The following is a 45,377-nucleotide window of genomic DNA, read 5'->3' on the forward strand; positions in this document are numbered from 1 at the left end:
GACCGTTGAAAACGATGCTAATTGTGTTGCCCTATGCGAAAAATGGGTTGGTGGCGCGCAGGACTTAGAGAATTTTCTATGTATGACAATCGGAACAGGCATCGGTGGCGGCATTTTTATCGATGGCAAACTGTATAGCGGTTCTCGGTTCCGTGCTGGCGAATTTGGCTATCTATTTAGCGATCGACCTGGCAGTTACGAACCTGGAAAATATACCATGAATCAAACGACAACCATGCTCGTTTTGCGTCGCCAATACGCCGCGCACACAGGTAAAGCACTAAACGAAGTCACAGGTGAAGAAATTTTTGCAGCCTACGACAATAATGACCCCGTTGCAAAAAAATTGATTCACGACTTCTACAACGGCCTTTGCACGGGTCTATACAACCTGATTTACTGCTTCGATCCGAGCCATATCTTCATTGGAGGCGGCATCACAGACCGACCAACTTTCCTAACTGAGCTAAAACAACACATGGCTTTCTTCGGTCTACGTGACACTGAACTCGAAATCGTCGTTCACAAAAATCAAGCCGGCATACTCGGTGCAGTGTATCATCATTTGTTGTTGACGGGGATCTAAATACAGCAAATTGCATTAAATTCACATGCATGGTATAATATCAGTGAAAATATAATTACCACGTGAACACCCAAATACCCTAGCTGTTGGAGCAGCTAGGGTATTTTTGTATGGGGTTAGAATTCTTGTCGTCTACTTCCTATCGCTTCGACCTTCTAACATGTGCTTGAAGTACACAACAACGCATCCAACCACGATAGGAGCGATAACACTAGAAAATATAATCACCACGCGATACACCTTCCTTCAACGAAAACGTTCGCCAAGGGTAGACGACAATTTCAGTATAACGGGTTTGGGACATAACCCAAATAAATCGGCGACAAGCGCTCGCATTCAGGGGATTTGGCGGACTTCCGGTTCTCATGTACAAGTCGTACACTCCGCTTCCGGCTTCCACCAAATCCCCTGAATACAAACGCTTTCGCTCAATTTGTGTTAAGCAAGATTCACATCCTACTCGAAAAAAAGGATTTGTGATAGCTTGCTTATTTTGCATGAAAATGAGTTTGTCCCGGCCTCATCAAAATTATCGCAAAAAAAGAAACAGACTTCCAAATCTGCCCCTTCTATTTTATATTTGGTGACGATTATATGTCTTCTTCGCCATCGCCTCCAACAAAAACAAAACTGGAATCTGTGTCGTAATATTCGTCTCATGAATCATTTCCTGCGTCACAAAATACGGAATATTCACATCCGACAACCCCGCCAATGTATTTTTGCTAGAATTCGTAATACTAATAATCCTGCTCCCGTACTGCTTCATATTCTGTGCCTGCAATATAACCTGTGGCGTCTCACCTGAAACCGACAAAATCACCATCACCGCATTATCGAATTGTTGCGCCGCATTCGGATAAAAGGGATCCTTAATATAAAACGTTCGCTTCTGCAAATTTGAGAAAAAACGCGAGCCATATTCTGCGAGAATTCCTGATGTCCCAATCCCCACAAATACAACCAATTGCGCATCGTCAATTATATCCACGGCTTTATCTAAACTTACATCGTAATCCCGACGCATTGTCCGCTCGAAAAACTCCTCCAAAACTTCAATCGTATCCGCCGTCTTCGTCTTTATTCTCTCTTTTGACGCCTGCTTCAACTGCACCTTAAACTCCGAAAACCCTTCATAGCCCAGCTTCCTCGTAAAACGAACAATCGAAGCCGCTGAGACATGCGTTTCATCCGCCAACTCACGAACCCGCATGTACATCACTTTATCTTGATTATCCATTATGTATCTGTATAAATGCAACTCAGTCTCAGTAAACTTACTAACGATTTCATAAGGAAACATTCATTACTCACCCTTTCAATTAAAGGTTTTACGATTTCATTATGTCACATTCCAAAATGAAAAGCTAGCTGTTATTTCCCGGGAAATACATCATCATTCCCTATAATATTCCCCGCAACTCCATCGTATCGACTAATTTTCCATAATAATTATTCTCCTCCAATGTAAACTGACGCATCCTGAGCACCTCATTCACAACCTCAATCCCATCATCTCGCAATTTAAATCCCTCCACACGAAGCCCATCCGATTCTCCTTTGAAAAACGACTGAAACTCCTGCAAATTCGCCGTTACCATTCCGCCAACCTCTTCCTCCTGCAATCTGAAATCCGCCAAATTTCCAGCAAACCGATACAAAAACACATGACAAAACTCTCGATCCACAAATCCTGGCGAAACATAACTAGTATCAATCACACCAAGCGATACCAACACATCAAAAGCCACATCAACACCAAGCTCCTCCTTCACCTCACGAATCCCATCCAAAACCGTTTCATCCTCCATCAAATGCCCAGCCGCCGTAATATCATAAAGCCCAGCAAAATCCTTCTTCTGTTCACTTCGATACTGAATATAAATCCTCGTCAAATCCTCTGAAACAAACCAACAATGAAACGTCTCATGCCATAAACCCTTATGATGCACATCATCTCGGCTCGCCGTACCAATTTGCTGATGCTCCACGTTAAATATCTTCAATTTTTCTACCATCATAATTCATCTCCTCATGTTTGCCTTCCGTAATGGATTAACCGTTCGCTTTGCTCACGCTTATATTGGGGTTGTAACTCATTTCATTTCGAACAACCCAACAACAAAAGATGCTGCTCCTATTCAAGAAACAGCATCAACATCATTTATAAATTCGGAATATTTTTCTTCTTCTTCAAGTAGAAACGTAATGCCAGTAGCGCTGCCCCAACAATTACAGTCGGATACGGCTCTAGAGCTATGTTCCATTTCGCTGGAACAATCACTTGCACAACCGTCATAATCGTCATCCACACAAGAATAACAATCATCGCAATTAACAGATACTTCCACGTTCCACCTTTTTCACCTTGACGCATAGCACCTGCATATTTACGCAATACCATCATCGCTCCACCACCGACAAGGAAGGTCACGAATAGCACGGCCAAACCTAGCGTCTGTCCTTGGAAGATTGCGCTCACACCACTGATCAACATCATCGCCCCAAGTACAAGCAAACCGCCATCCAGTGCAATCCACCATTTCCCAGCAACTTCACCCACTGGCGCTGCTTTTACAGTCAAAGCTTTCACATATTCTGTCGGCGTCACATCGAATAATTTCCGCGCTGTCACACCTTGTTTTTGATTCTCAAGTACTTTCTCTGTCATTTCATAGATCAAATTCGCCTGTTGCTCCTCGCCATATTGCTCCAAATCACGAAGATGCTTCTCCACTTCTTGGATATATTGCAAGTTACGCTTCGTCAAATTCGCCTTCATCTCGCCAATCTCAGGCTTCACTGTTTCTGCTTCTGTTGTCACCAATAAAATCCTCCCTCAAACATACTACCTCTATTATAACCCAATATACTTCCCAGTAGAAATATATTTATAAAAATTACAAACGTTTCCCGTAAAAAGAACGAGCTCCAGCTAATATAGAAACAATCAAACTCACACTAAAAATCAGCCAAAATACAACCAAACCAGCGATCCCAGACAAGTCCACAAATTCTTGAATCATATTCGCGACGAACATCCCAACCAATGTCGCAAACACAAGAAGTCCCCAAACTCGCATTCCTGGAAACACAAATAATTTTCCATTCGTCTCCAATGATTCCCGTTCCGCAACTACACTCGCAAAAACAAGAAGCCCAGCCAACAATCCAATTTGTAAAAATAATGGTCCATAAGCCGGTCGAATAAATCCAAGCGGCTCCAAAGCTCGGAAATAATCACCCCAATACGTTAGATCAAGCGATGCATCTTTATTTATAAAGCTGATAATATGAGCTACAAACGCTAAAATCGTGCTCGGCAACAATACCAAACCCGCAGTCGCTAAAATTCCACCCAACGGCGAACCAATCACGTACCCCACAACAATTGGAAGTAAAAACAACAACAAATACGCCAACCAACTTCCCAAAACGTCCATTATCAATTTTTGCTGATGAAAATCAATGAATTCTGTCGGAACCTGCGAAGAAAAATACCACAACCCCAGCCCCAAACTAACAAAATAACTCACCGTAATCACCGCAAAACCAAGCATTACCTTCACACCAAGAATCGCTCTTTTAGAATAAGGCATCACCGCCGTAAAATGATTGCCACGCGTATAACGCTCCAAAATAACTGAACAAATGCCCATAATCACTGCCAGAACCAGCGTCATCGTAAATGGCATGCTCACCGTAAAGCTAAAGAAAAAATATGTATATTGATTTACGCTTTCCGACAAATTCGTCTCATACGCCAAATAACGCACCGTTAAATCATCTTGAATCTCCTGCTTCGTCATCGCAAAATCCGGATCTCCCTCCTGCTCCAATTGAAAAGCCTCCGATTTATAATGCGCCTGACTCTTATTCCAAGTATTTGCCTCATTCACCAATCCAACGAAAAAAGCTAACAAAAACACTAGAAAAACTAGCGGAACGACCCATCTGATTCCCCGCCACTCCTTATACCACAACCCTTTTTGCCACATAAAATCGCCCCTATCTCCGAACCCACGTATTTCTGTAAAGCACCATATAACAAATCACTAAGCACCCAATAAATGATCCCGCCAATATAATGAGAAAAGTCGTCATCGAAGGCAGCTCCATCTGTCCATCACTAAACCAAAAATTAGCAACTAAAATAGCTCCACCAAACGAAACCAAAACCGCACAAGGAATACGTAAATACGAAAACGCCAAAACCTTTCCATTATTCTCAATCGAATATCGCTTATAGAACAATACCGAACCCATCCCAAACAAAACAAGTAAAACCAGTTGCAAAATAAACGGGCCATATTCAAACTCACTATTTCCAAAAATAACAAACACATTGGCATATGATGTCCAATTCGCAAACTTATCCGAGCTAGTATCTGGATACAATAACTGCATTAAAATAAACCACACAGTGTAAATATACCTTGGCATAACCGTGATAACCAATAGCGTAATAACAGTCGCCAATAACTCACCCATAATCGTTCCAACGAAAATAGCCAGCACAAAAAGCAACAAAAATGTACCTAAATTTCCAAGTAAACCCACATATACCTTTTGCATATCTAAATCAATAAAATCGCTAGGTATTACCAAAAACAAATGCCTCAGTCCCAGCCACAAACTGATCCCATAAGCCACTGTAATGGATAGGCATCCCAACAACAGCTTCACGCCAATCATACTACTGCGCTTAAACGGTGCCACCAGTGAAAAATGATCCTTCCTCGTATAACGCTCCCAGCTAACCATCGCCAGACCCAAAATCACGACCAAAATACTAAGCGCAAAATAAGATCTTGACATCGTATAATGCGTTGAAAATTTGTCACCAGGGAATCCGGTTGTAAAATAACTCAATGTTAAACTAGCTTTCACTTGCTCTGGCGTCATTTTACTGTCACCATCCGCCATCTGCTGCTGTTCTTGAAATCCATCTGACTGAAAATAATCATATTGCATCTGCCAATCCTTAGTATCCGAGTAGAGCCCACCAGTTTGTGCGTAAAGAAAACCTAACACTAAAATTATCACAATCCACCAAACACTGCGCGATTCTTTCATCCACAAACGCTTACTAAACAATGCTCCTCACCCCTCAAATCTCGTAGTAGTCCACCTTATCATCCGCCAGCCTGATTGTGAAAACATCCTCCATCGTAATCGCCATTTCCTGATACAAAATCGGCTCCACAAGTTTTAGTCTACTAACGAACTCATCCGTATTTTCAGTTACCAGCAATGTATAAATTCGTCCATTCCGTTGCAAAAGCTCAGATTCCTCTTTTACAAACGCAGGCACGTGCTTTGACTTAAATGCTACTTGAATCTTAAGCGCGGTATCACGTAACGCCTCCAAATAATAATCCAGCTCAAGCGATATTCCTTTTAAAACCAACACCCGATCCGCCACCATTTCTAGCTCATCCAAGCGATGCGAGGCAATCAACACACTCGTTTTCCGATCCGCAACCGTCTCCAAAATAAACTGCAGCAACTGCTTCTTAACAATTACATCCAAGCCGTCCAGCGGTTCATCCAGCAATAAATAGCGCACATCTAAAGAAAATGCCAGTATCATAAAAAAGAGTGCTTTACGTCCCTTTGAAAGCGACATCACTTTCGCTTTTTTTGGCAATTCAAAACGCTCCATTAACGTATCAAAAAATTCTTCATCAAACGTCGCATATACATTTTTATAGATTTTTACGACCGCTTTTACGCTATACGTATTAAAATAATTCATGTTATCTTCCAAAAAGAAAATATTCTTCTTCAAAGCCGGATTTTTACGTAAATCTTGTCCGTCCAGCATCACTTGACCAGCGTCCGCCAAGTACATACCCGCGATGATTGAAAACAGCGTCGTTTTCCCCACGCCATTGCGCCCAATCAAAGCCGTAATTTCACCTGCTTTCAGCTCAAAAGAAATATTCTCTAGCACCAAATTACCCTCAATTCGTTTCGTGATTCTATCAATAATCATCTACTCTAGCCCTCCAATCTCGTATAGCACTCTCCAATCAAATCCTGTAATTCCTGCTCCTCAATTCGCAAATAGTTCGCTTCCAAAACCAATTCCTCTAAATTTCGTTTAAACAAAGCAAGCGCCTCTTCATTTGGGTTATTGTCATTAACAAACGCTACATACGAACCTTTTCCAAGCTTGGTCTCGATAACTCCCAACCGCTCTAATTCCTTGTACGCCTTTCCCACTGTATTTGGATTCACTAAGATATGTGCCGACATTTCACGGACACTCATCAACTTGTCACCTGGTTGCAAGACCCCGCTGATGCAATAACCTCTAATTAGGGCCACAATCTGCTCATAAATCGGAACATGACTTTGAGAATTTAACGTATACATCTCAATCACTCTCCTCATGTGTACTATTGTAACTAGGACACTTCGAAAAGTAAAGTTTTTAATGACAAATGTTTCAAATATATTTCGACAACGTAATATTAGTAATCTAAAACCATTTTCTATACTATTGACATTAATTATTGTAAGATAAAGCTATTGAACAAAATGGACTACAAGAAGGTGAAATCGTGTTATATAAAAATGACAATTTGTTTCCAATACTAGAACAACACGCCGATTTAAAAAAGAGGCTTTTTAGTGGAAACTTTGGACTTGAAAAAGAAAATGTGCGAGTAGATGAAAACGGAAATTTATCACTTACACCACACCCCGCAATTTTTGGGCTAAAAGAGGAAAATCCCTATATTAAAACCGATTTTTCTGAGAGCCAAATTGAAATGATTACACCCGTGAGTGACTCTGTAGATGCGGTCTATACATCCTTAGAAAATCTTCAAAACATCGTATCAGATAGAGTTCGCGATGAATATCTATGGCCAAGTAGTAACCCACCAATCCTTCCAGCAGAACAAGATATCCCAATAGCAGTTTACCAAGATCCGAATTCAGCGAGCAGACTCTATCGTGAGCATCTAGCCCGTGAATACGGCAAAAAAGTTCAACTCCTCTCTGGCATTCACTATAATTTCTCGTTCTCTGACGATTTTTTAGAACGATTACACATAAGTATGGGTGGCGAAAAAACATTACAAGATTTCAAAAATCAGATTTACCTTAAAGTCGCTAAATATTTTATGCAAAATCGTTGGTTCCTACTTTACTTAACGGGGGCAAGCCCAGTCTACCTACCAAATTTTCTGAATAAAACTCCCGACAATGAAGTTTCACGTGAAACATCTGACCTTGCGCTTCAAAATGGCATTTCCTTGCGCAATAGTCACGCCGGGTATAAAAATAAATGCTCTCTTCATGTCGATTATGATAGCTTTGATGGCTATATCGCAAGCATCGAATCATGGATTGAGCAAGGTAAGATTGACAGTATGCGTGAACTTTACAATCCAATTCGGCTAAAGAATTCGAATACTGATCAATCGCTGGCAGGCCTTGCTGAAGCTGGCGTCGAATACATCGAAATTCGATCTTTGGATTTAAATCCATTTGACCCGAATGGCATCACCAAAGAAATGTTGCATTTTACTCACCTATTACTAGTAAGCGGCCTGTTAACCGAGAGTACTGCATTTAATCAAACGCAGCAAGAACAGTCTGACATAAATGAAGAACGAATCGCAAGTAATGGTTTAAGCAAGCCAGACATATATGTGAACGGATCAGAAATCCCCTTCGATCAAGCAGTTGAAAAACTTCTAACCGAAATGGAATATGTCGCAAAACTAGCTGATACAGTCGATTATTCGAGTATCATCGAAGTACAACGCGACATAAGCAAAAATCCTGAGAAAACAATCGCATCACAAATCGTAACGACAAGCGATTCATTCGTGTCCTTCAACCTTGAAAAAGCTAAAACCTATCTAGAACAAAGTATGCAGAACGCTTACAAACTAATAGGCTATGAAGATATGGAACTCTCAACCCAAATCGTTTTAAAATCAGCGGTAACAAAAGGTTTATCCATTGAACTCCTAGATCGTGAAGAAAATTTCATTCGTCTCGAAAAAGGTGGTCAAGTCGAATATATCAAACAAGCGACTAAAACCGCGCGCGATAGCTATATCAGTGCACTCATAATGGAAAATAAGGTGGTCACAAAACAAATTTTAGCAGAGCATAACATCGAAGTCCCACATGGTCAGAATTTTTCAAATATAAGTGATGCACGCGACAGCTTCGAATTATTCGCTGACAAGCCAATCGTTGTGAAGCCAAAATCAACTAATTTTGGTATCGGAATAAGTATTTTCAAAGACGGATTCACTCAAAAAAACTATGAAGAAGCTCTAAAAATTGCTTTTAGCTATGATTCATCTGTTATCATCGAGACCTATATACCTGGTGACGAATATCGTTTCCTAGTAATTGATGGCAAAATTGCTGGTATCCTAAAACGCGTTCCAGCTAACATCACTGGTGACGGCATTCGTACTATTTCCGAACTCATCGACGAAAAAAACTTAGATCCATTGCGTGGCACCGATCATCTAAAACCTTTAGAAATAATCCAAAAAGGCCCAGAAGAAACACTCATGCTCTCCATGCAAGGATTTAGCATGTCCGATGTCCCGGAAAACGGCCAAATCGTATATCTACGCGAAAACTCGAATATCAGTACTGGCGGTGATAGCATTGATGTGACAAATTTAATTCACCCCTACTACCAAGAGTTAGCGATTGAATGCGCTAAAGCTGTTGATGCTAATTTATGCGGTGTCGATATCATTGTTTCACGTGAAACAATCCCTAACGGCCCCTATGCTGTGATTGAGCTCAATTTCAACCCGGCAATCCAGATTCATTCTTTCCCCTACCAAGGAGAAAATAGACGAATTGGTGATATCATTTTAGATTTTCTTTTTAAAGATCAATTATAATACATGAACACCCCACATTCCTCTAAATGTGGGGTGTTTTTTCCACTTGTCGCAACTGGTTTTTATAAAGGTTATACTTCACAAATAACAATTCTGCAACAACATATAAACTCGCTGTTGCTTCAAAAGAATGTGTACTTTGATTATCAAAATGAATCTCCGTTGTTGAGATATAAATATTTTCCACACTCAACCTCGCAAGCGTACTATTCTTCATTTTTGAAATCGAAATCACCGGTACACCCATTAATTTCAGCTCCATCGCTGTTGAAACAATCGATTTGGACTCACCGTTAAGCGATATTAATATAACCAAATCATCCGGTTTCACAATTTTAAAAAATTCCTTATTAATTGTAATCGAATCAACATCATATAAACAATCACCACCATGCAGAAAAAGCCGTTTTAAATGCTTTGCCACTGCCATCTGAAAATCTCCTGACCCAAAAACAAAAACCCGATTTGCCCCATAGATTAGTCGACAAATCGGCTGGAAATCCTTCTTCGTTACTTCATGAATCACATCTACATAACCATCACTAATAACCTCTGTCACCTCATCCGCCATGTTTACGCTATATTCTAAATCCCATTTCAAATGCACCTTTAACTCACTATACCCTTCCAAAGAAATCTTTTTAGCGAAACGAAGAATAGTCGTTCGAGAAACGTTGCATAGTTTAGCCATCTCATTGATGCTCATACTACTACAATCTTTTTTGTGCGCCTGAATATACTTCCAAATGTGCAGGTCATTTTGATTTAACAGTTCATAATTTTTATTGACAAGTTCCTCTAATTTCATTGCGCTCATTCCTCACTTCATCTTTATGTCAGCGTTTTCATATATATTGTATCATTAAAAACTTACACGCGCGACAAGGTTGTGAAATGTCACAGCTTTTGTGAAAGGTTCCTGTTCTTGTAATTAGGAGATAAAACACCTGCAGGGATTGTAATGTGCACAACTAGTGGCTAGAATAAAGCACATAGACGTCTTAAAAGTAAAAAAGGAGGTTTTCAAAAGATATGATGAAAAAGATTCAACGTTTTGGTGGCGCAATGCTAGCTCCAGCCCTTCTATTTTCTTTTGCAGGTATTGTGGTTGGTTTCTCAATCTTATTTATGAATCCTGATATTATGGGAGGACTTGCGAATCCAAACGGTCTCTGGTTTAAAATTTGGAATGTCATCGCCGAGGGGGCTTGGGCAGTATTTAGACAAATTCCACTACTATTCGTTATCGGCTTACCGATTGGTCTTGCAAAATCGCAAAGTGGCCGCGCGTGTTTAGAGGCTCTAGTTACTTATGTCACTTTTAACTATTTCCTATCTGCCATCTTGACCACATGGAGCTCATTTTTCGGTGTAGATATGACACAAGAAGTTGGTGGCACAAGTGGTCTTGCTAACATTGCAGGCATCAAAACACTTGATACCGGTATGGTGGGTGCACTGATTATTTCTGGAATCGTTGTTTTTCTACACAATCGTTATTTCGATACAGAATTGCCTGAGGTATTGGGGGTTTTCCGTGGCACATCTTTTATCGTTATTTTAGGATTCCTAGTTATGTTACCGGTTGCATTCCTATTCGCTTTCATCTGGCCACATTTCCAGTCAGTGATGCTCGACATGCAAAAATTCTTTATCTCATCTGGCGTATTTGGCGTTTGGATTTACTCCTTCTTGGAAAAAATCCTGATTCCGACCGGCTTGCACCACTTCATTTATTCTCCGTTTGCCTACGATAACGCAGTCGTTCCAGGCGGTATGGCTGCTTACTGGGCAACACACTTAGGAGAATTCCAAACAACTGAACAAACGCTAAAAGAAATGTACCCTGCTGGCGGTTTCGCGCTATCTGGTATGTCAAAAGTATTCGGTTCTATCGGAATTACACTCGCCTTCTACAAAACTGCAAGACCTGAAAAACGTAAAGCTGTACTTGGACTAATGATTCCAGTTGCAGCAACGGCCGTTTTCGCAGGGATTACCGAACCGCTAGAGTTTACATTCCTATTTTTTGCACCAATTTTGTTCGTTATTCATGCTCTACTCGCTGCAACAATTTCAACAGTAGCCTATGCATTTGGCGTAGTTGGTGATTTTGGTGGTGGCCTCATTAACTGGTTTGCAATCAACTGGTTGCCACTTTGGAAGTACCATTGGCCGACCTATCTCACACAAATCGTTATTGGAATCGTATTCGTTTTCATTTGGTACTTCATTTTTAGTTTCCTTATCAAGAAAATGGATCTAAAAACGCCTGGTAGAGAGGCCGATAGCGATGAAATGAAACTTTATAGCAAATCCGATTACAAAGAGAAAAAGTCCGGAAAAGGTAATGCTAACGCGGATAAAGCGGCAAGTTTCCTGACCTATCTTGGAGGAAAAGATAACATTGTTGACGTCACAAACTGCGCGACAAGATTAAGGCTAACTGTAACAGACCCTGAACTCGTCGCCTCTGATGCCTTATTCAGACAAGTTGGCGCACAAGGACTCGTAAAAAATGGCGGCGCAATCCAAATCATCGTCGGTCTATCCGTCCCATCTTTACGTGATGAATTTGAAAAACTATTATAAGAAGAGGAGTTTTTAAAAATGAAAAAAAGTTCTGTATTAATCGCTGGTGGAGGAAGTACTTATACTGCCGGAATCGTTGTAATGCTATTAGAATCGGTCAAGGAATTCCCAGTACGTAAAATCAAATTGTATGATAATGATGAAGAACGCCAACGTAAAGTAGCTGAAGCCTGCGCTATTATTGTGAACGAATATGATTCAGAAATTGAGTTTTCCTACTCTACAGATCCAGAAGAATCCTTCACAGATGTAGATTTTGTGATGGCACAACTACGCGTTGGAAAATATGCCATGCGCGAACAGGATGAAAAAATCCCATTCAAACACGGCGTTGTAGGACAAGAAACCTGTGGACCAGGAGGAATCGCATACGGCTTACGCTCCATTGGCCCGATTATCGATTTAGTAGACTACATGGAAAAATACTCCCCTGACGCTTGGCTTTTAAACTACTCAAATCCTGCCGCCATTGTTGCAGAAGGAACACGTCGCTTGAGACCAAATTCAAAAATCATCAACATTTGCGACATGCCTATCTGCTTGGAGGATATCATGGCTCGCGCAATCGGCTTGCAAAACCGCAAAGCCATGGAAGTTCGCTACTTTGGCTTGAATCATTTTGGCTGGTGGACAAGCATTAAAGATCACGAGGGCAATGACCTCATGGAGAAAATCAAAGCGCACGTCAGCAAACAAGGTTACACAGAAAATACGCCTGCTGGTCAACATAAAGAAGCAAGCTGGCTAGACGCTATGCGCGCAGGGAAAGAATTACTTGAGATTGAACCGCAGTTTCTTTCCAACACGTACTTGAAATATTATTTAATGGCCGATGAGACGGTTGCTCACGCCAATAAAGAATACACGAGGGCAAATGAAATCATCGACGGTCGTGAAAAAGAAGTTTTTGCTGAATGCGCTCGAATTGTCGAAGCAAAAACAGCCAAAGGTACCACACTTCATTCAAACGAACACGCGTCATTCATCGTCGACTTGGCTAAAGCGCTCACTTTTAACACCAAAGAAAGAATGTTACTAATCACAGAAAACAACGGTGCCATAAGCAATTTCAGTGATGATGCAATGGTTGAAGTACCATGTATCGTAGGAAAAGACGGGTATGAGCCACTAACAATGGGTAAAATCCCAACGTTCCAAAAAGGCTTAATGGAACAGCAAATTGCCTCTGAAAAACTAGCAATTGAAGGCTGGATTGAAGGCTCCTATCAAAAAGTTTGGCAATCCTTAACAATGAGTAAAACCGTTCCGAGCGCAAAGGTAGCCAAAGACATTCTAGACGACTTTATTGAAGTAAACAAAGAATTCTGGCCTGAACTAAAATAAAAAACGTCCCATCGGCGTATTTTGCATCACCAAAATACGCCGATAAATGGATGTGAAAGGATGTGCCGTCATGAAAACCATCGTTTTATCCAAATTCCAAACCTTGAGAAGTCAAATAACTTCAACAAAAATTTTACACGTGACAGAAATCTTATTTATTATTTTCCCGTTGCTATTCCTAGGTTTATTAGGACTTATCTCTTGGCATAGCGGTGCTGACATCATGGAACCAGTTCGTCTAAATCCTGTTTATTCGTTGTATTTCATCTTATTTTTAAGCTTCTTTTTCTGCGCATTTATCGTCAAATATATGAAGAAATCAGTAGCTATAAAAAAGAACAAAGACATCCTAAAAATTACTGCTCTAGCCTTGATATTAACGCAATTGTTCTCAATGAATCTAATTTGCGGTTGGCTATTGCTCTGGTTTGTAAAAAAAGAATACGGTATGGACGTTTTCCGAATTAGCTGGCAAGACCTAAAAAAAGCACCACAAAAATGGATACTCCTATTTAGCGGTTACACCCTGCTTGTCTCATTTTTCGTATGTGTCATCCGATTTAGCTTATAAACTACATAGGAAGAAGGAATTATAATGTTTTCATTCAAAAAAAAGAAACAAAAAACAACGGTCTTATTGTCTCCTGTAACTGGGAAATGCATTTCACTAGAAGAGGTTCCCGATGAGGTTTTCTCCACTAAAATGATGGGAGATGGCATCGCATTTGACTTAGAGGAAGGCACAATTTTTGCGCCAGCTGATGGAAAAATAACCTTCATCGCCGAAACAAAACACGCGATTGGTATGACCCTCGTTTCAGGGTTGGAAATTTTGATTCACGTAGGGCTTGATACGGTTAAACTGGATGGAAAAGGATTCAATGTATTTGTTGAAATTGGCCAAGAAATGAAGGCTGGGGCAGAGCTACTGGAAGTCGATATTCCCTTAATGGTAGCGCATCATTTACAACTAATCACACCATTAATTGTGATGTCAAGCAACGCTGTAACACCAATAGCTCTTGAACAAAAAGTGACAGGTGGTAAAACGGCTGTTTTAACTTTATAACTTAACAAGAATGGAGATTTTCTCTGTGAATCAAGAAAGAGAACGAAGACTTTTCAGTTGGCTTTATGTATGCATGTATATGGCCTTTTCCTTTGGTTTAACACAATTTACACCGTTTTTATCAAAGATTGGCTATGATGAGATGGAACGAGGTATTTTATTATCTTCCTATGCCTTAATAACTATTTTTTTACAGATGTTTATTGGTTTTTTCGCGGACAAATACCAGACGATTAAGCGGTTCATTATCGTACTGATGATTATCTATTTGCTCACCACATGTCTATTCTACTTGACCGAATCGAAGCTGTTTTTCCTGCATTTACTCCTGTTAGCAATAAGTGGCGGCCTCATTAACACCTGCACTGGGCTGAGCGACACATGGATTTTAAAAAGCAGCCCCTACTTACGAAATAATTTCCCATTTATAAAAGCATTTGGCTCCATCGGCTGGGCTTGCGGCAGTATTTTACTATCGTTTTTAATTGCAAAAGCAGGCTATACGGGCTTGAGTTTTGGAATTTTTATATTATCAATGTTTAGTTTAGTACTAATTTCTTTCCTGACTGACGTTGGTAAATCTGCACAACATAGTACAAAAGTGACGCTGGCTGATTTTAGGGAAGTTATTTTCAATAAGGATTACCGTTTGTTGGTTTTTATCTTATTTTTACTTTATAGCGTAGTCATTGCGAATAATATTACGGTCGTTGATAAGATGCTTCAACTAGGCGCATCAGATTTACAAATTGGTTATAAATGGTCGATTCAATCATTACTTGAGATACCATCCTATTTATTCGGAGCGGCTTTCTTGCGCAAATATAGTAATTTCACCTTGTTAATGATCTGTGCGGTAACACTGACGACGCAGTTTATCGGTTTTTCACTAACGGAGAATGTCTGGGTTATTATTGGGCTAAGCGGATTGCAATTTCTCACAACGCCGATTATTATGATTGCATCAAAACAACTGATTTTCCATATGACCACAGAACGAATGCAATCTACGAGCCAATTATTCGCGCTAAGTATTTTCACGGGCCTATCTTCCCTCCTCATTCCAATTGTAGCCGGCTCGCTTATAAAGTACTTAAATGTAAATCTGACATTACTATTATTAGCAGCATTACCAATCATCGCATTCGGATGCATCAGCTTCCTAAAAAAACGAGTCATGATACACATATAAAAAAATCGCCTAACCAGACTCTGGCAAAGCGATTTTTTTCACTATACAATATAACAAAGGCGAGTATCGGAACTGAGCGTCTGTCAGCCCACCGAAAGATTAAACGTTGAATAGGAAATGAACTACATCTCCATCTTTCATTACATATTCCTTACCTTCTGAACGCAATCTCCCAGCTACTTTTGCAGCTTGCTCGGAGCCGTGTTCTAGTAAATCATCATATGAAACCACCTCAGCACGGATAAATCCACGTTCGAAATCGGTGTGAATTACGCCGGCACATGCTGGAGCTTTCATACCATTGCGGAATGTCCAAGCACGGACTTCTTGAACACCTGCCGTAAAGTAAGTAGACAAGCCAAGTAACGTATACGCTGCACGAATCAATTGATCCAAACCAGACTCTTCAATCCCTAGTGCTTCTAAAAATTCAGCTTTATCTTCCTCGTCAAGCTCAGCAATCTCTTCCTCTGCACGCGCACAGATAACAATAACCTCTGAACCCTCACCAGCAGCTAATTCACGTACTTGTTGCACGTACTTATTATTATCCGGGTCGCCAACTTCATCCTCTGAAACATTGGCGACATACAATACCGGTTTACGAGTCAATAAAAACAAGCCACGAACGATTTTGTCCTCGTCATCATTAAACTCTATTGAACGTGCCGGTTTGTCATTCTCCAAAGCCTCTTTCAATTTCAAAAGAACATTGTATTCCGCAAGCGCATCCTTATCTTTTTGCTTCGTCGCTAGCTTTTCAACACGACCGATACGTTTATCAACCGTCTCTAAATCAGCCAAAATAAGTTCCAAATTGATCACTGCAATATCATCTAGCGGGTCAATACGGCCCTCAACATGCGTAATGTTCTCATCTTCAAAACAACGCGTCACGTGACAAATCGCGTCCACTTGGCGAATGTGAGATAAGAATTGATTTCCAAGTCCCTCACCTTTACTCGCGCCCTTCACAATCCCTGCAATATCCGTAAATTCGAATGTTGTCGGTACCGTTTTCTTTGGTTTCACAAGCTCTGTCAACTTGTTCAGACGCGAATCAGGAACTTCAACAACTCCCATATTAGGTTCAATCGTTGCGAAAGGATAGTTTGCCGCTTCCACTTTTGATTTTGTAATTGCGTTAAAAAGTGTCGATTTCCCAACGTTCGGAAGACCTACAATACCAGCTGTTAATGCCATTTAAATGAACTCCTTTGATCGAAAAGCTGTCTCGCTTTCCTCATAATATATTCCACTCATGTCTCCATTATAAAGGTTTTTCTAACAAAAAGACACAAGAATTTACCACACCTCATCTAAACCGTGTTCCCAATATCATTCAGCTTATTAATCTCCACATTCATGCTCGCCAACATATCAACCGACAATTCATCCATCACTTGCACCAACCGCTTCACAACTGTCTTATAACTTTCCAACTCCTTGCGAAAACCCGCCAAATCCCCGACCAAAAGTTCATGCTCCATCGTACCCAAATATTTATTACTATAATTAAACGTCGACACAATCAATTTTACTTTCTCCAAATCATCCGGAAAATAAATACTCATCAACTCAATCTCATGAATATACTTTTCCGTCTCATTCCGATTTTCAATCAACCGCGCCCGTATTTTTTCACTCTCCAATAACTGCCCAATATCCTTAATAAAACGCAGAATTTCCTCATTTTTATAAATCGCCGTATTGAGTAATCCATAAGTCTTCTCGATTTTCTGAAAAAGCAACTCCTTATACAAAAATTCCGCTTGAATCTGCCGCTCCTTCCGCGCATTCAAATCAATCTCATCCCGTAACGTCTTATTCTGGTTTTTTGCCTCACTAAAAGCCAACATTACTGCACCAATAATCCCAAAAAATGTCCCAATAAAATTATACATCCCATCAATCGTCAGCTCATTATCAATGCTCCCCGTCAAAACCGGCACAAAAATAAACAGCAAACCAACAACCATAATCACCAACATCAAAAAATGCTCCCTGATAAACCGCATCATATCGCTTACCTCCCTCTGCATTCCTTATTTTATTCCCCAGAAAAGTCTAATTCTAACTTTTAAAACATTATAAAAAATCGTATGCAACCCATCCCATCTTCCGAATGTAGTTTCATACGATTCCTTATTACTGTCTTAACTTCTCTATCATACGTTCATAATAATCTAAAGGGTTCACCTTGTTCACGCTTATATTGTGGCTGTAACTCATTTCATTTCGAACAGTCACAACAAAATTATTTCAAATCAGCAATATGTTTCTCTAAGTCAACACCAGTTCCTTTTGCCACACGTTCAGCAAACACCGGCTCTACTTGATAGAAATTACGCAAGTTACGAATTTTGATATCCTCGCGAACACCTTCCCAATCGCCAACAATATTATTCACCAGCGCATCACGTTCACCATCAGAATAACGATTCCATACTTCACGCGCATGTCCAAAATTATTCGGTTTTTGCTGCTCAATGCGACCAACTTTCCCAGCCATCAATTCTTGCTCATCCTCCACATAGCGCGGTGTTTCTTTTGGCGTTGTATCATAACTATTTGGCTCGTAGTTAATCGAACTCATCTGTTGTTTAAACGGCATTGCACCATCACGTTGATTATTATTCACATCCACTTTCGGACTATTAATCGGCAATTGCAAGTAGTTCGGTCCAACACGATGACGCTGCGTATCCGAATACGAGAACAGACGCCCTTGTAACATACGATCCTCAGACGGCAAAATTCCAGGTACAAGTACACCAGGATTAAAGCCAACCGATTCCGTTTCCGCAAAAATGTTCTCAGGATTGCGATTCAACACCATTGTGCCAACAAGCTCATACGGGAAAACATCCTCAAACCAATCTTTCGTCGCATCAAGTGGATTAAAATCATAGTTATCGATATCAGCAGGATCAAGCACTTGAATATAAAGATCCCACTCAGGGAAGTCACCATTCTCAATCGCTTCATGGAAATCACGAGTAGCATGGCTAAACTCTTTCGCTTGAATTTGCGACGCTTGGTCCGTAGAAAGATTAACGATACCTGCTTTTGGCACCCAACGCATTTTAATATAGACCGTTTTGCCCTCCTCATTCGTCCATTTAAAAGCATGAACACTCGAACCACGAATTTGGCGGTAAGAAGCCGGGATACCCTCATCACTAAACAAATATGTAATCATCGTCGTAGCCTCAGGAGTCAAGCTGAAGAAATCCCAATAACGGTTAGCATCTTGCATATTCGTACTTGGATCCGGCTTCAAAGAATGAATAACATCCGGGAACTTAATCGCATCACGAATAAAGAATACAGGCAAATTATTACCTACAAAATCATAATTTCCTTCTTCTGTATAAAATTTAACCGCAAAACCACGAGGATCACGCAATGTCTCCGGCGAATGCAAACCATGAATTACCGTTGAAAAACGAACAAAAACCTCTGTTTCTTTCCCTACTTCTTGTAAAAATGCTGCTTTCGTGTACTTCTTCATGCTGTTTTTAACTGTAAAAACACCATGCGCACCGATTCCACGAGCATGCACCACACGTTCCGGAACACGTTCACGATCAAAATGAGCTAGCTTCTCAATCAACACATAATCTTCTAATAATGTAGGACCACGATGTCCCGCCGTCATCGAATTCTGGTTATCCCCGATTGGAACACCTTGGTTTGTTGTTAGTTTTTTACTCATTTCATCCAACCTCCGTTTTTTATAATTATTATAAAGTAATACTAACTCCATTCTACAAAACATACACTCGGAAAACAACTATTAGCCCTCGTTGCTTCCGATTAGTAATCTGTTTCTGAATTCTAAAAATATCATTGGAGCACTTTCCTATCTAGTCTATCACTAGTTTCTCATGCTAAAATAGAGCATCTGTTTTATAAATAGCGCTTTTATCCTTGTTTGTTCACACTTTTTTCTTTTTTTATCAACATATCTGTCACCACAGAATGCAGTGACAACATGATATCATTATTGGAGTTGCAATTTGGCCAAAATGCATCAGTACAATAAAAAGGAGAGAAAAAAATGAAAACAACAACAAAACTTGGTTTATCCGTTTTAACAGCAGCAGCAATTCTCATTGCGCCAACATCATTATCTTTTGGAGAAAATAGTTCCAATACTATCGCACAAGCCGCAGAAGTTAAAACAGTTACTGTCACAACTTTTACAGAACTAAAAAAAGCGCTAGAAACATCTCCAACAGACATCATTTCCATTGCTGCAGACATAACAGCAACGAGTGATATCGCGATTACAGGACAGCACAATCCACTAATTCTAGGTAATAACCACAAACTAGATATGGGCAAATACGTCATTAATGCAAAACAGTTTGGCGTTATCGCACTTGAAGATCTATCCATTGAATCAACTGGTTCATATGGTATCTATCGCACTGATACAACCGGCCAACTAGCCCTTCACAATGTGACATTTACAGGTAAACAAGTGGCTTATGCTCCAAAAGGTTCCGTAACTTTTCATGGCAATGTGAAAGTCACAACAACATCCACACTCGAAATCGCAAAAGTAAATACAATTGTATTCGATGAAAATGTTCATTTTACAGCGACAACAACCGCGGATGCCTTCCTAATGGCACAAGCAAATCCAAAAGTTTATGTCAGTAAAAATGCTAACATAAATATCATATCTCAAAAAAAGGTGTTCAACATGACAGGCGCAACACCATTATTCTCTACAGAAGCAGGCTCTAAACTCACAACAAAATCTGTTGACGTTGCACTATACATGAATGGAAAACCAACTTTTGGCGCTAATTCAAGCACAGAATTTAATCAAGATGCAACTGGCACAGCAGGGCTAATCTATGCCTCTACTGGTCTAAATGCTGAAAAAGATGCTAACTTTGTCCTAAACGGTAGCACTAAATCCACACAACTAATTAAAACAAGCAAATCCGTAATTGATTTTAATGATGTAGCAAATGTAGACTTAAAATCGAATAATGTAAAAGGAAACATTTTCAACGTAAGCTCTGGTAGTCTCGTACAATTCAATACGCCACAAACATTGACACTAGGCTCAAAAACTACCGACACCATTTTTACAGCAACGAATCTACGCGCATTTTTGTCAGGATCTGGAACAAATCTTTCTGTATATGGATACATGGGCGATAGCTCAATCCTCAATTACGATTTCAAAACAATGGGTTCCTTCAAATTAACAAAATAAGGATGTTCTTGCACTTGATATGAATTCATGCTATTCTATAAGTAATTCATATTCTCGTTCCCGATAAGGGGAGTAGCAGTAATATTAGAGTCGTCAATACGGGGCAACCCCGGCTCTATTAGCAATGAAATCATTGTTTGCGAGACCTTACGTTTCTTACGTAAGGTCTTTTTTGCGTACTTTTTTGGGTAACGAAGTCTATGAAAATCGCACAAAAGGAGATGGCTTTCAATGGCTTTATTCGATTTTTTGAAAGATATGGCATCAGATAAAGTAACAGATTTACTTGGCGGTGCTGGTGATGTGGTTGATCAAGTAACTGGAGGGGCAACAGATTTGACAGAGCAAGCACAAAACTTAACAGAACAACTTAATCCCGAGGAAATCACTAGCCAAATCAGCGAACAAGCTGGTGGTATGATTGACCAAGTAACAGATAATGCAAATATCACGGAATCCCTCGGTGATGTTGGAAATATTGTGGATGGAATTAAAGATTTATTTGGTGGTAAGTAACAAAAAAAGCGTTGAGTGAGTGGCTTTATACCGCTCATTCAACGCTTTTCATCTGTCATCCCATTATTCAGCCTTCTCCAAAATCCGCTTCACTTTCTTCGTAAACTCGCGTCTTGGAATCATCACGCTATGCCCACAACCTTCGCACTTAATCCGAATGTCCATGCCAAGTCGTATAATGCGCCAACGATTGGTGCCACAAGGATGTTGCTTCTTCATCTCAACAATATCATTTAAATTAAAATTCTGCTCCATTTACTTAATCCTCATCAAACTGAACATCTAAAATCTCTAAAATGCGCCCCAAATCATCCTCGGATAAAAATTCAATTTCAATTTTACCCTTGTTATCACGACGCTTAATAGAAACTGCTGTTCCAAATTTATCACGCAATTGCGATTCACTTTCTTTGATAAAAACTGGAATTTTTTCTTGTTTTTTTGGTGTTTCACGTGAAACATTCCCATTCAAATCCCCTACTAATTTCTCCAACTGGCGAACCGTCAAGCCGTCTGCTACTGTCTTTTTAGCGATTGGTTTGATATTTTTCTTGTCCTTTAAGCCTAGTAAGGCACGGGCATGACCCATTGATAAGGAATCATCTCGGAGCATCACTTGAACTTCTGCTGGCAAGGAAAGCAAGCGTACCATATTCGCAATGTAAGGACGGCTTTTACCTAAACGATCTGCTAATTTTGCCTGTGTCAGCTCTAAGTTCTTCATTAATAAATCATAGGACTCCGCTTCCTCAAGTACTGATAAGTCTTCCCGCTGTAGGTTTTCTAACACTGCTAATTCCATCATTTCTCGATCATTTAATGACCTGACAACTGCTGGTATTGCCTCTAAACCTGCTTCCTTAGCAGCTCGAAAACGGCGCTCACCTACAACAAGTTCATAGCCTTTTGGTTCCGATTTACGCAAGATAACCGGTTGTAAAATACCATGAAGCTTGATAGAATCGCTCAATTCGCGAAGTGCTGTAGGATCAAATGTTTTGCGTGGTTGATATGGATTCGGGCGGATTTCGCTAATAGAAATGCTTTGCACAGCTTCCTCATTCTGATCGACATTGTTGAACAATGCGCTAATTCCTTTTCCTAATCCTTTAGCCATGAGCAATCACTTCCTTTGCAAGATCTACATACACTTCCGATCCGCGAGATTTATCATCGTACAATATAATCGGTTTCCCATGACTCGGCGCTTCACTAAGGCGAATATTACGCGGAATAATTGTTTCAAAAACTTTATTTTGGAAGTATTTCTTTACCTCATCAATGACTTGAATACCCAGATTAGTTCTAGCATCAAGCATTGTTAGTAATACCCCTTCAATTTGTAAGTCCTCATTCAGATGTTTTTGGACAATCCGAATCGTATTTAATAACTGGCTCAAACCCTCTAATGCGTAGTACTCGCACTGAACTGGTATTAAAACCGTATCAGATGCAGTGAGGGCGTTTAGCGTAAGCAACCCTAAGGATGGCGGACAATCTATAATCACATAATCATACTCATCACGAACAGAATCAATCGCTTTTTTCAGACGAATTTCACGTGATATAGCGGGAACGAGCTCAACTTCTGCACCAGCAAGTTGAATCGTAGCAGGAACCACATTTAGCGTTTCCATCTCTGTTGGTTTAATAACGTCTTTCAAGGCAACGTCATCCACAAGCACATCGTAGACACAATGCTCTATTTCGCCTTTATTAATGCCAACCCCACTTGACGCATTCCCTTGAGGATCGATGTCCACAAGCAGTACTTTTTTACCTAGATACGCAAGACTAGAACTTAGGTTAACAGATGTCGTCGTCTTACCTACGCCACCCTTTTGATTTGCTAGTGCAATCACTTTGCTCAATCTATTTCACCAACCCTCACATATTGTTTATAACACCGAACGCGAAAAAACTTTATTTTAGATGATTCACCACCAAACCTCATCGTATAGACAAAATCAAGCACAAAAACAGAGGTTTAATGACGAAAATCAATATTTGTCGGCGCGTTGCTTCTCATAGTCTATTCTATCAAAAATTTAAGGTTTAGTCCTACTTTATGCGAAAATAAATTTGATGATAGGCAAAAGCCGTGCCTGAATTTTATCGACACGGCTTGTTTTTATGCTTTTTTGCGAATAAATAATGATATTACCAAACCAATAATCGCCATCACAAGGCCAAACGTAAATGCGCTACGTGAGCCTTCAACAAGTGATGCCGCTAAGTCTTGCGGACCTGGATTCGCTACGGTTGCCATGTACGCTTTTTGACCAGCCGACATAATCGTGATTGCAACTGCTGTTCCAATTGCACCTGAAACTTGTTGTAACGTGTTCATAATTGCTGTTCCATCTGGATACATTTTTGGTGGTAGTTGATTTAGGCCATTTGTTTGTGCTGGCATCATAATCATACACACGCCAACCATTAGTGCACTGTGCAATATGATAATTGTAATGGCTGTTGTTTCTAATGTAATTTGCGTTAAGAACCACAAAGTTACGACAGACACGATAAATCCTGGAACAACCAATACACGTGCACCAAAAGCATCAAACAAACGTCCTGTAACAGGTGATAACAAGCCGTTTATGACTCCACCTGGCAAAAGTACCAAACCGGCTGAAAATGCCGCTAAAGCTAGTCCTGTTTGCAAATAGAGCGGTAATAAAATCATTGTTGACAGGATAATCATAAATGCGATGAATACGATTAATAATCCAAGCGTAAACATCGGAAACTTGAAAACACGCAAGTCCATCATTGGCTCATCCATCGTCAGCTGACGCCAAGAAAATATAGCTAAACTGATAACTCCAATAACCATCGTGGTAATAACTAATGCACTACCCCAACCACTCTCGCCGGCACTACTAAAGCCATATACAATTCCCCCGAAACCAAGCGTTGATAAGATAATCGAAAAAATATCAATTCGCGGTTTCGTAACCTCAGACACATTTTTCATATAACGTAGTCCAAACAGTAACGAAAACACTAGGAACGGTAAAGCAATCCAGAAAATCCAATTCCACGTTAAATTTTCAATAATTAGTCCTGAAATCGTTGGTCCAACTGCTGGTGCAAACATTATAACAAGTCCAATAAGTCCCATCGCTGATCCCCGTTTATGCTCTGGAAAAATAACCAAAATCGTATTGAACATTAACGGTAGTAAAAGTCCCGTCCCAATCGCTTGGATAACACGCGCGACCATTAAAACACCAAAATCTGGTGCCAATGCAGCAATCAGTGTCCCTACTATCGAAAAACCAACAGATGCAAAAAACAATTTTCGCGTGGTAAACCATTGTAATAAAAGTCCTGAAACTGGTACTAAAATACCCAACGTTAGCAAATACCCCGTTGTTAACCATTGAATTGTTGCTGAACTTACATCAAAAACACGAATTAAATCCGTAAGTGCCATATTTAAAGCTGTTTCACTGAACAAGCCTATAAATCCTGCAATTAGAAAAGCTGTGACAATCGGTATCGTCTTAAATTCCTGCTTTTCTTGTGCTGTTACTGTTCTACTCAAAAAAAACTCCCCCTCTTCACCTTCATTTGCGTGAAGCCTCCATTCTAAAGGTTTTTATTCATAAAGTCAAGAAAATGAGAACGTACGTTTCTTTTATAGATTTACGTATCTGCTTATTTTATTAGTACATGCATTTTTGGTTAATTATTCTAAATTTGTAATTCTCTGCAGATTAGCGTCTAACAAACCGATACGCGAATGACCTCCTTATTTAGCGCAACTAAAAAATGGCTCCCAATTAGATCCGGAAACCATTCCCTTATTTCATTCAAAATTATTCAATCGTCAAATGATCATCCGTAAAATCTGTTGAAACATCTAGCACTTCACATGCCTTTTGGTACATCCGAACAGTCATATCCGGATCTCCCGCTTCTAATCGTGAAATAACAAGCGGTGATAAATCTGATTTTAGACCTAAATCTAACTGCGACCATTTTTTCTTCACGCGTTTCGCAAAAATAAATTGACCCAAGCGCGCCGAAAAGCTATCTAAATAATGAACAATCGCCTCATTCTGCCATGCCAGCTCTTTCAACGATTCAAATTCATAATCATCCTTACCAATACTCAATCTAGCCTCAGCACGACGAAGGAAAATTCGCTTCACTTCTTCACGATAAGCGGCCATTTTATCATTGAATGGATTGCGATCCTTGAAATAACCTTTTACAAAACAATAGTATGTTTCTGTATCCGAAAAAGCAGTAAAATAGAGCATCCGACAATTTTTATCTTTAAAATGGACTTTCATTTCCTCAATCGGTTGGTCAATCGATGTTTCAATTTTGTTCGTCTGTAGTGAGTACGATTGATTTTTACCGATTGTTAAATGAACTTCTGGTAACACTTGTCTTCCCGTTGTTAATTTTCTCGTTTCCGCTTTCTCTAACTGCATCAGGCCTTGCAATAAAAGGGTCGACATTAAAGGTTTTTCTTGAATTAAACTGTGCAGGAAATCATATGCTTGAAATTCATCTTGTTCATCTCTTACAAAAATTATTTTCGCCATATTATTCGCAGTAACACCTCACGAGTGCACCGCTTCCCTCCTCTATCTATCGGTATATCTTCATTGTATAGGTTTTCATGAAAAATTGCACCTTACTTGCGCGACCTAATCATAATTCTTCTTTTTGCCTACATGAAAAAAAACAGACATCCTTTTTTGGAAATCTGTTTTGATTACATTATTTAGCTTTTTGTTTTGGAATTTGAATCGTAATTTGATAATAATCATCAGACTCTTCTTCTTCCATCTGTAAATCCATTCCATTATCTTTTACCATTGTAATCGACTGTTTGATTGTGTTTACCGCAATCCTAACATCACGGCTAATTGCTTGGCGCTTTGGTTTCGTTTTTTTAGGCTTAGATTCAGGCTCAGCAATTAAAGCCTGAATTTGTTGCTCTGTTTCTTTCACGTTCCACTTATTTTCGATTATTTTTGCTAAAATATCTAGTTGTTGCTCTTCTATTTCTAATACGAGCAAAGAACGACCGTGACGCTCTGATATTTGCTTATCTAAAACTGCTTTTTGCGCTGCTTCTGGTAATTTCAGCAGTCGTAATTTATTCGCAATTGCAGACTGGCTTTTGCCGACACGTTGCGCTAATGCTTCTTGTGTGACTTCTTGCATGTCTAACAAACTCTGATACGCCTTCGCTTCCTCAATCGGCGTCAGCTCTTCGCGTTGCAGGTTTTCAATCAAAGCAATTGCTGCAACTTCATCATCCGTTAAGCTCTGAACAATGGCTGGAATCGTGTCCCACTCTAACGAAGAAACTGCACGAAACCGACGCTCACCAGCAATAATTTCGAATTTTTCGGGTTCATATTCGCGCACAACAATCGGTTGAATTACACCGTGAATCCGGATTGTTCTGGCTAATTCTTCAATTTTGGACGAATCAAAAACCGTTCTGGGCTGATAGCGATTCGGAATGATGGATGCGACAGGAAGTTCTACGATTTGTTGCACGAATTCCTCCACGGTTTCTTCCGTTTCAATCTCAATATATTCCTTATCTTTCTTTCCGAATAAGCGCGAAAAAGGCATTCTTAAACCATCCCTTCTAAAATTAAGCCTGCTGTCAATAGTTTCAAGCGTGAGTAGCATCACACTTTATACACTGTCCATTTTAGCAGAAAATTGCTGATAAATACATGCTTTTCATTCAATTGGCTGTTTATTAGGCGTACCAGCTTTACGAGGATACTTATTTGGCGTCTCTTTCACTTTTTCAATCAAGTATAGATTGCGCTCACTCTCTTCAATTGGCAATGAAAACGCGTAATGATTTTTCACTTTTCCGCCAAGCGTTGCGATTGCTTTCGCGCCAATTTTCAACTCCTGCTCTGCCTGCATCCCTTTCATCGCTAAGAAAAAACCACCCTTTTTGACTAGCGGTAAACAAAGCTCCGTTAGTACACTCATTCTTGCTACTGCGCGTGCCGTCACTAAATCAAAGCTACCACGAAACGCTTTATTTTGGCCAAATTCTTCCGCTCTTGCATGGTGAAAGTGAACATTCTCCAAATTCAATTCAGTTGCAAGCGCACCTAAAAAAGTCATCCGTTTTTGCAAAGAATCAACAATCGTAACGTCCAAATCAGGGAAACAAATCTTGATTGGAATACTTGGAAAACCTGCACCTGCACCAACATCACAAATCGTTCCTACATCTTTGAAATCAACATAAAAAGCTGCAGAAATCGAGTCATAAAAGTGCTTTAAATAAACTTCATCACGCTCTGTAATAGCAGTTAAATTCATTTTTTCATTCCACTCTACAAGCATCGTAAAATACTTATTAAACTGTTCCATTTGCGTATCTGATAACTCGATTCCTTTTTGCAATAACTGTTCTCTAAACTGTTCTGGATTCACGTTTTACCCTCACTTCGTCTTTGCGATTTTGCCTTGCTCTATATATACTAACAGAATGGAAATATCTGCCGGATTCACACCTGAAATGCGGCTAGCTTGCGCGATAGAAAGCGGTTGGATTTTCTTTAATTTCTCCAAAGCTTCCGTTGCCAAGCTACCAATCGCATCATAATCTATGTTTTCAGGAATTTTCTTGCCTTCCATACGCTTCATTTTTTCCACTTGGCCTAATGATTTCTCAATGTAACCTTCATATTTAATCTGAATTTCGACCTGCTCCTCAATATCCGCGGTCAGTGATGTTTCACGTGGAACAATTTCCATCAAAATATCATACGTAATCTCCGGACGACGTAAGAAATCGGCAGCTAAAACGCCATCTTTGAGCTCTGTGCTACCCATATCGATTAGCATTTTCTGAACAGCCGCAGTTGGCTTGATTCGAGTTGTTTTCAATCGTTGTTTTTCAGCCTCAATTGCTTCACGTTTTGCCACAAAGCGGGCATAACGCTCATCGCTAATCAAACCAATTTCATGACCAATTTCAGTCAAACGCAAATCTGCATTATCATGGCGCAACAACAAACGATACTCAGCTCGAGAAGTAAGCAATCTGTAAGGCTCATCTGTCCCTTTAGTCACGAGATCATCAATCAAAACACCTATATAACCTTGATCGCGTCCCAAAACAATCGGCTCTTTTCCAGAAGCACGACGCGCTGCATTAATTCCAGCCATTAATCCTTGACCAGCTGCTTCTTCATACCCACTTGTACCATTCAATTGACCCGCTGTATACAAGTTCTCAATGCGCTTCGTTTCAAGTGATGGCCACAATTGCTCTGGCATCACTGCATCATATTCAATCGCATAACCAACACGCATCATTTCGACATTTTCAAGACCAGGAATCGTTGACAACATCTCGCGCTGCACATCTTCTGGTAAACTTGTCGACAAACCTTGTACGTAAACTTCTTCCGTGTTACGCCCCTCAGGCTCTAAGAAAATTTGATGACGTGGCTTATCACTAAAACGTACAATCTTATCCTCAATCGATGGACAATAACGCGCACCAGTACCCTTTTTAGTTGCAGTAAACATCGGTGAGCGATGCAAATTTTTCTCAATAATTTGGTGTGTTCCCTCATTTGTATACGTCAGCCAACATGGTAACTGATCCATAATGAAATCCACTGTTTCATAACTAAAAGCACGCGGAACATCATCACCAGGCTGCTCTTCCGTTTTCGAATAATCAATCGAACTCGATTTCACACGCGGTGGCGTACCTGTTTTAAAACGACGTAGTTCAAAACCTAATTCCTCCAAATGCTCAGAAAGCTTGATAGAAGGCTGCTGGTTGTTCGGACCACTAGAATAGCGCAACTCTCCCACAATAATCTCGCCACGCGAAAATGTCCCTGTTGTCAGTACAACCGTTTTCGCATAATAAATCGCGCCACTATTCGTAATAACCCCTTTACAAACACCATCCTCAATGACAAGACGATCTACTAAACCTTGGCGTAGCGTGATATTTTCTTCTTTTTCAATCGTATGCTTCATTTCGTGTTGATAATCCCATTTATCCGATTGCGCCCGCAAAGCACGAACCGCAGGACCTTTCCCAGTGTTTAGCATTCGCATTTGAATATGCGTTTTATCTGTATTTCGACCCATTTCACCGCCAAGAGCATCGATTTCGCGCACAACAACGCCTTTTGCTGGTCCGCCAACAGAAGGATTACATGGCATGAAAGCCACCATATCTAAATTAATCGTTAACATCAATGTTTTTGCGCCAATTCGACCACTCGCAAGGCCCGCTTCCACGCCCGCATGTCCCGCACCAACCACAATAACATCGTAGTGTCCCGCATCATAAGTTTGCATAATCTAACACATCACTTTCCTAAACAAAATTGATTAAATAACTGATCCAATAACTCATCTTGAACCGATTCACCGATAATTTCACCAAGCAAATCCCAAGCTCTCGTCATATCAATCTGAACAATATCCACTGGCATTCCAGCTTCCACACCATCAATAACTGCCTCAATAGCTCCAATTGCCTCATGCAAAAGCGCAATATGACGTACGTTTGAAACATATGTCGCATCCCCAGCATCAATTTCACCCGCAAAAAACAAATCCTTAATCGCAATTTCAAGCTGCGTAATTCCCGCATCATTCACAAGCGACGTCTCAACGACCGGATTATTTCCAGCAAGCTCCCGAACCCTTGCTACATCAATATTTTGCACCAAATCTGTTTTATTCAAAACAACCACAAAATTATGTCCCGTTACCGCCTCAAATAAAGCTTCGTCTTCCACACTGAGCGGCTCATTCTGATTCAAAACTAGCAAGATAAAATCTGCTTCCTGCAAAGCTTTGCGAGATCGCTCCACGCCAATTTTTTCAACAATATCTTCTGTTTCGCGAATTCCTGCCGTATCAATCAGACATAGCGGCACCCCGCGCACATTCACATATTCTTCAATAATATCACGAGTCGTCCCCGCAATATCCGTCACGATCGCCTTCTCCTCCTGAATAAGCTGATTCAAAAGCGACGATTTCCCAACGTTCGGCCGACCAATAATCGCCGTCGCCAGTCCCTCACGCAAAATTTTTCCTTGTTGTGCTGTCAATAGTAATTGTTCCACAGAAGCCCGTACCAATTGCGCTTTTTCCACCAGCATCCGCTGTGTCATCTCTTCTACATCGTCATACTCAGGATAATCTATATTCACTTCAACCTGCGCCAAAGCATCTAAAATTTCCTGTCTCAAATTACGAATTAAACGCGACAAACTACCATCCATCTGCTGCAGCGCAACACCCATCGCCCGGTCCGTCTTTGCACGAATCAAATCCATGACTGCCTCCGCTTGTGATAAATCAATTCGCCCATTCAAAAAAGCCCGCTTCGTAAACTCTCCTGGTTCCGCCAATTTTGCTCCATGTCTAAGCAATAATTGCAACACACGGTTCACAGAAACAATCCCACCGTGCGCATTAATCTCAACCACATCTTCTCTAGTAAATGTCCGCGGTGCACGCATTACGGTAGCCATAACTTCCTCGACTGTCTCTCCTGTACTTGGATCTACAATATGTCCATAATGTATTGTATGACTCTCCATCTCATTCAGTGGTTTTTGCGCACAAAAAATGCGATCCGCAACTTGAATCGCCTCATCACCGCTCAAACGAATAATAGCTATGGCTCCCTCGCCCGGCGGTGTTGAGATTGCAGCAATTGTATCAAATTCCATTCTTTACCCTCACCTTCCTAGGAAAAATCAGCTCACAAAAAAGTCCGATTTCCTACTCGAATAAATTTTGGCACATGACCTGTGCATATCATCAACATTTGCTCCGCTTTCACCAAAGCTAATAATGATTGGTTATATAATTATTCAAAAAAGTTATCCACATATCTAGATTTTCAATAGTTTAAAAATATCTCATCCCTTATTTTAACTTATCCACATGTGAATAACAATAGTTTCATCCGAATTTATTTAGTTATCCACACAAAAAAGGACAATAAGCTTATTATCAAACTTATTGTCCCATTCTATTATTCTTCTGTTTCATCCATTTCTAGATTTTCGCTAGATGCATCTTCATCTGGAGCAGCTATTGCACCATCAGCGGATTCTTCATCCACAAATTCTTCCTCTTCTTCTTTCGGCACTTTTGCAACTGTCGCAACAAATTCATCTTCATCTAAACGAATCAGTTTAACTCCCATCGCGCTACGGCCTGTTTGAGAAATATCACCAACCGAGAACCTAATCAAAACGCCGCCAATTGTCATCAGCATCAAGTCCTCTTCACCAGTGACGGTTTTAAGAGCGACCAGATTTCCGTTTTTCTCCGTGATATTAATCGTTTTCACGCCCATACCGCCACGGTTACGAAGCGGATACTGAGTAGCTAACGTTTGCTTCCCATAGCCATTCTCCGTTACGACAAGGACCTTCTCATCATCTTCAAGGATTTCCATACCAACAACCTCATCCTCTTCACGAAGGCGAATACCACGCACACCAGCCGCTGTACGACCCATGACACGAATATCAGTCTCCTCAAAGTAAATCGATTGTCCAAATTTCGTTCCAATAATGATTTTCTTGCTACCATCTGTCATCTGCACAGAAATTAATTCATCATTTTCACGAAGTTCTACAGCACGCAAACCACTTTGGCGAATCTTTGCGAATTGCGTCAACGTACTACGCTTCACAACGCCAAGCTTTGTTGTAAAGAACAGATACTGATCATCTGTGAACTCGCGTAAATTAATCACGGCATTCACTTTTTCCTGGCTTTCAATACCAAGCAAATTAATAATAGGAATCCCTTTTGCAGTTCGGCTATACTCAGGAATTTCATATCCTTTCGCTCGGTAAACTTTCCCAGTATTCGTAAAGAACAGTAACGTATCATGCGTGCTAGTAGCAACTAGATGTTCTACAAAATCATCTTCGTGCGTACCCATTCCTTGCACACCACGGCCACCACGGCGCTGGCTACGATAAGTTGAAAGCGGCAGACGCTTAATATAACCTTTATTCGTAAGCGTAATCGCAACTTCTTCTTCCGGAATCAAATCCTCATCTTCCAAACTTACCAAATCGCCTGCTAAAATTTCCGTGCGACGTTTGTCAGCATATTTCTCTTTAATCTCTGTTAATTCCTCACGAATAATTTCTAAAATACGCTCATCATTTCCTAAAATCTCTTTTAGATCCGTAATCAGAGCCATCAAAGCATTAAATTCATCCTCAATTTTATCACGTTCCAAGCCAGTTAAACGCTGCAAGCGCATATCAAGAATTGCTTGTGCTTGCTTATCAGAAAGGTTAAATTGAGTCATCAACCCTTCCTTGGCAACATCCGCTGTTTTCGAAGCGCGGATCAATGTGATTACCGCATCAATGTTATCAAGCGCAATTCGCAAACCTTCCAAAATATGAGCACGAGCTTCAGCTTTTCGTAATTCAAATTCCGTACGACGACGAATAACGATTTTTTGATGCTCTAAATAATGGTATAAAATTTCTTTTAAATTCAGCACTTTTGGATGATTCTCAACAAGTGCAAGCATATTAATTCCAAAAGTCGTCTGCAGAGCTGTCATTTTATACAAGTTATTAATAATAACACTGGCACTTACATCACGGCGAACCTCAATAACCATACGCATACCAGTACGATCCGACTCATCATTTGCAGAAGTAATACCATCAATTTTCTTCTCACGCGCCAGTTCAGCAATACGCTCTAACAAACGTGCTTTATTAACTTGATACGGTAACTCCGTAATAACAATCGTTTCTTTCCCATTGCTCTTTGTCTCAATCTCTACACGAGCTCGAAGCGTAATAGAACCTCGTCCAGTCTCATAAGCACGACGAATTCCCGAACGTCCCATAATCATTCCAGCAGTAGGAAAATCTGGACCAGGAATATGCTCCATCAGCTCACGAATTTCGATATCAGGATTGTGACTCAGTGCAAGAACACCATCAATAACCTCACCGAGATGATGCGTTGGAATATTTGTTGCCATCCCAACTGCGATACCAGATGAACCGTTGACAAGCAAATTAGGAAAACGAGCCGGTAAAATATTAGGCTCCCGTTCCGAACCATCATAGTTATCCACATAATCAATCGTATCTTTATTAATATCACGCAAAAGTTCCATCGAAATCTTAGACATTCTGGCCTCAGTATAACGCATCGCAGCTGCCATATCTCCATCTACAGATCCAAAGTTACCATGTCCATCAACAAGCATATTTCGGTAACTAAAATCTTGCGCCATCCGAACCATCGTAAAGTAAACTGCCGTATCACCATGAGGATGATACTTACCGATAACTTCCCCAACAATACGTGCAGACTTCTTATAAGCCTTATCAGATGTCATCCCAAGATCATTCATCGCATACAAAATACGACGATGTACAGGTTTCAAGCCATCTCTAACATCCGGAAGAGCACGAGCCACAATAACACTCATTGCATAATCTAGAAAAGAAGTACGCATCTCTTTATTCAAATTGATTTCCGTCACTCTTGACTCTGGTGTTTCTGACATTTTTCAAGAAACCTCCTTCAAATTACAACACATATGATATGTATTCCCCAAAATATTTCCCGGGAAATATTATTTATTAAATTCTCTTGACCTTCAGGTTCCCCGACTTGAAACAGGAAACCTAAGCGCACCAGCAAATGCTTAGATGCTAGGCAAAGGCGAGTACCGGAGCGGAATGTACGACTTGTACATGAGCACCGGAACAGAGCCTTTAACAACGCAGATGAGCGTTTGCTGGTGCACTGAGCGAGTTAGACATCGAGGTTTTTAACGTATTGCGCATTATCTTCAATGAACTTACGACGTGGTTCTACGTTATCGCCCATAAGTGTTTCAAACGTCTCATCCGCCGCAATCGCATCATCAATATTCACTTGAAGCAATGTACGATGCTCAGGATTCATTGTCGTATCCCATAACTGTTCAGGGTTCATCTCCCCCAAACCTTTATAACGCTGAATACTATATTTTGTGTCAGCTTCTAACGTTGCCAAATAATCGTCTAATTGATTATCGCTATAAACATACTCCTGCGTTTTACCATGCTTAATCTGATAAAGCGGTGGCTGTGCGATATAAATATATCCAGCATCTACCAATGGACGCATATAACGATAAAATAACGTCAGCAATAATGTCCGGATATGTGCACCATCAACATCCGCATCGGTCATAATAATTAACTTATGATAACGTGCCTTCGCAACATCAAAATCGCCACCAAAACCAGTTCCCATTGCAGTGAAAATAGTCCGGATCTCTTCATTGGCCAAAATTTTGTCCAAACGTGCTTTTTCAACGTTTAAAATTTTACCACGAATTGGAAGAATTGCTTGGAATAGTCGATCACGACCTTGTTTAGCCGAGCCACCGGCAGAGTCACCCTCTACGATATAAAGTTCGCTAATAGCAGGGTTTCTTGATGAACAATCGGCCAATTTACCAGGAAGGCTCGAAATTTCTAGTCCGCTAGATTTACGCGCCACCTCACGTGCGCGTTTTGCTGCAAGACGCGCACGACTCGCTACAACGCCTTTGTCTACAATTTTTCTAGCAACTGTAGGGTTTTCCATTAGGAACTTATCTAAAGCCGCTGCAAACAGTTTATCCGTGATTGTACGTGCCTCAGAATTTCCTAGCTTCGTTTTCGTTTGTCCTTCAAATTGCGGATCAGGATGCTTAATCGAAATAATCGCTGTTAAGCCTTCACGCACATCTTCACCAGACAGGTTATCATCACTGTCTTTAAATAATTTATTCCGTCGCGCATAGTCATTTATAACACGTGTCAAAGCGGTTTTAAAACCTGATTCATGCGTCCCACCTTCATACGTGTGGATATTATTCGCGAACGAGATAATATTACTAGAAAAACCAGTATTATATTGCATCGAAACTTCAACCATGACGCCATCACGTTCACCTTCAATGTAAATAGGATCCTCATGAATGACCTCTTTAGAACGGTTTAAATGCTCCACATAAGACTTAATTCCGCCTTCATAATGATATTCTTGGCGTTGTTCTTCCCCATTGCGCTTATCTTCAATCGAGATTTGCAAACCACGATTCAAGAAAGCTAGCTCTCTTGTACGCGTTCTGAGCGTTTCATACTCAAAATCCGTTGTTTCTTTAAAAATCTCTGGATCCGGCGTAAAATGAACAATTGTCCCGCGATAATCAGATTCACCGCGTTCTTCCAAGTCCATCACAACATCGCCACGCTCAAAACGTTGATAATACTGTGTACCATCACGGTGAACCTGCACTTCTAGGCTTGTTGATAAAGCATTAACAACAGAGGCACCTACACCGTGCAAACCACCAGAAACTTTGTACCCGCCACCGCCAAACTTACCACCGGCATGCAGTACCGTAAAAATAACCTCTACAGTTGGGCGTCCAACTTTTTCATTAATTCCGGTTGGGATTCCGCGACCGTTATCGCGAACCGTGATACTATTATCCTTTTCAATTGTAATCTCAATTTCCGTACAGAATCCAGCCAAAGCTTCATCAATACTATTGTCTACAATTTCCCAAACTAAGTGATGCAAACCTCGTTGACTCGTAGAACCAATGTACATACCCGGTCTTTTACGAACAGCCTCTAAACCTTCCAAGACTTGAATCTGATCATCACTATACTCATCCGCATTTCCTTGCACATTCGTTATATTTTCCTCAGACATCTAATATTCCACCGCGCTTTCTTATCCGTTTACAAAACTATATTTTGATACTATTTCTTCGTTACCATCCCTTTTTCCACCCAAAATGTTGTCGCATCGTTCAGCGTCACATGATCGATACCATCGATGCTCGTTGTGGTTACAAACGTTTGCACCTTGCCTTGAATCGCTGCCAACAAATGGGACTGCCTGAAATCATCCAACTCACTAAGAACATCATCCAACAACAAAATCGGATATTCACCCGTCTCCTCAAAAATCAAATCAATTTCCGCAAGCTTCACGGAAAGCGCTGTAGTTCTCTGTTGGCCCTGTGAACCAAACACCTGTACATTTTGATCATTGACATAAAAGAAGAGATCATCTCGATGCGGGCCTATCAGCGTGACACCTCGATCAATTTCTCTTTGGGCGATGGATTCCATTTTTTTATATAAATTCGCTTGCCATTCTGCTGTATCCGAACCCTCAAGTTCTACAGATGGCTTATATTCCAATTTCAAATGCTCCAACTCACGCGAAATTTCAAAGTGGATTGGAACTGCGAATTGTTCCAACCTTTTGACAAAATCTGCTCGACGTTTCGTCAATTTCACCGCAACTTCGATAAATTGTTCGGTTAAAATTTGCCACATAGTTGAATCGTGTTTGCGCTTGATTTGTGCTTGCTTCAAAAAATGATTGCGTTGTTGCAAAATACGCTGATACTGACTCAAATCATGTAAGTAAACCGGCTGCATTTGGCCGATTTCCATATTGATAAAACGTCTTCTCACACCCGGCGCACCTTTTACAAGTGATAAATCCTCAGGTGCGAACATGACCACATTCAAATTCCCGACATATTGGCTTAGCTTCTTCTGTTCTAAATGGTTAACCTTAGCTTTCTTGCCTTTTTGTGTCAGTGTTAGCTCTAGTGGAACTGATTGCCCATGTTTTTCAACGCGTCCTTCGATTTTTGCAGATTCAGCGTCCCAACTTATAAAATCCTTATCATTAGTCGTCCGATGTGATTTCGCAACAGCAAGTAATAAAATTGATTCCAAAAGATTAGTCTTACCTTGCGCATTTTCGCCTAAAAAAACATTGACCTTGTTATCAAATGTCAATTCCTGTTCTTTGTAATTACGAAATTGGCGCAATACTAGATTCTCTAAATGCATATAATCCCTTATCCTTCTTTAATCAGCCTTGTTGAATCTGGACTTTCCCTTCACCAGGAACTAAGACTACATCACCGTTTCGTAACTTACGACCGCGACGATTATCCTCTTCTCCGTTTATATACACCATATTCTCGCTTAAATACGCCTTCGCCATGCCACCGCTTGAGATAACATCCATCATTTGGAGTAACTGTCCAAGTGTAATAAATTCAGTATTAATTTTAATACTTTCCGCCATTTTTTTCACGCCCAATCTGAATAAGACCTATTCCTCTATTTTACTAGAAAATCGACCAGAATACAACGAAATTATTTATATATGCGTTTTTTAGCCGATTTAAATAAAACTAATAGGGGGATATTATTTTGGCTTATAAATAAATATGGGGCTTCTCAGTGGGTTTTTGTTCTTAAAGCATAAAACTTCTCTGTTTTCCTTTTTCCATCCAGCATCTTTAAATCCAATCGACATAAATAGATTTTTCGAAACTTCATCTTCTGAAGATACTGCAACCTTAACTTCAATGCTCTCTGGATTTTTCACAAATACAAAATCAACCAATTGCTCAATTGCACGGCGACCTAAACCTTGATGCTGATAGTCTTTATCTATCGCAAAACCCGAAATCCAGTGGTTATCCTTCGACCCCTCCTCGAAGGTGTATAAAATAAAGCCGACCAATTCCTTCTCTGAGTAAATACCATAAGGATTATATACCAGCTTTGAATCATCGGGTTCATCCGCAATTCGCATCAATGAATCCGCTACAGAATCAACAAACGCCTTTTGTTCTCGAAAAACACTAATCTCTGAGGCCTTTTCCCACATATCAAAAGGCAACTTTCTAATAATCATCTATTCTACTCCTTTATTTTTACTCTCTACTTCCCATTCTACTATAGTTCCTTCGTGATAACAGCTTTTCGCATCCATCGACCTGATTTATAACGCCATAATCCAAGCATCGTCGCACTAACCCAAGCCGCCGGTGTTGCCCACCATAAGCCCATGTAACCCAAAAATTGCGACAAAATAAAACCAATCGCAAGTCGAGCCAGCAATTCAAAAATCCCCATCCAAAGTGGAACAAGCGCATCACCGGTTCCTCGCAAGGTCTCACGTACAACAAACAAAATCCCAACGACAACGTAAAATAGCGATACAATTTTTAAATAACCGGTTCCGATTGATAGCGCTTCAGTTGCCGAGCTATCCAAAAACAGTGTTAAAAATTGATGTGCAAATAGCTGTACTAATACAGTAATTCCTAAGCTGACAATTGTCACTACTTTTATCCCAGACCAAAAGCCTTGTTTAACACGATCAATTTTTCCAGCCCCCATATTTTGACCTGCAAACATTGAAGAAGCGGCACCAAACGCAATCCCTGGTTGGTAAGTGAGTGAATCAATCCTGCTTGCAGCTGTATACGCAGCAACCACTGTCGCGCCAAAACTATTGATTAGCCCTTGAATCGCCATATTCCCGATTGAAATAAAGGAACCTTGTAATGCGGAAGGAAAGGCAATTCGAAAAATTTCTTTAAAAATCATGCGATCAAAATGAATATCACTTTTTTTCAAACGCATATATGGAATTTTACGATAGCTATAAATAATCCAGAGAATCGCGGAAACAAGCTGACTAACAACAGTAGCCCAAGCTGCACCAGCAACCCCCATATTAAAACCAACAACAAAAAGAAAACTTAACGCAATATTAAGTAATGAAGAGATAATAAGAAAATAAAGCGGTGTAATCGAGTTTCCAAAAGCCCGTAAAATCGCCGCAACTCCGTTATAAACACCAGTTGGCAGTATTCCAATAAATAGAATTGTTACAAAAAGCAAAGAATCATTCACAATTTCCGTGGGGGTTCCTAAAAGCAACAACAATGGCTTTGCAAGTAAAATCCCGATAACCGTCAAAGCAATCGACACTGAAACAATCATAATGCTAGCTGTTGCCAGTACTCGTTTTAACCGCTTAAAATCTTGAAAACCAAAATATTGGGCAACAACGACTGAAACACCCGTCATCAAGCCAATTACAAGCGATAAAAAAAAGAAATTAAGTGCGTTTGTCGCTCCAACAGCAGCAAGAGCATTTACACCAACAAATTTTCCGACAATCATCGCATCTACCATCACATAAAACTGCTGAAACAAATTCCCAAGTAACATCGGCATTGCAAAATAAAAAATAGTTTTCGTCGGATTACCGATAGTCATATCTTTAATCATTCTCTGGCGCCCCCTTGATATGTATTAAAAACACAAAACCCGCCCAATTTTCACTGAGCAGGCATAATTATTATTTTTAGTACGTACGAACTGGTGTAATCAGTTGTAAAATTTCATTTGGATTTTCTGCATCTTTAGGGCGTAATACGAATGGACGCATCGTTCCAGAGAAAGAAATTTGAATATCTGCACCATCAAAAGCACGCAATGCATCCATCATATATTTCCCATTAAACGAAATCTTTAATTCCTCACCAGTAAAGCTTTGACTGAAAACTTTCTCAGAAACATTCCCGACCTCAGGCGAATTAGAAGAAACTTCAACCTGACCGTTTTCTAAAGTCATTAATTTAATCACATTATTGCGGTTTTCGCGAGCGAGCAAGGAAGCACGATCGATTGCTTGTAAAAATGATTTCGCGTTAATAACAAGGTCCGATTTTGTTTCAGTCGGAATAAGACGCGAAGTATCAGGATAACTGCCCTCCAAAAGACGAGAATAAAACAGTAAATCTTTTAGTTTGAATAAAATTTGATTGTTAGCAAGCACCATCTCAAGCGAGTCTGTGCCTTCATCGAGGATTTTATTCAATTCAGATAAACTTTTTCCAGGAATAACAATATTATATTCCTCGTCAATTTCTGTAGTTAATGGAATCTCACGCAAAGCTAATCGATGACTATCCGTTGCTACAGCTGTAAGTACGTTATTTTTTATTATCCAATTCACACCAGTTAAAACGGGACGAACTTCAATAGCTGATACCGCAAAAACAGTTTGTCTAATAATATTTTTAAGCACAGAAATTGGGATTTGAATACTTTTTCCCGCTGTGACTTCTGGTAATTTAGGATATTCTGCTGGATCAAGTCCAATCAGGTTAAACGATGCTTGCCCCGAACGAATATTGGTTTGATAATTCGTTGTCACTTCAAGTTCTACACTATCATCAGGTAAACGACGAACGATATCACTGAAATAATTAGCTTGTAAAACAATGCCACCAAAACTCTCAACTTCCACTAAGATCTCATCATTTTCAATTAGTGGTATAAAAGCTTCAATCGAAATATCTGAATCACTACCAGTTAATGTAACGCCTTCATCATTCACAGTGATTTTAATCCCCGTTAAAATTGGAATCGTGGTTCTTGAAGAAATAGCACGCGTCACTTCATTTACCGCTTGAACAAGGCGATTGCGCTGAATTATAAATTTCATGAGAATTCCCCCATTTTTAGTTTCTTTTTCTAAGTATAACATTATATCAAAATATGTTTAATTAATTAATAAAAAATCGTAGTAATAGTAATAGGGCTTGTGGATTTGTGGATAAGTATATGAAAGTCCATCTCCCGCAAAGTTTTCCACATGTTGATAACTTGTTAATAAGTATGTTCCAGTTATCCACACTATGCACAATTTATAAAATATGAAGGATACGCTATTTCGGCTCCTTAAAATATAATTTGAAGAGCCTAATATACCGTTTTTAAAATAAACTTTGAGGTTTTCGCAAGTTTTTCTCAATTTCAGCTAAATCATTTTTCAGATTTTGGTCTGTTTTCAATAATTGGGAGATTTTTTCGTGCGCATGAATTACTGTTGTATGATCACGGCCACCAAACTCTTCTCCAATTTTCGGTAGGGACGCATCGGTCAACTCTCGAGAAAGGTACATAGCGATTTGTCTAGGATACGCAATACTTTTTGTTCGTTTTTTTGCTTTGAAATCCTCTAAACGAACGTGATAATACTCGCCGACAGCTTCCTGAATATCTGGAATCCGAATAACATGAGATTGTGAATTTGGAATAATTTCTTTCAAAGCTTCCGCGGCCAGATTTGCATTAATATCCTTATTTACAAGCGATGAATAAGCAACAACACGAATAAGTGCGCCCTCAAGCTCCCTAATATTAGAGTCAATCTGATTAGCAATATAAAGCATTACTTCATTCGGAATATCCAGACCATCTGCTTTGGCTTTTTTACGCAAAATAGCAATCCGTGTCTCTAAATCAGGTGGGGTAATATCTGTAATGAGCCCCCACTCAAAGCGCGAGCGTAAGCGATCTTCAAGTGTTGGAATCTCTTTTGGTGGACGATCACTAGAAATAATAATCTGCTTTTGCTCATCATAAAGCGTATTAAACGTATGGAAAAACTCTTCCTGTGTTCCTTCTTTACCAGCTAAAAATTGAATATCATCAATAAGAAGTACATCTACATTACGGTATTTATTACGAAATTCTTCTGCTTTATTTTCTCGAATAGAGTTAATGAACTCATTTGTAAACTTCTCACTAGAAAGATACATAACTTTGGCGTTTGTTTTATGTTCTAAAACATAGTGACCAATAGCATGCATTAAATGCGTTTTTCCAAGACCAACACCACCGTAAATAAAGAGTGGGTTATAGGCTTTTGCGGGTGCTTCGGCTACTGCAAGTGAGGCTGCATGGGCAAAACGGTTGCCAGATCCGATAACAAAAGTATCAAAAACATAGCGTGGATTTAGCATATGTTTGGAATTTGCTTCATCCAAATCTTCATCTAAATTTCGAGGTTTTGGTGGAATGTAATTATCAAATACCTCATCTTGCTCGCCATCGATAAATCGTACATCAAAATTCTCTCCTGTAATCTCTTGCAAAATATTTGCGATAAACTGAGAATAACTCTTTTCAAGCCAGTCACGAACAAAATTGTTAGGTGCTGTTACAATAAATGTACTACCTTCAAGTGAGTGAGCAGTGGTAGATTTCATCCAAGTATCATAGCTTGGTTTACTCATATTTTGTTTTACGATACGCAAGGTTTCTTTCCATATATCTTCCATTGTTTGCACTATGTTCCCCCCTTTTCATTAAACATAAAAGTTATCCACAGATGGATGAAGCCGTGGATAAAGTTATACAGGGGTTGTTTAGAAGTTATCCACAAAGTAAATCTTGACTGTGGATAAATAATGTTATCCCCAAATAAATTTCTATTCGACAATTGATATAATATCAGAAAAACATCACAATCGCAAGGGATTTCAAATTCTATCCACAAACTTATGAAGATGTTGAGAAAAGATGTCCACAAGATATGGGCATGTGTATAACTTGTGAACTAGGACTGAATAAAAAATTTAGGAAAAAAAGTTATCCACAAGAGGTTGAGGATAACTTTTGTGAATTGTGAATAACTTTTAATCTAATTAGAGAGTTATCCACAGTAAAAATGTTAATTTACTGAGATTTTACTATATTTTTATAATTATCCACATGTTAATAGCGGAATGAGGCTTTGAAAAAATTTAAAAATAGCTATATCTCTATTTGAAAATATGGTATTATGGAAGATGGAGTTTTTATATTCTACTTTGTTTTGTAGTATCATTGACAAATCGGATATATTTCTGTACAATGTCTAAGACTGTCTATACGATTAAATTTGTAATAGACCCTTATTTTAGGAGGTGTAATTAAATGAAAAGAACGTACCAACCAAGTAAACGTAAAAGAAAGAAAGTACATGGTTTCCGTCAACGTATGAGTTCTAAAAACGGACGTAGAGTTTTAGCTAGTCGTCGCCGTAAAGGAAGAAAAGTTTTATCTGCGTAGACCACTGAAAAAGACTCAGTGGTTTTTTTTAATTTCAGCAGAGTAAACCGTTAATCTATCAGTCTTTTTTTGCTATAGGAAATCCTGATAGATTAACTGGGGTGCACGTTTAGTTAAAGATAATCTGATTAGAAGATGGAGATTTTATGAAAAAAGCATATCGCATTAAAAAAGATGATGAGTTTCAACGCGTATTTAAAAAAGGAAAATCATTTGCAAATCGCCAATTTGTCGTTTACATATTTAAAAGGGAAGACTTGGCGCATTTTCGAATCGGGCTTTCTGTGAGTAAAAAAATTGGAAACGCTGTCGTACGAAATCGTATTAAACGGTGTGTAAGGCAATCCTTTCACGAACTGAATGAGCAAATTGTTCAGGGGAATGACTATATTATTATCGCCAGAAAACCGGCGGCCAATATGGATTTTCATGAAATTAAAAAAAGTTTGATGCATGTTTTGAAACTATCAAGAGTTTTGAAACAGGTACAGAAAAAGTAATTTCATGAGAAAAATACAGGCGGAGAGTGGAGGTAGCACTATTTGAAGAAAAAAATGAGTTTTAAGAAGAAGTTGCTCTTAGCGGGGCTATTGATGGGACTGTTAGCAGTTTTAGCGGGATGTGGTATTTCAACAGATCCAATCACATCGGAATCATCAGGATTTTGGAGTCATTACATTGTTTATCCGTTATCACAAGTAATCATTTGGTTTGCGGAACTATTTGGTGGTAACTATGCAATGGGGATTATCATGACAACTGTTGTGATTAGACTATTAATCATGCCACTTATGATCAAACAACTGAAGAGTCAAAAAGCAATGACGGCGATGCAACCACAAATTAAAGAGTTGCAAGAAAAATACAAATCAAAAGATAACGAAACAAAACAGAAATTACAGCAAGAAACGATGCGTTTATACCAAGAAAATAATGCGAATCCAATGATGGGTTGTTTGCCATTACTGATTCAAATGCCAATTTTACTTGGGTTCTATCAAGCAATTAGCCGGACAGCTCAAATCAAGACACAAGATTTTCTATGGATGACACTCGGTGACAAAGATCCGTACTTCATTTTGCCAATTTTAGCGGCACTAACGACATTTGTTTCTTCCAAATTGTCGATGATGGGCCAAACACAACAAAATAAATCAATGAATATGATTATCTATTTTATGCCATTAATGATCCTTTTTGCAGGTATCAGCTTACCATCAGCGCTAGCACTTTACTGGGTTGTCGGAAATATATTTACGATTTTCCAAACGATGATAATCAACAACCCGTTTAAGGCTAAACGCGAGGCTGAGGCATTGGAAGAAGCTAAGAAGGAAGAAGAAAGATTGAAAAAGAAAGCAGCAACAATGTCTGCATCTAAAAAGGGAGGTAAGAAAAGAAAGTGAGAGATATAACTGCGCAAGGCCAAACCGTTGAAGAAGCAATTCAAAACGCGTTGAAGGACTTAGGCACAACGCGGGAAAAAGTAGACGTGGAAATCATAGATGCTGGTAAAAAAGGTATTTTCGGAATTGGTTCTAGACTCGCGATGGTTAAGGTCATCGAGAAACATAATCAAATCGAAACCGCTGTCCAGTACGTGAAAGATGTGGCTACAAAAATGGGAGCGGAAGTATCCGTCGATGTCTCTGAAAAAGGTAAGGAAGTCAGTATTCAAGTGTCAGGAAACAATTTAGGCTTGCTAATTGGAAAACATGGTCAAACGCTAAACGCACTGCAATATTTGACACAACTAATCGCTAATAAAGATACGACCCAATTCAAAAATGTTGTCGTAAATATCGGTGATTACCGGGAACGTCGTGATGAAACACTGACTTTATTGGCTAAAAAAATGGCAGATAAAACAGTGAAGACGCACCGAGTTGTTCATTTGGAGCCAATGCCTTCGTTTGAACGAAAAACAATTCATGCTATTTTAAGCGAAGACAAACGTGTGGAAACACATTCTGAAGGTCGCGAACCGTATCGTTATATTGTAATTAAGCCTGTAAAAGGTTGACAAGAAGAGGATGGGACAAAAGTTGATCTACAAATCAACGGATGTTCCATCCTCTTTATATGTATATAGAAATAAGTACACAAAAATAGCACACTTTGTTAAAATTAAAGTACCAACCAAAACCCAACAAA

General features: G+C 39.7%; 42 protein-coding genes (1 of these 42 only partly in view). 13 read left to right on the forward strand and 29 right to left on the reverse strand.

The window, feature by feature from the left end:
• Positions 1 to 586, forward strand: the 3' portion of a protein-coding gene (locus R8925_RS05640; protein ID WP_430539408.1) for an ROK family protein. It extends 293 nt beyond the left edge of the window; 586 of the gene's 879 nt are visible here — the last part of the coding sequence; its start codon lies off the left edge, out of view; its stop codon occupies positions 584 to 586.
• Between the two features lie 132 nt (positions 587 to 718).
• On the opposite strand, the gene R8925_RS05645 is transcribed toward R8925_RS05640, so the two are convergent.
• The 8 genes from R8925_RS05645 to R8925_RS05680 all read right to left on the reverse strand — a co-directional run bounded on the left by R8925_RS05645 (position 719) and on the right by R8925_RS05680 (position 6,967).
• On the reverse strand, positions 719 to 826 hold the full coding sequence (locus R8925_RS05645; protein ID WP_430539409.1) for a type I toxin-antitoxin system Fst family toxin: 108 nt from the start codon (positions 824 to 826) through the stop codon (positions 719 to 721).
• Between the two features lie 334 nt (positions 827 to 1,160).
• Positions 1,161 to 1,889, reverse strand: coding sequence for a MurR/RpiR family transcriptional regulator (locus tag R8925_RS05650; RefSeq protein WP_430534935.1), 729 nt, complete (start codon positions 1,887 to 1,889; stop codon positions 1,161 to 1,163).
• A gap of 100 nt (positions 1,890 to 1,989) precedes the next feature.
• Complete coding sequence (locus R8925_RS05655) at positions 1,990 to 2,607, reverse strand: NUDIX hydrolase (RefSeq protein ID WP_430534936.1); 618 nt, start codon at positions 2,605 to 2,607, stop codon at positions 1,990 to 1,992.
• Between the two features lie 143 nt (positions 2,608 to 2,750).
• The gene (locus R8925_RS05660; RefSeq protein ID WP_430534937.1) at positions 2,751 to 3,410 is read right to left on the reverse strand and encodes a DUF1129 domain-containing protein; all 660 of its coding nucleotides are present in this window, start codon (positions 3,408 to 3,410) and stop codon (positions 2,751 to 2,753) included.
• Positions 3,411 to 3,486: 76 nt separating this feature from the next.
• The gene (locus tag R8925_RS05665) at positions 3,487 to 4,584 is read right to left on the reverse strand and encodes a hypothetical protein (protein WP_430534938.1); all 1,098 of its coding nucleotides are present in this window, start codon (positions 4,582 to 4,584) and stop codon (positions 3,487 to 3,489) included.
• A 10-nt stretch (positions 4,585 to 4,594) separates the two neighbouring features.
• Positions 4,595 to 5,683, reverse strand: a complete 1,089-nt coding sequence (locus R8925_RS05670; protein WP_430534939.1) for a hypothetical protein — start codon at positions 5,681 to 5,683, stop codon at positions 4,595 to 4,597.
• Positions 5,684 to 5,696: 13 nt separating this feature from the next.
• Complete coding sequence (locus tag R8925_RS05675) at positions 5,697 to 6,584, reverse strand: ATP-binding cassette domain-containing protein (protein WP_430534940.1); 888 nt, start codon at positions 6,582 to 6,584, stop codon at positions 5,697 to 5,699.
• A gap of 5 nt (positions 6,585 to 6,589) precedes the next feature.
• Positions 6,590 to 6,967 (reverse strand): GntR family transcriptional regulator, encoded by a 378-nt coding sequence (locus tag R8925_RS05680; protein WP_430534941.1) that lies wholly within the window; start codon positions 6,965 to 6,967, stop codon positions 6,590 to 6,592.
• Between the two features lie 188 nt (positions 6,968 to 7,155).
• Here R8925_RS05680 and gshAB point away from each other — a divergent pair, with 188 nt between their 5' ends.
• Positions 7,156 to 9,483 carry a bifunctional glutamate--cysteine ligase GshA/glutathione synthetase GshB gene (gshAB, locus tag R8925_RS05685; protein WP_430534942.1) on the forward strand — a complete coding sequence of 776 codons (2,328 nt, stop codon included), beginning with the start codon at positions 7,156 to 7,158 and terminating at the stop codon, positions 9,481 to 9,483.
• Positions 9,484 to 9,505: 22 nt separating this feature from the next.
• On the opposite strand, the gene R8925_RS05690 is transcribed toward gshAB, so the two are convergent.
• Positions 9,506 to 10,291 (reverse strand): MurR/RpiR family transcriptional regulator, encoded by a 786-nt coding sequence (locus R8925_RS05690; RefSeq protein WP_430534943.1) that lies wholly within the window; start codon positions 10,289 to 10,291, stop codon positions 9,506 to 9,508.
• Positions 10,292 to 10,515: 224 nt separating this feature from the next.
• Here R8925_RS05690 and R8925_RS05695 point away from each other — a divergent pair, with 224 nt between their 5' ends.
• The 5 genes from R8925_RS05695 to R8925_RS05715 all read left to right on the forward strand — a co-directional run bounded on the left by R8925_RS05695 (position 10,516) and on the right by R8925_RS05715 (position 15,680).
• The gene (locus R8925_RS05695) at positions 10,516 to 12,075 is read left to right on the forward strand and encodes an alpha-glucoside-specific PTS transporter subunit IIBC (protein WP_430534944.1); all 1,560 of its coding nucleotides are present in this window, start codon (positions 10,516 to 10,518) and stop codon (positions 12,073 to 12,075) included.
• An 18-nt stretch (positions 12,076 to 12,093) separates the two neighbouring features.
• Positions 12,094 to 13,419 carry a 6-phospho-alpha-glucosidase gene (locus R8925_RS05700; RefSeq protein WP_430534945.1) on the forward strand — a complete coding sequence of 442 codons (1,326 nt, stop codon included), beginning with the start codon at positions 12,094 to 12,096 and terminating at the stop codon, positions 13,417 to 13,419.
• A gap of 70 nt (positions 13,420 to 13,489) precedes the next feature.
• On the forward strand, positions 13,490 to 13,990 hold the full coding sequence (locus R8925_RS05705) for a hypothetical protein (protein WP_430534946.1): 501 nt from the start codon (positions 13,490 to 13,492) through the stop codon (positions 13,988 to 13,990).
• A gap of 24 nt (positions 13,991 to 14,014) precedes the next feature.
• Positions 14,015 to 14,488, forward strand: coding sequence for a PTS sugar transporter subunit IIA (locus R8925_RS05710; protein WP_430534947.1), 474 nt, complete (start codon positions 14,015 to 14,017; stop codon positions 14,486 to 14,488).
• A 25-nt stretch (positions 14,489 to 14,513) separates the two neighbouring features.
• Entirely contained in the window at positions 14,514 to 15,680 is a 1,167-nt protein-coding gene (locus R8925_RS05715; RefSeq protein WP_430534948.1) for an MFS transporter, read from the forward strand.
• Positions 15,681 to 15,779: 99 nt separating this feature from the next.
• Here R8925_RS05715 and ychF read toward each other — a convergent pair whose 3' ends face one another.
• The 3 genes from ychF to R8925_RS05730 all read right to left on the reverse strand — a co-directional run bounded on the left by ychF (position 15,780) and on the right by R8925_RS05730 (position 19,398).
• A complete protein-coding gene (ychF, locus tag R8925_RS05720) occupies positions 15,780 to 16,883 on the reverse strand; it encodes a redox-regulated ATPase YchF (protein ID WP_430534949.1) in 1,104 nt (367 codons plus the stop codon).
• Positions 16,884 to 16,999: 116 nt separating this feature from the next.
• The gene (locus R8925_RS05725) at positions 17,000 to 17,701 is read right to left on the reverse strand and encodes a hypothetical protein (RefSeq protein WP_430534950.1); all 702 of its coding nucleotides are present in this window, start codon (positions 17,699 to 17,701) and stop codon (positions 17,000 to 17,002) included.
• Between the two features lie 236 nt (positions 17,702 to 17,937).
• Complete coding sequence (locus tag R8925_RS05730) at positions 17,938 to 19,398, reverse strand: catalase (RefSeq protein WP_430534951.1); 1,461 nt, start codon at positions 19,396 to 19,398, stop codon at positions 17,938 to 17,940.
• 345 nt (positions 19,399 to 19,743) lie between these two features.
• Here R8925_RS05730 and R8925_RS05735 point away from each other — a divergent pair, with 345 nt between their 5' ends.
• Entirely contained in the window at positions 19,744 to 20,919 is a 1,176-nt protein-coding gene (locus R8925_RS05735) for a pectate lyase-like adhesive domain-containing protein (RefSeq protein ID WP_430534952.1), read from the forward strand.
• A 231-nt stretch (positions 20,920 to 21,150) separates the two neighbouring features.
• Positions 21,151 to 21,435, forward strand: coding sequence for a hypothetical protein (locus R8925_RS05740; RefSeq protein WP_430534953.1), 285 nt, complete (start codon positions 21,151 to 21,153; stop codon positions 21,433 to 21,435).
• 63 nt (positions 21,436 to 21,498) lie between these two features.
• Here the strand turns inward: R8925_RS05740 and R8925_RS05745 are convergent, their stop codons facing one another.
• The 17 genes from R8925_RS05745 to dnaA all read right to left on the reverse strand — a co-directional run bounded on the left by R8925_RS05745 (position 21,499) and on the right by dnaA (position 42,460).
• Positions 21,499 to 21,690 (reverse strand): DUF951 domain-containing protein, encoded by a 192-nt coding sequence (locus R8925_RS05745; protein ID WP_036071274.1) that lies wholly within the window; start codon positions 21,688 to 21,690, stop codon positions 21,499 to 21,501.
• Between the two features lie 4 nt (positions 21,691 to 21,694).
• Positions 21,695 to 22,552 carry a ParB/RepB/Spo0J family partition protein gene (locus R8925_RS05750; protein WP_430534954.1) on the reverse strand — a complete coding sequence of 286 codons (858 nt, stop codon included), beginning with the start codon at positions 22,550 to 22,552 and terminating at the stop codon, positions 21,695 to 21,697.
• Positions 22,545 to 23,306 (reverse strand): ParA family protein, encoded by a 762-nt coding sequence (locus R8925_RS05755; RefSeq protein ID WP_185343095.1) that lies wholly within the window; start codon positions 23,304 to 23,306, stop codon positions 22,545 to 22,547. Before R8925_RS05755 ends, R8925_RS05750 begins: the two co-directional genes overlap by 8 nt.
• A gap of 260 nt (positions 23,307 to 23,566) precedes the next feature.
• Positions 23,567 to 24,988 carry a DHA2 family efflux MFS transporter permease subunit gene (locus R8925_RS05760; protein WP_430534955.1) on the reverse strand — a complete coding sequence of 474 codons (1,422 nt, stop codon included), beginning with the start codon at positions 24,986 to 24,988 and terminating at the stop codon, positions 23,567 to 23,569.
• 274 nt (positions 24,989 to 25,262) lie between these two features.
• The gene (locus tag R8925_RS05765; RefSeq protein ID WP_430534956.1) at positions 25,263 to 26,000 is read right to left on the reverse strand and encodes a helix-turn-helix domain-containing protein; all 738 of its coding nucleotides are present in this window, start codon (positions 25,998 to 26,000) and stop codon (positions 25,263 to 25,265) included.
• A 178-nt stretch (positions 26,001 to 26,178) separates the two neighbouring features.
• Positions 26,179 to 27,048 (reverse strand): nucleoid occlusion protein, encoded by an 870-nt coding sequence (noc, locus tag R8925_RS05770; protein WP_430534957.1) that lies wholly within the window; start codon positions 27,046 to 27,048, stop codon positions 26,179 to 26,181.
• Positions 27,049 to 27,162: 114 nt separating this feature from the next.
• The gene (gene rsmG, locus R8925_RS05775; RefSeq protein WP_430534958.1) at positions 27,163 to 27,879 is read right to left on the reverse strand and encodes a 16S rRNA (guanine(527)-N(7))-methyltransferase RsmG; all 717 of its coding nucleotides are present in this window, start codon (positions 27,877 to 27,879) and stop codon (positions 27,163 to 27,165) included.
• 9 nt (positions 27,880 to 27,888) lie between these two features.
• The gene (mnmG, locus tag R8925_RS05780) at positions 27,889 to 29,775 is read right to left on the reverse strand and encodes a tRNA uridine-5-carboxymethylaminomethyl(34) synthesis enzyme MnmG (protein ID WP_430534959.1); all 1,887 of its coding nucleotides are present in this window, start codon (positions 29,773 to 29,775) and stop codon (positions 27,889 to 27,891) included.
• An 11-nt stretch (positions 29,776 to 29,786) separates the two neighbouring features.
• Positions 29,787 to 31,166: a tRNA uridine-5-carboxymethylaminomethyl(34) synthesis GTPase MnmE gene (mnmE, locus tag R8925_RS05785; RefSeq protein WP_430534960.1), complete on the reverse strand. Its 1,380-nt coding sequence runs from the start codon at positions 31,164 to 31,166 to the stop codon at positions 29,787 to 29,789.
• A gap of 308 nt (positions 31,167 to 31,474) precedes the next feature.
• On the reverse strand, positions 31,475 to 34,006 hold the full coding sequence (gyrA, locus tag R8925_RS05790; protein ID WP_430534961.1) for a DNA gyrase subunit A: 2,532 nt from the start codon (positions 34,004 to 34,006) through the stop codon (positions 31,475 to 31,477).
• Positions 34,007 to 34,257: 251 nt separating this feature from the next.
• Complete coding sequence (gene gyrB / locus R8925_RS05795; protein WP_430534962.1) at positions 34,258 to 36,198, reverse strand: DNA topoisomerase (ATP-hydrolyzing) subunit B; 1,941 nt, start codon at positions 36,196 to 36,198, stop codon at positions 34,258 to 34,260.
• Between the two features lie 50 nt (positions 36,199 to 36,248).
• Positions 36,249 to 37,361 carry a DNA replication/repair protein RecF gene (gene recF, locus R8925_RS05800; RefSeq protein WP_430534963.1) on the reverse strand — a complete coding sequence of 371 codons (1,113 nt, stop codon included), beginning with the start codon at positions 37,359 to 37,361 and terminating at the stop codon, positions 36,249 to 36,251.
• A gap of 22 nt (positions 37,362 to 37,383) precedes the next feature.
• Complete coding sequence (yaaA, locus tag R8925_RS05805) at positions 37,384 to 37,602, reverse strand: S4 domain-containing protein YaaA (protein WP_430534964.1); 219 nt, start codon at positions 37,600 to 37,602, stop codon at positions 37,384 to 37,386.
• Between the two features lie 123 nt (positions 37,603 to 37,725).
• The gene (locus R8925_RS05810) at positions 37,726 to 38,220 is read right to left on the reverse strand and encodes a GNAT family N-acetyltransferase (RefSeq protein WP_430534965.1); all 495 of its coding nucleotides are present in this window, start codon (positions 38,218 to 38,220) and stop codon (positions 37,726 to 37,728) included.
• Between the two features lie 41 nt (positions 38,221 to 38,261).
• Positions 38,262 to 39,608, reverse strand: a complete 1,347-nt coding sequence (locus R8925_RS05815) for an MATE family efflux transporter (protein WP_430534966.1) — start codon at positions 39,606 to 39,608, stop codon at positions 38,262 to 38,264.
• Positions 39,609 to 39,684: 76 nt separating this feature from the next.
• The gene (gene dnaN / locus R8925_RS05820) at positions 39,685 to 40,830 is read right to left on the reverse strand and encodes a DNA polymerase III subunit beta (protein WP_430534967.1); all 1,146 of its coding nucleotides are present in this window, start codon (positions 40,828 to 40,830) and stop codon (positions 39,685 to 39,687) included.
• Positions 40,831 to 41,101: 271 nt separating this feature from the next.
• Positions 41,102 to 42,460: a chromosomal replication initiator protein DnaA gene (gene dnaA, locus R8925_RS05825; protein WP_036071303.1), complete on the reverse strand. Its 1,359-nt coding sequence runs from the start codon at positions 42,458 to 42,460 to the stop codon at positions 41,102 to 41,104.
• Between the two features lie 628 nt (positions 42,461 to 43,088).
• On the opposite strand from dnaA, the gene rpmH reads away from it, so the two are divergent.
• From rpmH to jag, 4 genes are all read left to right on the forward strand, one after another.
• Positions 43,089 to 43,223 carry a 50S ribosomal protein L34 gene (rpmH, locus tag R8925_RS05830; RefSeq protein WP_036084822.1) on the forward strand — a complete coding sequence of 45 codons (135 nt, stop codon included), beginning with the start codon at positions 43,089 to 43,091 and terminating at the stop codon, positions 43,221 to 43,223.
• A 146-nt stretch (positions 43,224 to 43,369) separates the two neighbouring features.
• Entirely contained in the window at positions 43,370 to 43,723 is a 354-nt protein-coding gene (gene rnpA, locus R8925_RS05835) for a ribonuclease P protein component (RefSeq protein ID WP_430534968.1), read from the forward strand.
• 42 nt (positions 43,724 to 43,765) lie between these two features.
• Complete coding sequence (gene yidC, locus R8925_RS05840; RefSeq protein ID WP_430534969.1) at positions 43,766 to 44,629, forward strand: membrane protein insertase YidC; 864 nt, start codon at positions 43,766 to 43,768, stop codon at positions 44,627 to 44,629.
• Positions 44,626 to 45,246: an RNA-binding cell elongation regulator Jag/EloR gene (jag, locus tag R8925_RS05845; protein WP_430534970.1), complete on the forward strand. Its 621-nt coding sequence runs from the start codon at positions 44,626 to 44,628 to the stop codon at positions 45,244 to 45,246. The genes yidC and jag overlap by 4 nt, the downstream gene beginning before the upstream one ends.
• The last annotated feature ends 131 nt before the right edge of the window (positions 45,247 to 45,377 follow it).

Source organism: Listeria rocourtiae subsp. hofi (assembly GCF_963575615.1).
GTDB classification, from domain to species: Bacteria; Bacillota; Bacilli; order Lactobacillales; family Listeriaceae; genus Listeria_A; species Listeria_A hofi.

Coding starts and splice junctions, on each gene's coding strand:
- R8925_RS05650 (WP_430534935.1), bottom strand. CDS start 1,889: ATGTTTCCTTATGAAATCGTTAGTAAGTTTACTGAGACTGAGTTGCAT.
- R8925_RS05655 (WP_430534936.1), bottom strand. CDS start 2,607: ATGATGGTAGAAAAATTGAAGATATTTAACGTGGAGCATCAGCAAATT.
- R8925_RS05665 (WP_430534938.1), bottom strand. CDS start 4,584: ATGTGGCAAAAAGGGTTGTGGTATAAGGAGTGGCGGGGAATCAGATGG.
- R8925_RS05675 (WP_430534940.1), bottom strand. CDS start 6,584: ATGATTATTGATAGAATCACGAAACGAATTGAGGGTAATTTGGTGCTA.
- R8925_RS05680 (WP_430534941.1), bottom strand. CDS start 6,967: ATGTATACGTTAAATTCTCAAAGTCATGTTCCGATTTATGAGCAGATT.
- R8925_RS05690 (WP_430534943.1), bottom strand. CDS start 10,291: ATGAAATTAGAGGAACTTGTCAATAAAAATTATGAACTGTTAAATCAA.
- R8925_RS05695 (WP_430534944.1), top strand. CDS start 10,516: ATGATGAAAAAGATTCAACGTTTTGGTGGCGCAATGCTAGCTCCAGCC.
- R8925_RS05700 (WP_430534945.1), top strand. CDS start 12,094: ATGAAAAAAAGTTCTGTATTAATCGCTGGTGGAGGAAGTACTTATACT.
- R8925_RS05705 (WP_430534946.1), top strand. CDS start 13,490: ATGAAAACCATCGTTTTATCCAAATTCCAAACCTTGAGAAGTCAAATA.
- R8925_RS05710 (WP_430534947.1), top strand. CDS start 14,015: ATGTTTTCATTCAAAAAAAAGAAACAAAAAACAACGGTCTTATTGTCT.
- ychF (WP_430534949.1), bottom strand. CDS start 16,883: ATGGCATTAACAGCTGGTATTGTAGGTCTTCCGAACGTTGGGAAATCG.
- R8925_RS05725 (WP_430534950.1), bottom strand. CDS start 17,701: ATGATGCGGTTTATCAGGGAGCATTTTTTGATGTTGGTGATTATGGTT.
- R8925_RS05730 (WP_430534951.1), bottom strand. CDS start 19,398: ATGAGTAAAAAACTAACAACAAACCAAGGTGTTCCAATCGGGGATAAC.
- R8925_RS05735 (WP_430534952.1), top strand. CDS start 19,744: ATGAAAACAACAACAAAACTTGGTTTATCCGTTTTAACAGCAGCAGCA.
- R8925_RS05740 (WP_430534953.1), top strand. CDS start 21,151: ATGGCTTTATTCGATTTTTTGAAAGATATGGCATCAGATAAAGTAACA.
- R8925_RS05745 (WP_036071274.1), bottom strand. CDS start 21,690: ATGGAGCAGAATTTTAATTTAAATGATATTGTTGAGATGAAGAAGCAA.
- R8925_RS05750 (WP_430534954.1), bottom strand. CDS start 22,552: ATGGCTAAAGGATTAGGAAAAGGAATTAGCGCATTGTTCAACAATGTC.
- R8925_RS05765 (WP_430534956.1), bottom strand. CDS start 26,000: ATGGCGAAAATAATTTTTGTAAGAGATGAACAAGATGAATTTCAAGCA.
- noc (WP_430534957.1), bottom strand. CDS start 27,048: ATGCCTTTTTCGCGCTTATTCGGAAAGAAAGATAAGGAATATATTGAG.
- mnmG (WP_430534959.1), bottom strand. CDS start 29,775: ATGCAAACTTATGATGCGGGACACTACGATGTTATTGTGGTTGGTGCG.
- mnmE (WP_430534960.1), bottom strand. CDS start 31,166: ATGGAATTTGATACAATTGCTGCAATCTCAACACCGCCGGGCGAGGGA.
- gyrA (WP_430534961.1), bottom strand. CDS start 34,006: ATGTCAGAAACACCAGAGTCAAGAGTGACGGAAATCAATTTGAATAAA.
- gyrB (WP_430534962.1), bottom strand. CDS start 36,198: ATGTCTGAGGAAAATATAACGAATGTGCAAGGAAATGCGGATGAGTAT.
- recF (WP_430534963.1), bottom strand. CDS start 37,361: ATGCATTTAGAGAATCTAGTATTGCGCCAATTTCGTAATTACAAAGAA.
- yaaA (WP_430534964.1), bottom strand. CDS start 37,602: ATGGCGGAAAGTATTAAAATTAATACTGAATTTATTACACTTGGACAG.
- R8925_RS05810 (WP_430534965.1), bottom strand. CDS start 38,220: ATGATTATTAGAAAGTTGCCTTTTGATATGTGGGAAAAGGCCTCAGAG.
- R8925_RS05815 (WP_430534966.1), bottom strand. CDS start 39,608: ATGATTAAAGATATGACTATCGGTAATCCGACGAAAACTATTTTTTAT.
- dnaN (WP_430534967.1), bottom strand. CDS start 40,830: ATGAAATTTATAATTCAGCGCAATCGCCTTGTTCAAGCGGTAAATGAA.
- rpmH (WP_036084822.1), top strand. CDS start 43,089: ATGAAAAGAACGTACCAACCAAGTAAACGTAAAAGAAAGAAAGTACAT.
- rnpA (WP_430534968.1), top strand. CDS start 43,370: ATGAAAAAAGCATATCGCATTAAAAAAGATGATGAGTTTCAACGCGTA.